Origin of the sequence: Rhodopseudomonas boonkerdii (assembly GCF_021184025.1) — a bacterium.
GTDB lineage: Bacteria > Pseudomonadota > Alphaproteobacteria > Rhizobiales > Xanthobacteraceae > Tardiphaga > Tardiphaga boonkerdii.
Genome location: NZ_CP036537.1, coordinates 4979201 through 5036871 on the forward strand (window position 1 = coordinate 4979201; position 57671 = coordinate 5036871).

A 57671-nucleotide genomic window follows, 5' to 3' on the forward strand; every position below is an offset into this window, starting at 1 on the left:
GTGCCAGTAGAGCAGTGGCGCATCCTCAAGATCCTGTCGGACGGCCAAGGCCATTCGATGGGCGATCTCGCTGAAGCCGTGCTGCTCAACCATCCGACCCTCACCAAGATGATCGACCGGATGGTGTCCGACGCCCTCGTCTATCGGGTGCAAGACCCCGACGATCGCCGCAAGGTGCTGATGTTTATCTCCGATCGCGGCAAAACCCTGACCCAGCGCCTCAATTCGCTGGCGCAGAGCCAGGAAGCCCATATCGCCGAGAATTATGGCAACAAGGCCACTGCGGACTTGAAGCGGCTACTGGAAAGTCTGATCGAGAAGGCGAACTGAGGATCGCCATAACAGGCATCGACCATCATCTCAGGATAGGCGAATTCGGTGATCGCATTGTCGGCACCGCGCATTTTGGTTTCAGTATTTTGCCTGTCCGCGTATCGCTTCACGGCTTTGCTTGCCCGCGCCACGTGTGATCGCGTTGGTTCTATCGCACATATTCCAGTTGCAGCGCGACCAGGTCGGCGGTTGCATCGCCGTAGCGAGCCGCCATCTCCTTGAGGGTGCGGTCGAGAGCATGCGCCGAGCCCGTTGTTCCGTTAAGAGTAAGCTGGACAGTGCCCGTATCCGTCGCCCGATCCGGTATCAAGACAAGACCGTACCGTGATGCAACGGGGCCCTTCGCCGACGTGGCGATTGCTTGCGAGCGGTATGTCCTCGACCAAGCGTCGGCACTGAGAGCAAGCGCAATCTCGTCGAAGCCGTCCATGACCGGGATCGCCAGGGTCTCGTGTTTCCAGAATGACAGGAAATTGCGGGCAACGAGCCACATGCCCCATGCCGTCAAACGAAACGGCGCGGATTCATGAGCCGCAGTCCAGTTCTCCACACCGAGTTTGGCCGCTGTCGCTTTCGCCTTCGAGCGTCCCGCCAGGGCCTCGACGAGAGCAAGACTCGCGGGAATCGAAGCGGTAACGCCGGTCGTGGTCATGACGCCACGGTCGAAAACATAGCGTTGATCGCGAAGCCACCGCGTCTTGGGAAAAGCGCTTGCGATCTTGTCGAACGCATACCAATGAGTGGTCGCCGCCCTGCCATCGAGGAGACCGGCGCGGGCGGCTATCCATGCGCCTTCGCAGATGGACACGACGACCGCTCTCTTGCCGGATTGATGTCGTACCCACGCGATGACGGCTTCGTTCCCGCTGTCATGCATCGCCGGCACGATCACGATGTCCGCGCCATCGGGGTGAGCCGCATCAAAGGCAAGCATGGTCTTATCCGCCTGGATCTTGAGCGCGGGCATCAAGCTGACCGGACCGGGATGGATCGAGACGATGACGACGTCTGCGACATCAGCCATCTTCAACACACTATAGGGCACAATGAGATCGGTCGTCTCGGTCCCTCCGTTGTCGGCCACGATGGCAACGAGCGGCCGTTCTCGACCAGCCTTCACGAGCGGCAGATGAACGGAGCCCACATCGGCGGCCACGGCACTTCCCATGCCAGACATGCAGGGAACGGCCAGAAGGACGATGACGAGAATTGTCGTAAAACGGCGCATGGCAATGTCCGCGCTTGATGGAACCGCCGACGAATAGCGGTCGGAAGGTATGGCGGAAATGTCAATTCCATCGCATTTTACGCCAATGACTGGGAAGACGAGACGGATTGTCGTGGTTGGATATAACGGGGTGCAGGCCATGGATGTGGTCGGTCCCATGGAGGTTTTCGCCACAGCGAATCTCTATCTGCCAGAATCTGCGCCGCACTATGCGGTTACATTGGCGTCTCCGGCCGGAGGCCGGGTGAAATGCAGCTCAGCCGGCGGATTGCAATTGGGGGATGCCGTCGCACTGGACGAGCTGCCGGATGCGATCGATACGATCATTGTGGCCGGCGGCAGCGAGGAAGGACTGCGCGACGCCATCTTCGGCACAGCATTGGTCGAATGGCTGACGTCGCGCCGCTCCAAAACCCGTCGTCTCGTGAGTGTTTGCACCGGCGCTTTCGTGCTTGCCGCTGGTGGATTCCTCGACGGAAAGCGCGCAACCACGCACTGGAATTCCGTCGGCCTCCTGAAGCAGCTTCGCCCCCAGGTCCATGTCGAACCTGATGCCATATTTGTCGCGGAGCCACCGACATATACTTCGGCAGGCGTCACGACGGGGATCGATTTATGCCTAACGCTTGTTGAATCCGATTGCGGAGCGCAAACAGCGTTATCCGTCGCTCGGCAACTGGTGTTGTTCATGCGCAGACCGGGCGGGCAGTCGCAGTTCAGCCCGGTTCTGACGACACAGGTCAATGCCACGCCGCGCCTGCGCAGGCTGCTCGATGAGATCGTCGAGAATCCGGTCGGAGATCTTTCCGCTCCCGCTCTTGCAGCCCGCGCAGGGATGAGTGAGCGGACTTTCTCGCGCTCGTTCCGCAAGGAAACCGGCAGCACTCCGGTGCAATTCGTGGAAGCCGCCCGGGTCGAACGGGCGAAAGCGCTTCTGGAAACTTCCGACTGGTCCCTGCCGCGCATCGCCGAACGCTCGGGCTTCGGCAGTCACCACTCTTTGCACCGCGCGTTCCAAAGGCAGCTGGGAATTACGCCCAGCGCCTATCGGGATCGCTTCGGTGCTGCATGAGGTGGACAGTATTTTTCCGCCAAGATGCGGTCAAACGCGGCCGAGACGACTCGCGTGGCAGCCGGCGGCTCAGCGTCTGCTCATCACGATACTGACGTTCCGGATATCGCCTTCGGACGACAACGAGAAGTTCTGCCGGTTGCCGCTGGTCTTTAGCGAAAGCTGTGCGGAGAAGCCGGGAGCATCGACCACCGCTGTGATGGAGCCACCGTTCTCGCGTCCGACCAGGGTCCCGCTGATACCGCGGCTTGTCTCACTCCAGGAGCCTGCGATCTGGCCCTGTTGGCTGATAACATCGCTTGTCAGGTCGAACCGATAACTGTCGCTGGCACAACGCAGGCTTTGCTGAAGCCGCGCATCGCCGCGGCCGACTACATAGGTTGCCTTGCAGCGGATGCGTTCATTCGCGCCGTCCGACAGCGAGATCGTGCCCGCGCCGGACCAGGCGCCGGCAAGCCCTGCAAAGGCCGCCGGGTCCGCCGACGCGGCGCTGCCGCTCAGCGCGAGCATGAAACCAGCCAGCACGATGCGGCCGACGGCGATGGGTCTGCTGTCCAGGATAATCATGGGTATCTCCTATTTTCAGATGCAATGGTGGACGGAGGCCGACGCGCTATCTGCCGCTGGCGACCCTGCCGACCGGTGAGACTGTCGCCAGGGAGGGACCGTCCGAACGTTCGGAGGGAGGCGACTTGGCCCACAGATGCGAACTTCGCGCTTTGTCGTACCCGTGCTGGAACAGCGCGCGCATATAGCCGGTGTCGAAGCCGCTCGATGGGGCAACCGGCCAATCGTCCTCGATATAGGTCACGTTGAAATCGAACTTGCTACGGCGTGCGAATTCATAGGTTCTCTGCAGGATCGAGCGCGTCTGCGCCTTGACCATGGTGGAAGAGGATCGCGAGGCGATGTCGATGGTCTTGTCGTTGACGACCTGAAATTCGGGCTCGATCTTGTTGTTCATCAGGATGAACAGTTGCAGGTCGGTGGCCGTCGCGAATTTGGTAGTCTGCCGCAGAAACGTCTCGGGAAGCGTCAGCACCGGCGCGGTCACGCCGCCATCGACATGCATTTCCTGGAATCGGCGACCATCGGCCTCAGCATCGATAAGCATCGGCGGAAATACGGCAGGCAGACTGGCGGAGGCCGCGACGATGTCGCGAAACAGATCGAGCGACTGCGGCGTCCCCAGCGAAGCGATGCGCCCCATGTCCCAGATCGCCGTGCGCTGCGAGTCGAGATTGGTGGTGACGACGAACAGCAGGCGTCCCTTGGCGTATTCGCCGGCTACCGCTGCGACGAAACCGGCGTCGATGTAATGGGTGACGAGTTCGCGCAGCCGTTTGTTACCGAACAGTCCCGATCCGAAGATCGCATTCAGCGGATTGGGCGAGTCCAGCAAGCTCGCCGCGATCCCGCTCGTATAGAACTCGCGCAGCGTTGGATCGTACTGCGGGCCGAGGAAGGCGAAAGGTGCGATCAGCGCGCCGGTGCTGACACCCGAGACGATCGAAAATGACGGCCGGGTTCCCGCATCGGTCCAGCCATTGAGCACGCCGGCACCATAAGCGCCATCGGCGCCACCGCCCGAGAGCGCAAGATAGATGCGACGGCCGCGCCATTCGACGTCCTGACCGCGAAACGAGGCCGCGGGCGCATCGGAATAGCGGCGCAGATCGTCACGCCCCAGCACGAGAGCCGCCGTCGCCTCTGTGCTCGAATACGGCGTTCGCGGCATCGAGGCACAGCCGGCGATCACAAGGAGCAATGGCGACAGAATGAGACAGATGCACAGCCGATATGACGTATGGGACATCTTACTTCCGGGTCGCAGGAATACGCCGTGCATAATCGTCACGCCGCGGTGCCTGCGGACTGGCGGGAGCCCACGCGGGCTCGAGGCTGCCGCGATGCCCCTGGTCGACAACGAGGCCGTGGCGATCGCTCATGCTACGGGCTCGTTGACGGGCAGCTTGTCGGATTCGTGAGGTACTTCCTCGTCCGGTGCCTTGATCCGAAACCAGGCGACATAGAGCGCGGGCAGAAACAGCAGCGTCAACACCGTGCCGACGATGATGCCACCCATCATCGCGTAGGCCATCGGCCCCCAGAAGATTTCACGCGAGATCGGGATCAGCGCAAGGCTCGCGGCAGCTGCGGTCAACAGGATCGGGCGCATCCGGTGCTCGGTGGCATCGACCACGGCCTCCCAGGGCGGCTGGCCGTCTCTGCGATGCTGTTCGATCTGCACAATCAGGATCACCGAATTTCGGATCAGGATGCCGATCAACGCCAGAATGCCGAGAATGGCGACGAAACCCATCGGGGTCCGGCTCGGCAGCAGCGCTGCGACCACGCCGATCAGAGCCAGCGGCGCCACCGTGAACACCAGGAACAGCCTGCTGAAACTCTGCAGCTGTACCATCAACAGCGTCGCCATCGCGAACAGCATGAGCGGCACCACCGCAATAATAGGCGCCTGCGACTTGCTGCTCTGTTCGACCGCGCCGCCGATATTGACGGCGTAGCCCGGCGGCAGCTTGGCGGAAAACTCGGCGATCGGAGCCTTCAACTGATCGACGATGGTCGCAGCCTGGGTATTGTCGAGAATGCCGGCCGAGAGCGTGACGGTCGGAAGCCGGGAGCGGCGCCAGATCTTCGGCTGTTCGAGTTCGTAGCGGAATTGCGCCACAGCGGCGAGCGGCACCGATTGGCCGCTGCTCGTCGATAGCTGCAGATTGCGTAGCGTCTCGATCGAGCCGCGCTCGGCGGCATTGGCACGGCCAAGCACATCGACGAGGTAGATATCGTCGCGCACCTGCGTCACCGACGATCCGTCCACAATGGCGTTGAGCGTGGTTGCAATCGACTCCGACGTCACGCCGAGCTGACGCGCCTTGTCCTGCAGGACATCGACCTTGACCACCCGCGCCGGCTCCATCCAGTCGAACACCACATTCGACAGATGCGAATTGCCCGACACGATACCTGCCAGCTGCTGGGCGTAATCGCGGACCTTGCCGATATCCGGTCCGGACATTCGATATTGGACCGGCCGCCCGACCGGTGGACCGATATCGAGCAATTTAACAAACGCATCGGTGCCCGGAAACGTCTTGGTGAGATAGGCCTGCAATTTCGGCTTCAGACGATCGCGAGCTTCGACGCTCTTGGTGACGATGATCATCTGTCCGAACGTCACGTCGCTGGGCTGCACATCGAACGACAACAGGAAACGTGGTGCGCCCTGACCGACATAGGTCGACCAATGGTCGATATCGTCGTTGCCCTTGAGCGCCTCCCTCTCGAACTGCGCCATCTGCGTGTTGGTCTCGGCGATCGAGCTGTTCTGCGGCAGGTTCCAGTCGACCACCAGCTCCGTGCGGTCCGACGACGGAAAGAACTGTTGCTGCACATAGCTCATGCCGACGATCGACAGCGCGAAGGCGGCCACCGTCAGACCGATGGTGAGCCAGCGGTGCCGCATGCAGAATAACAACGTCCGCCCGAACGCCGCGGCAAAGCGCCCCTTTTTCTCATGGTGGCTCTTCATGGTTTTCGGCAGCAGCGCGACGCCGAGCAAAGGCGTGAACAGCACCGCGACGATCCACGACACGATCAGCGACACCGCGATCACGACGAACAGCGTAAAGGTGAACTCTCCGGCCGCGCTGTTGTTCAAGCCGACCGGAATGAAGCTGGCGACGGTGACCAGTGTCCCGGTCAACATCGGGAACGCCGTGGAAGTGTAGACATAGCTCGCGGCCTTCTCGAGCTTGTCGCCGACCTCGAGCCGCGCGACCATCATCTCGACCGCAATCATGGCATCGTCGACCAGCAGGCCGAGCGCGATGATCAAGGCGCCTAGCGAGATACGCTGCAGCGAGATACCGGAATAGGACATCACCACGAAGGTGATGGCGAGCACCAGCGGAATCGAGACCGCCACGACGAGACCGGCCCGCATCCCGAGGCTGATGAAGCTGATCGCCAGCACGATAGCGATGGCCTCGAACAGAGCGTGCGTGAAGCCCGAGACCGCCTCATCGACGATCTGCGGCTGATCAGAAACCAGATGGATCTCGGCACCGACCGGAAGATCGCCGGCGATGCGCGCCATCTCCATCTTCAGCGCCTCGCCGAAATCGAGCAGATTGGCACCCGCCTTCATGCCGATGGTCAAGCCGATCGCGGGCTCGCCCTTGAACCGGAACAGCGACGTCGGCGGATCGGAATAGCCGCGGCGGACGGTGGCGACATCAGTCAGCGGAAAGAACCGGTCATTGACGCGCAGGTTTATCGCCTTGAGGCTGTCTTCCGAGGTGAACTGGCCGCCGACCCGGACCAGGATTCGTTCCGGCCCGGCCTGCAGCACACCGGACGGCGTGATCGCATTCTGGGCCTGCAGCGACGAGATGACCGCCTGCTGGTCGATACCGAGCGCGGCAATCTTGCTGGTCGAGAATTCGAGATAGATGACTTCGTTCTGCGCACCGACGATATCAACGCGGCCCACATTCGGAACCTGCAAAACCTTGGCGCGCACCTCTTCGACGCGATCGCGCAACTGGCGCTGCGTCAGACCATCGCTCGTGAACGCGTAGATGTTGCCATAAACATCGCCGAAGCGGTCATTGAATCCGGGACCAATCACGCCGCTCGGAAAATCCTGCTTGATGTCGGCGATCATATTGCGGACGCGGAGCCAGGTCGGCACCACGTCGCGTGCTTTGGTGTCGTCGCGCAGGTTGACGAAGATGGTAGTCTCGCCGGGCACCGTCAGACTCTTGGTGTAGTCGAGCGACTCCAGTTCCTCGAGCTTCTTCTCGATCCGCTCGGTGACCTGTTTGGTGACTTCCTCCGCGGAAGCACCCGGCCATTTAGCCTGGATCACCATGGTTTTGATCGTGAAAGCGGGATCTTCCTCGCGGCCAAGGTGAAGGTAGGCGAACAACCCCGTCACCATGAATGCGATCATGAAGTACCAGACCAGTGCACGGTGATGCAGGGCCCAGTCTGAGAGATTGAAAGGCTTCACGCGTCTTCCTTTTCCAGCCGGACTTTCTGGCCTTCCTTGAGATGATGCACCCCCGCCGTGACGACGCGCATGCCGTCATCGATACCGCTGGTGACCGTCACGGAGCCGTCCTCATTCGCAACGACCACGACATCGCGCGCCGTGACCGACTTGCTGCCGGGATCGACGATCCAGACCCGCGACTTGCCGTCCTGCGTGAGGATGGCGGCGGCCGGCAGCCTGAAACCGTGCCGGGAGTTACCGGGGATGTAGGTCGTGACCGTGGATCCCAGTCGAAACGTGTCGGGCGGCGAGTCGAGCGTGACCCGCACCCGGCTCAGGCGGGTCTGCGAATCGAATTGCGGGCCGATCTCGCGAACCTTGCCTTCGACGCGCGTTTTCGGATCGATTTGCAAACTGACGGTCAGCGGCATTCCGACTTCAAGCCTGCTTGCCAGTTCGACCGCGATATCGATAACCGCCTCGCGCACATCGGGCCGAGCCACGGTCACCACGGTTTGCCCCGGCGCAACGATCTGGCCAACCTGCGCGCCAACGGCCGCGACGACGCCGGCATAATCGGCAATACTCTTAGTGTAAGTGAGCTGTTCGCGCGCCTTGGCCAGATCGGCTTGGGCGCGGACGACGCCGGCTTGGGCGGATGCATAGCTTTGTTCGGCGGAATCGAGGGTCGCCTGGGTGTTAGCTCCGGTTTCGATCAGTGTGCGCTGCCGGGTCACCGTGCCGGTCGCATTCAACAGCGACCCCTGCGCTGTCGTCAGCGCGCCCTGTAGCGACCGCACCGCCATTTCAGCCGCAGTCGCATCGATCGCCGCCAACAGCTGGCCTTTGGTGACGCTATCCCCGACATTGACCGGCCGCGCGACCAACCGGCCAAGAACGCGGAATCCGTAATCGGTCTGATACCTTGGCTGGACCGTTCCGACGACGCCGATGGTGGCCGCGCCCAGGGGCGAGACAACCATCGAGAGGACCGGCCGAACCGGTTCGGGCGCGGCTGCTTTCTCGCCGCATCCCGCGAGCAATCCAGCCATGAGAAGTGCAACGGCAGTTCTGCCGGCGGTGACGGCGCGTGTCATAGCTCGATCCCCGCATAGGTGACGATGGCGCCCGGCCGCAGCATTTTTCCGCTCGAGATGACGATGCGCTCGCCAATGGTGAGCCCGTGCGAGACAACGAAAGAGTCGGTTTCGTAACTCTCGACCACGATATCGCGCAGCGACACGGCATGGGTTTTCGAATCGATGACCCAGACCGCCGGGCCGGCGGCCGACGATGTCATGGCTGCCGATGGCAGAATGATCTTGTCGGTCGACCTGGTGATCCCCTCACCTACGACCGCGCTGCCGAGGGTCATTTCCTTCGGGACATTCAGAATTTCCATCTTGACTTTGACGGTGCCGCTTTTCGGATCCACCGTGGGCGAAATCTCCCGAGGCCGGGCGCGCGCCGTTATCTTTGGATTCGACACGAGCGAGACCTGAATACTGTCGCCGTCCAGCTTCTGCAGGAAGATCGCTTCATAGACATCGAACACGGCGTCGCGCGCACCATCCTCAGCAAGCGTGTAGGACGACTGGGACGATTGGGACACTTGCCCGACCTCGACGTTACGGGCTGTGATGATACCCGAGGCACTTGCGCGCAGCGTGGTGTAGCCAAGCGCGTCGGTCGCCGTCCCCAACTGGGCCTTCGACGCTTCCAGCCCGCCTTGAGCAGCGTTCAACGCCTGCTGCGCCTGATCGTAGGACACGCGCGTGGTGAAACCGCTGGTCATCAGTGTTTTCTGACGCTCGAAATTTGCCATCGCGACGCGCAGCTGGGCTTCGGACGATGTCACGGCAGCTTTCGCGCTCTCAACGTCGGCCAGTTGTTCGGTCGGATCGATCTTCGCCAGGATGTCGCCCGCATTGACATGGGCGCCCACATCGACGAAGCGCTCGGTCACCCGACCGGTCACCTGAAAAGCGAGATCGCTGGTGACGCGCGCCTCGACCTCCCCACTGAGCCTGATCGATGTCTGGCGGGGCTGCAGGCGAACGATCTCGGAGTTCACCAAGATTGGCGCGCGCGCCACATCCGGCGCGCGCTCGCACCCGACCAGCAGAACCAACAGCAACAACGGCGTGATCTTGAAACAAAATTTCATCTAAGGCACTCAGTGAGCGATCACTCACTATATTTGACTAACCCGAAAGTCAATAGCATTCTTCACGCGAACCGTTTAAGGTCCGCCTATGACTTCCGACATGAAGAAGCGCGCCCGCCGCAAAGCGGAGCGGCCAACCGAGATCCTTGACGCGGCTTTCGAGGAATTCGTCAAAACCGGCTATTCGGCGACACGTCTGGAGGACGTCGCCAGACGCGCGGGCGTCACCAAAGGCACGATCTATTTCTATTTCGAGACCAAAGAGCGCGTCTTTCAGGAGATGATGCGGCACAAGTCGCAAGACCTGTTACCTGACCTTGATCGTCTCGCCAGTCAGCTCGAGGGATCTTACGCGGAACGTTTTCGCAAGCTTGTGGTGTTCTTTTTCGGGAGGATCGCAGAAGATCGTGCGGAGCGCGAGACGCTTAGGCTCCTGATTGCGGAAGGTTCGCGCTTTCCTGATATGGTGGACAAGTACTACGAAGAATTCGTGCAGCCGGTCATCGATCATTTCAAACGCATCATCGAGGCCGGCGTCACCGCCGGAGAATTCCGGGCGGCACCAGCAAACTCGTTTGCGGAATTGGTCGCCAGTCCGGCGCTGTTGTTGAGCATCTGGACCATGCTGTTCGGAACGCGGCGCCAACTCGATATCACCGCTTTCACGGAAGCGAGCATCGATCTACTCATGAAGGGTATCGAAAACCCTCGTCGCGATATCCGTCCAGCCACTCGCCACTGACGCTGCATGATCGGAGGTTCTTGTCTCGGGTCACTCCAGCTATGACTTCCCGCGCGACGCGAAAGCGCGGCGGCCGATCCGGCCGTTTACGGATCGATTTCATGGCAACCGAGGGGCCGCCGATAGCAATGGAGTACATGATCCCCGACGGTTTTGGCTTCGGCGGCGTCAACGCCAGCGCACTATTCCGAAGCTGGACAGATCAGATCGACAGGACCACGGGAGCGGCCCGCGGCTAAGCCTCAGCAATCCATCATCCGGCACGAAAGAGGAGCTGCCCCATGAACAAGAACAGCCTGCTTGGAATCTATGATTCCGCGCGCGCCAGCATGACCGCGACTGTGCGGAAAGCGATCGAAAGAGGCGATACGCCCGGAAAACAATGACTTTATGTTGGCCGCCTGCAAACCAGATCAATTTCGATCAACGCATCGTAAGCGAGGCCGGTGACACCGACGCAAGTTCGCGCCGGAAGGCGATCAGGCGGGAAATAGCTGCGATAGGTGTCGTTCATCGCGGCATAATCATCCTTGAAGCGCGTCAGATAGATGCGCGACATCACGATATGCTCGAAACCCAGATCTAGCCCCTTCAGCACCACAAGCAGATTGTCCATCACAGCGCGGGTCTGCGCCTCGATGCCATCGGGCAGGACACCCGGCGTCGCCGGCGTATCGGGCATCTGGCCGGTGACGAAAACAAAACCGTCGGTCTCGACCGCATGGCTGAACGGCGCAACCGGCTTCGGTCCGCCGGATATCATATGAAACAGCAACGACGTCTCCTCGTCTGATATCTAGTTATTCGGTGCGGCGTCGAATACGCGCTTGCTGAGAATGGCATGGACGCCCCAATTGCCGTCCACCACCTGCGTGACGCCGAAATCTACCGCCACCGACATCAAAGCAATTGCCTCGTCCTCGCTGAGACCTTTGACGTTCATGAGGAAACGCCGCATCTTGCGAAATGCATCCTTCATGGCGAGATCGAGCGACGACGTCGCATAGACCTCGCTCTGCCCTTTTGCGCCGAATTCGGCGAGATAGTTGGGATGACTGAAGCCCATCAGCACCCAGTCGCTCCCGGTCTCGATCAAGGGGTAGCTGAGATCGGCGAAAGGCTGGTTGATAAGGTCGTTCTTCTTATGCAGGATCACCTGGAAGGTGCCGGTCATCGAACATTCGATGGCGGTGCCGCCGAGTTCACCGTCGCCCTGCGCCGCATGGGGATCGCCCACCGAGAGTAGCGCGCCGGGCACCGACACCGGCAAATACACCGTCGATCCCTTGCCAAGCCGCCAATTGTCGAGATTCCCGCCGAAGTAAGCGGGCGGGACGGAATCGACGAGATCGGCCTCACGCGGCGCAAGCGCGATGACGCCGAAATGCGGCCGCAGCGGAATCCGGATGCCGTCGAGCACATCATGGCGTCGCCGCACCGAAGACGGCGGGATCGGAATGCCCGGATAGTCATAGGTTGTATGCAGCGTCCCGAACGGATCGGTCTGCGGTTGCCAACGATAGGAATACAGCGCCCGTGCATGCGGTTCATCGGCATTATTGACGATCTCATAGATCGTCACCGCTTCATGCGCGTTTTGCTCGGCGAGGAACTCCTTGTAATGATAACCCCACCATGCCGCGACACTGCTGCCGAATACGCGTCCTTCAAAATCAGGATTGCGGCTCGGGCGCGGCACAATGTCGAGGATGCGGATCTCGAGCACATCGCCGGGCTGTGCGTCCTTCACCGCGACCGGCCCCGTGCAGATATGCACGCCAAACCCCTCCCCTGCGCCACGACCGTAAATCGAAGCATCGAGTGGCCCGGCGCCACGACGATCGACATTCTTCTGATCGCGCGTCCAGTGAAACACGCTCTCAGCGCCGGCGTCGCCCTTAATCATGCGCTCAGGATCATCCGAAGCGTGCTGGGTAAGCGTCTCGATGGTGATGGTATCGCCGGAACCGATCTCGATCTGCGGCGGCAGGGAACGGCTGAAGTAGCCCCAATGCACACGCGATGCGTCCGCCGTCAGTTGATGATGGCGCGGCACCCCCTCGATCTGGGCGCGCTCGATCGCGGAACGCGTCGCAATCTGCCCGGCCGTCGCGGCATGCTGACTACGCAACTGCGCCAACGCCTGCTGCGGCCAGCCCCGCTGCCCGGCTGCTGTCGCTGAAGGGCTCTGTCGCTCGGCCTCGTGCTGACGGAACTCGCGCGGCGACAGACCAAAACGCTGGCGGAAAGCGCGACTGAAATGTGCGGAGTCGTTGAAGCCGGCGCGGAACGCGATCTCAGAGATCGAATGATCCGCCTCCGCCGGATTTGACAGATCCGCCCAGGTCCGTTGCAGTCGCCTTTCGCGGAGATAGTTGGTAAAACTGCTGCCGGTGCCCTCGAACAGTTTCTGTAGATAGCGTTCGGAAATGCCTTCGACACTTGCGATTTTTGCCGGCGTCAGATCGGGATCGTCGAGCCGCCGCTCAATCGTCTGGCACAGGCGATGCAGCGTCGCCGCCTTGGTTGCGCTGCCACTGCCGAGTTCGCTTGTGACCTCATTCTGAGGGCGCAAGAAGGTCGGCAGCAGATCGGAAAGGCTGTGTGCGAGTGCAGCCCATTCCAGATTCGATAACGTTTCGAGATCGCGCGCAGCCAATTCCATCATCCGCGCGAACACGTCACTCAAGCCGCCGGGCGCCATAACGCGCACCTCGTCATCTGGCGCCGCACGGCGGCCATATAGCGGTTCTGACGTTACCGACAGCAGCACCGCGCGCATTTCCCGTTGAAATGAGACGCTCCAGTCTCCCTTACGCGGCAGCAGCAACAAGTGCCCGGCCGCCACGATCTGGTGGCCGACCGCGGTCTTCAGCGCGACACCATCCTCAATGGGAAGCAGCACCAGCGGATGATCGGCCGCAACCTCACTCCATGACGATACCGCTTGCGGTCCGGCCGAGAGTCTGGCCAATGTCACGCCCTGACAACTGCGGCGTGCCGCGGTGGCGTGGCCAGCATGCGTGGCGGTCACCGCCGTCGGCTGCAGGCCGACCGACGCCAGAACGTCCCGCCAGGCTTCGGGACGGTCACCCTCGGAGTAGGATTCACTGGTAAACGGACGGAGGCTCATGCATCGACCTTCATAGCCGAAGCGAAGCAACCTCCGTGCCATCCCGAAGGATACCGCGCCCTGCCCGGCCAGATGCCCGATCATGCCTTTTCCGCGGCCACGCGTTGAAAGCGATGTGCCGTCATATGCTTAGTCGCAGCGAAACACGTTCTTGCGGATCGTCCCATGCACGCCCCAATTGGCATCCACCACCTGAGTCACGCCGAAATCAGCCCCCACCGACATCAGTGAGATCGCCTCGTCCTCGCTCAGCTTGTGGACGGTCATCAGGAAGCGCCTGAGCTTGCGGAAGGCGTCGCGCATAGCGCGGTCGAGACTGGAATGATTGGCAATTTCGACTTGGGCATTGGCGCCGAGTTCAGCGAGATAGTTCGGATAGGTGAAACCATAGACCGACCACGCATCCGGCGTTTCCAGCATCGGATGGGTCAACCCCTCGAGCTTTGTTCCACCGAGATCGCGATGCTTGTGCAAGATAAATTCGAAATCGCCGGTGAGCGAGGTCTCGATCGCAGTGCCGCCCAGCTCGCTGTCCCCCTGGGCGGCGTGCGGATCGCCCACGGAGAAGAACGCGCCGGGCACCGCGACGGGATAGAACATCGTGGCGCCCTTGCCGACGCGCCAGTCGTCGATATTACCGCCGGTATAGCTCGGCGGAATTGACGACACGAAATCTTCCTCGGATGGAGCAAGCCCCATGGTCCCGAAATGCAACCGCGCCGGCACGCGGACATTGGAGAGAATGTTCTCGCGCTTGACGATGGTCGCGTGATCAACTCGCACGCCGGGATAATCGATGGTCGGATGCACGATGCCGTCAGGATCTGTTTGCGGCGTCCAGACATAGTTGTAGACCGCCCGGGCGAACGGTTCGCCCGATGTATCCAGCTCGAAGATCGTCACAACCTCGCGCGGCTTCGGCTCTTCGATCAAATCGTGGTAGTGAAACCCCCAATTGGCAGCAATATTCGAACCGAAACATTTGCCGGCATGGCAGGCCTTGCAGGCTGGCCTCGGCCGCACATCCAGAATGCGCACTTCCAGCACATCGCCGGGCTCCGCGCCCTCGATCGCCACGGGCCCGGTGAGCAGATGCACCCCAACGCCCTCGCCAGCGCCGCGGATAAACGGACCTTCTGCTGGTCCCGAACCGCGCCGCGCCACAGCCTTATGCTCGCGCGTCCATTTGAACACACTTTCGGCGCCGGGGTCGCCTTCGATCATGCGCTCATAGTCGTCATTGGCATGATGTGTCAGCGTCTCGATCGTAGCACGGTCGCCGGACTTTAGCGTCAACGCCGGCGCGACCACTTTGCTGAAATAGCCCCAGTGCACGGTTTTCGGCGACACCGGAAGAAGATGATGTTTCATGCAAAGGTCCTCACGCAGGTCGACATGGATTGGCAAGTTCTCATCATGAAGCTTCGGCCTCCATCGCGTTCAGAAAACGCTGTGCCACCGGGTTACGGGGATTGCGCAGCACGTCACTGGTCGGCCCTTCCTCGATGATTGAACCTCCGGCCAACAGCACTACGCGGTCGGCGACTTCGCTGGCAAAACGTAGCTGATGGGTGGAGATGATCATGGTGAGCCCGTCCTCCACCGCGAGGCGGCGGATGACTTCGAGCACCTCATTGACAAGCTCGGGATCGAGTGCCGAGGTCGGCTCATCGAGCAGAAGCACACTCGGATTTGGCGCGATGGCGCGGGCGATGGCAACGCGCTGCTGCTGGCCCCCGGACAGATGCCGCGGTAGCGCATCGGCGCGATGGCTGAGACCGACACGCGCGAGCAGTTCCAATGCCCGGTGATCGGCATCGCTGCGCGAGATACCATGCACCCAGCGCAACGGCCCCGCGATGTTCTCCTTGGCCGTGAGATGGCCGAACAGATTGAATTGCTGGAACACCATGCCGACGCCGACCTCGGCGCGCGCCTGGGCCAGCAGGCGTGGCGACAATGCCTTGCCATGCTCGTTGAAGCCAAGCTGGCGGCCGCCGACCTTGATGCTGCCGCCGTTCCACAGTTCGAGATTATTGATGCAGCGGAGCAGCGTGCTCTTGCCAGAGCCGGAGGGGCCAAGCAGCGCAATCACTTCGCCGATCCGTACCGTGAGATCGACGCCGTCAAGCACGATCTGTTTATCATAGCTCTTGCGCAGCGCTGCAATATCCACGGCCACATTGTTGCGCGCGAGCATCTCGGCGCGCTTGACCCGATCAATCCGGTCGCCATGCGGACGCGGCGGCGGCAAGCTGGCGGCATCTGCATCAGGCGTGACATTCAGAGGTACCGCTGCGGTCGCGGTCAGCGGATCGGCCACTCCTTGAGCGCTATACCGCGGCATCACCCGCACGAACGGGATCGGCCTTGACTTGCGGTCGAGGTCAAACAACCATTCGAGAAAGAGCTGAATACATGCAATCGCTGCGGTGAGAACCAGATAGATCAGGCCAGACGCGAAGAAGATCGAGAAGAAATCGAAGGTCGCCGACGCCATCTGCGTCGAGCGTAACGTCAGCTCCTGTACTGCGATCACCGAGGCCAGTGACGAATTCTTCAGCGCGCTGACGGTCTCGTTGCCGAAGGCGGGAATCATCGACCGGATCGCCTGCGGCGCGATAATCCGGCGCATCAGCACGCTCGGTGTCATGCCGAGAGCCTGCCCCGCGGAGACTTGCCCGCGATCCACTCCGAGCACGCCGGAACGCAACATCTCGGCAATGAAGGGCGCTTCGTTGCAGGCAAGCGCCAGGCCGGCAGCAAGAATGGCGGGTAGCTTGATGCCGATCTGCGGCAAGGCGTTATAGGCAAACACCATCTGCAAGATCAGCGGCGTACCACGGAAGATCACGGTGTAGACCCGGGCAAAGGATGCCAGCAGCTTGAAGCGGCTGAGCTGCATCCATGCCAGGATCACGCCAAGGACCAGGCCACCGAGCAGACCGAGGGCGGTGACCTGCAAGGTCGCCACGATGCCCTCGATCATATACGGCATGGTCAGATAGTGGAGGAACAGCTCCATGGAGCGGGTCGTCCTTCCCTGAGCGCTGCCCTTACTTGACGATCAGCAAACCGGGCTCAATCAGATTGTTCGGATCGAGATTCCACTTCTTCAGCAGCGCAAGCTGATCACCCGACTTGTGGATCTCGACCATCGCCGCATGCACGGCATCGCGGAATTTCGGCTTGTCCTTGGGCACGCCGATCCCGACCTGATAGGGAATCGTCACCGCGATTGCCTTTTCCAGCTTGTCCGGATAGGCCTTCACAGCATTGTCGACGGTGTTGACGTCGTTGATGTAGGTGTCGGCACGGCCGGCGAGGATCGCCTGAATGCAGTTGGCATTGTTGTCATAGAGCTGGATGGCCGGCTCCGGCTTGCCGAGCTTCTTGCATTCCGGCCCCAGCGCCTGGATCAACGGCACTTCCACATAGCCGGTGTTTTCGGCGGCCGTTGCGCCACAGAGCGATGTATCGATGCCGGTGATCTTCTTCGGATTGCCCTTGGCGACCAGCACACCATCGAACACCTTGGAATAGGTGATGAAATCGGCGGCCTTGGCGCGCTCCTCGGTGGCATAGATGTCGGAGATCACAATGTCGGCCTGCCCGCTCTGGAGCGTGGTCAGCAGTGCCGCGAAAGCCACGGCCTTGTAGGTCAGCTTAAAACCGAGACATTCGCCGATCATCTCGCCGAGATCGATATCGAAGCCGATATATTTGCTCGGATCCTTGGGGTCGATGGACTCGTAGCCGGGTGTATGCGGATTGATCGCATTGACCAGCGTCTTGCCCTTCCAGTCCGGATATTTCACCTGCAGAGCGGCACAGGCCGCAGGCGCAGCTGCCTTGGCATCGGTGGACGCACCAATACCTACCACCAGCAACGTTCCCAGCGCCGCGACATGCATCAATCTGTGAATGCGCGGAAAAGATAATGTGAGCATTCGATCCCTCCTTCGACGTTGTCATGGCCGAAGCCACGGTCCAAACCTCGAAGAAGCTAGCGGCGGTCAGCGCCGGAATACTTGTCTGGGAGCGCACAATAAATTGGATGAAGGGGTGCCAGACTTTGGGCAAGACACGCTTAGATTATGAGCATCGCCTTCGCGCAGCGAAGAAAGAGGCGGCGTCACAATCACTTGCGTCGAACCAAGCCAGCAATTGGTGTGAATGGAAGCGCAATGGCGCTCCACTCAGGAGAAGAATGCGAACTCTCATGCGATTGAAATTGGTATATGAAGCTTAGCTGCTTCAAAACGGAACCGATGCGCGTCCGCGGAACGTCCAGATCTGCACGTTGCTGCCGATGCCGCCGAGTTCGGCGCCGAGAGCGACAGTGGCCTCGTTGCCGAGACGCGCCGCCACACCTCCGGTGACGCGTGCGGACCAGCCATCGAGCAGCGGGACGGAGGCGAGCGGTACGGCACTGGCCAGCGCCGAGGCGGCGGCATCATCGCCGGTGAAGTAGTAATCCGCATAGAACCCGGCATAGGGCGCCAGCATCACGGCGGCTCCGGTGAGCCAGGGATAGCTGAGCTTCATGCCGGCCGAGGCGCGTCCGGTGAAGAACGTGCGATCCGCCTGCAGCGTGCCGAGGGAATCCGTATAGGCGTTCTCCCGCTCCCACAGGGCATAGAGTTTCGCTGAAGGTTCGATATCGAAACCATGGGTGCTGTAGTTGCCGGTCAGCCCGCTCGATATCATCCAGCGCTGGCCGCTGAAGCTGCCTGTAGCCGTGCCTGCGGTGCCGTCATAGCCGATCCCAGAATAGGCCGCGGCCGCATCGAAGCGCAGTCCCGGCGCGAACCGCCAGCCGAGATACGAGCCCAGCGTCCAGCCGTCGCCTTTAAGGTGTCCGTTCAGCGCATCGGAGCGGTAGTCGAAGGTCTCGTAGCCGCCGAACGCGCCGACCAGAAAGGTGGGCGAGATTCTGCGCGTCAGGCCCAGCAGCGCATTGATCTGGCTGCCATACAGAACGGGGGCCGATGTCGACGATCCCCAGCGATCGATGCCGCTGCCTTTGACATCCGCCCACAACAGCCAGTCCTTCGGCGCAACATAGCGAGGCGCAGACGCCTTGACGGGCATCGCATTGCGATTGATGGCGGCGAAAGCATCGTCGACCCGGGAGGTGCCCTGCGACGGTTGCGGCTGCGCATGGCTGCTGGCCGACGCGTCGGTGCCCGCGGTTGCGGCCTGCGGCTGGTCGGGATCGGCGGAGAAGTTGAAACGGATGCTGCTTCCGCTCGGCGAGATCAGGCTGCCACCGTCGTTGAAGCCTTCGGAGATCGCGGTGTCGATCGCGCCTGCAATGGCTGCGCCGGAGTTTTGCGCCACGGTCTTGGTTGCGATGATCTGTAGGGCTCGCAGTTTCAGACTATCCTGCGGCGTGCTCACCGCCTGCAACAGTGCCGCCGAGGTGCTGGCCTTGAACGCGTCATTGCCGGCATAGGTCGCGGTGATGGTATGAGTGCCAGCCGTCAGCGCCGAGGTGGTCAGGCTGGCGACTCCGCCCGCCAAAGTCGCGCTGCCGATCGCGATGCCGCCATCGTCGAACCTCACCGTGCCGGTCGGCGTGTCGCCTCCGCCTGTCACGGTTGCCGTGAACGTCACCGCCTGTCCCGGCGTGCTCGGATTGGCAGATGAGACGAGGACCGTCGATGTCGTCGCCTGGTTGACGGCCTGGCTCAGCGCCGATGACGTGCTGGATGCATTGTTGGCATCGCCGCCATAGATCGCCGTGATCGCATGCGTTCCGGATGGCAGTGCCGATGTGGTCAACGTCGCCAGTCCGCTACTGAGGGTGCCGGTGCCCAGCGTCGCCGCGCCGTCCATGAACGTGACCGTGCCTGTGGGCGTGCCGCTCGTGCCAGTCACGGTTGCGGTGAAGGTGACGGCCTGTCCCGGCGTGCTGGGATTGGCAGACGAGACGAGGACAGTCGCCGTCGCCGTCTGGTTGACAGCCTGGTTCAGCACCGATGACGTATTGGACATGTTGTTGGTATCGCCGCCATAGACGGCCGTGATCGCATGCGTTCCGGACGTCAGCGCCGATGTGGTGAACGTCGCCAGTCCGCCACTGAGGGTACCTGTGCCCAGCGTCGTCGTGCCGTCCTGGAATGTCACCGTGCCGGTAGGCAATGCGCCCGACACTGTGGCGGTGAAGGTGACGGCCTGTCCCGGAAGGCTCGGGTTGGGCGACGCAACCAACGTAACATTGCTGTTCGCCCTGGCGACAATGATGTCCTGGGTCACCTGACTCGCGGCCGCGACAGTGGTTCCGTTGCCGGCCTGATCGGCGGCCACGGTGCAGGTGCCTGCGCTCACCATGGTGACAATGCCGCCGAAAACCGTGCACACGCCCGTGGTCAGCGAGGAATAGGTCACCGCCAGGCCGCTGCTTGACGAGGCCAGCGGACTGACCGCAAACGAGCCGCCGCTGACAAAGGATCGTCCCGCCTGGGCGCCGAATGTGATGGTCTGGCTGACCGGTCCGACCGTATAGTTATTTGAAGCGGCGGTGCCGACGCCGGCTTCGCTGCCAACGTTTGTCACCCCGGACAATGCCAGAAAGACTTGGTTGTTTGCGAGCGTTGCACTCGAGCTTGCGGTGAGGATGACCGTGTAGGTGATGTTATCTGTCGTGCCGAGATCGGATAAAGTCGCAGCCGAGAGCCACATGTCACCAATGGAAAAGCCGGTCACCGCTTCAGAGAAAACGACGGTCACGGTCGCCGTCTGGCCATGGGCCAGTTGATCTGGGGCGACGGTAATGGTCGCTGTCGGGGGCGTCGCATGGGCTGACGTCGAAACGGTAAGACATGCGAATACGACAAATGCGGCCAGCCTGATGCTGCCAATGATGCGACCGATCACGTAAACCCCAGCATTTGTATGACGTACCCCGGTAGGGGTTGATCGCATACATATCGGGACGCGTCGAGCGCAAATAAATGCGCGCCGATCTAAGCGATGTCCGACCGTTGTAAACGCGGATGGGCGAGCCGGCTGCAGCAGCGTGCAACCGTTAGGCTGTCTAGACGCTACGGATCAGGCCGCCATCTACGCGGATCATGGTGCCCGTGACGTAAGACGCACGTTCACTCGCTAGAAAAGCAACCATGTCGGCGAATTCCTGCGGGCGGCCATAACGCCCCGCCGGAATGGTTGCCATCGACGCTTTCGCAACGGCATCAATGCTGCTGCCCGTGCGGTCTGCCGCCGCCTTGTCGATCTGGTCGACACGTTCGGTATGGATACGACCGGGCAGTGCCATATTGACGGTGATACCCTCCCCAGCCACTTCGGTAGCAAGTGTCTTCGACCAACCGGCAACCGCTGCGCGAATGCCATTGGAGAGCGCCAATCGCGGGATTGGCTGTTCGACGCCTGTCGATCCGATAGTGATAATCCGTCCCCAGCCGCGTTGCTGCATTGCCGGCAGCAAACGCTGCACGAGATGGAAAAGGTTGGCAGCCATGGTTTCGAACTCGCGCAGCCAGTCATCGCGCACAGCATCTTTGGCCTCGCGCTGCGGCGGACCGCCGGAGTTGCCGATCACAATATCGACCCCGGATTTTGTCAGTAGACGATCGACAAGGGCATCTACCGAAGCGAGATCGCTGACATCGACACGCATGGGCGTGACCCGCTGCTGCTGATCAGACGGCAAGTCAGCCGTCCAGGCTGCGATATCTTCCATATTGCGTGCCGCCGCGATGACGCTGGCACCTTCCTGCACCAGGGTCCGCGCCACGGCAGCGCCGAGGCCACGACTTGCACCAAGGACGAGCGCTGTCTTTCCGACCAATCCGAGTTCCATCAGCCAATTTCCTTCAGGCGGCGCGTCTGGCGTGAAATCAGCCGCTCGACATCGACAATATCGGCCGCCGACAACGCAGCACCAGGTTTACGCAGCACTGGGGACGCGATCGCGCCGCGCTTGGCCAGAATGTATTTTCTGATGGCAAGGCCGGGGCCCGGCTGTTGCTCGTAACGCGCAAGCGGCAGATAGGCGTCGAACAGATCGTGAGCGCGCTCGATCTTGCCCGCCGCATGCGCGCGCCAGACATCGACCATCATCTCCGGATAAGCGAATCCAGTCATCGCGCCGTCGGCGCCACGCGTCAGCTCTTCCGGCAGAAACACGCCGCCATTGCCTACCAGCACCGAAATGCGACGTGCAGCGCCCTTGTCGCTGGCGGCCCGGATCGCAGCAAGCTTGGCGAGACCCGGCCAATCCTCATGTTTGAGCATGACCATATTCGGCAACCGCCCGACAATTTTCAGGATCACCGCAGGCGTGATCTGAACGCCCGTAGACAGCGGGAAGTCCTGCAACACCAGCGGCGTCGCAGCGCCGATCGCTTCGGCAACCATATCATAATAGGCAACGATCTGATCGTCCGTCCGCAGCATGCCGGGAGGCGCCACCATCACGCCGGCAGCGCCGTCATCCATCACCGCCTTGCTTAATTCGCCCATGGCGGCAAACCCCGGCCCCGAGACCCCGACGACGATCGGAACACGACCGGCTGTCCGTGCGAGCACCCGGCGCACGAGAGTGCGGGATTCCTCTGCCGTCAGCTTGGGAGCCTCGCCCATCATCCCGAGCAGCGTCAGGCCGGTCGCACCCTTCTCGAGATAGAACTCGACCATACGATCTGCACTGTCGAGGTCGAGCGCACCATTTTCGGTGAATGGCGTAACGGCGATCACATAGACGCCGCGTGCCGTCTCATCCAATAACATCATCCAACATTCCTGATATGTTTACGCGGGCAGCAGCTTGCCGGGATTCATCAGCCCGTCCGGATCGAGCAGTTGTTTCAGCGCCCGCATCAATTCGAGTTCGAGCGGCGCCTTGCAGACGGTCATTTCATCGACGCGGAGTTGACCGATGCCATGCTCCGCGCTGATCGATCCGTGACGTCGGCAGGTCTCGTCATGAACGATGCGCGTCAGCACGGCGGACTGAGCAACGAATTCGGCGTCGTTCATGGCGAGCGGGCGCATCAGATTGTAGTGCAGATTGCCGTCGCCGAGATGACCGAACACCATCGGTCGTATACCGGGCAACGCTGCGGCAACCGCCAGATCGGCGGCAGCGACGAAATCGGCGATCTCTGCCACCGGCACGGAAATATCATGTTTGATCGCCTTGCCCTCGCGCACCAGCGCTTGCGATACGCTCTCGCGCAATCGCCACATGGCATTGGCCTGAGCCCTGTCCTGAGCGATCACCGCATCCGCAACGAGAGCTTCCTCCATGGCAGTGCCCAGCGCGCGCTCCAGTCGCTTCGACAGCGCCATTTCATCATCGATATCGCTGAGTTCGATCAGCACACCCGCTGGCGGCAGCTGTGCGAACGGTATACGGACATCCGCGATCTGTCGCTGGATCATGGCCAGCGTCTCGCCGGTCAAGAACTCAAATGCCGTCAGGCGATCGCCGCAATGGACCCGGATCACGCCCAATAGCCGCAATGCCGACGTGGCATCGACGACTGCAGCAAATGCCGTGGCGCGCGCTGTCGGTCGCGGAAACAGCTTGAGCACGGCGCCGGTAATGATCCCGAGCGTCCCCTCCGATCCGATAAAGAGATCGCGCAGCGCGTAACCGGTATTGTCCTTGCGCAGCGCCTTCATCCCGTTCCAGATCCGGCCGTCCGGCAAAACCGCTTCGACGCCCAGAGTGAGCTCGCGCATCACGCCGTAACGTAAAACGGCCACACCGCCTGCATTGGCAGCGAGGTTTCCGCCGATGGTGCAACTACCTTCGGCACCGAGGCTGAGTGGAAAGAAGAAGCCGGCCTCCTCCGCCGCCTCCTGAACCTTGGCGAGCACGACACCTGCATCGACCGCAATTGTCTGGCCGATCGGATCTAGCGCGCGAATTCTATTCATCCGCTGTAGCGACAGCACCACCGCCCGCCCCGAAGCGTCGGGTGTCGCTCCGCCAGACATGCTGGTATTGCCACCCTGTGGCACGACGGGCACCCGCGCGGCAGCGCAGGCTGCCATGACGTCAGCGACCTCCTGCGTCGTTCCGGGGCGCACAACCGCGGCCGCTTCGCCGCGATACTTGCCCAGCCAGTCACCAAGAAACGGAGCCTGCCCAACAGGCTCCGTCAGGACATTCGCAGCGCCGACGATGTCCTTGAGCGTGTCGATCAGCTCGCTGCCTGTACCCACAGTCACGTCCCTTTTGTCCATCGGTTCAATCGCGACGGACCCTAATATCCAAACAGCGGACCGGATAATACCAAGTTATCCAGCGCCTATAATGGGGTGTTATAGGTACGTCACCGAGACCGCATCATGCCGAAACAAGCGACCGCGGCGCTTCGATGTGAGGCACTGCAGCGACCAGCGCACGCGTATAGTCCGTCTGAGGATCGGTGAACAATGCGTGGCTCGCGCCTTGCTCGACAATCTCGCCATTACGCAACACGATCGTGCGCTGACACATCATACGGACGACGTTGAGGTCATGGCTGACAAACAGGAAGGAGAGATTGTCCTCGCGCCGCAGCCGGTCGAGCAATTGCAGCACGACCGCCTGAACTGACACATCGAGCGCGGCGGTCGGCTCGTCCAGCACCAGCAGTTTCGGCCGGCAGGCGATCGCGCGGGCAATGCCGATACGTGCTTTCTGCCCGCCGGAAAGCTGGTGCGGAAAGCGCTGCAGCAGTTCGGCCGGCAAGCCGACCCGGTACGCGCATTCGCCGACCCGCTGGCGCAATTCGGCACCGTCGCGCATGCCAAGCAGCCGGATGAGCGGATGCGCTATGCAATCGAACGCCGTATAGCGCGGATTGAGACTATCGTTAGGGTCCTGGAATACGATCTGAATCTCGCGCCGTTGCGGCGCGCGATGGAAATCGCGGGCCGAAATCCTGCTGATGGATTCGCCGTTGAAATTGATGATGCCCTCGCTCGGATCGAGCAAGCGGCAGATCATCCGCGACGTCGTACTCTTTCCCGAACCGGATTCGCCGACCAGCCCGACGCTTTCGCCAGGCTTGATGACCATCGAGAAATCCGCAATCCCGACGGTACCGTCATCGAAGCGTTTCACGAGCTTCAACACTTCGAGCAGCGGCGGCGTGCCAGGAGCGGATGCCGGCTGCGGCGGCACGGGCGCCATGGGGGTCGAGAGCTTCTCGTCGGCGGTGACGAGATCCTCGACCCGCGAAGTCGCGGTCGGCGATGCAGCGACCAGGCGCCTTGTGTAGGGATGCTGTGGCGCGTGGAATAATGTGAGCGCATCGGCCTGCTCGACCAGTTTGCCTTTCTCCATCACCACCACGCGGCGACAATAGCGCGCAGCAAGCCCGAGATCGTGCGTGATCAGGATAATCGCCATGCCACGTTGTGAGGCGATGCCGGCAAGCAGGTCCATCACGACCTTTTGCGTGGTGACATCGAGGCCAGTGGTGGGTTCATCGGCAATCAATAGCGCCGGGCTACTTGAGATCGCCATCGCGATCATCACACGCTGGCACATGCCACCGGAGAGTTCGTGCGGATAAGCGCTCATGCGCCTTTCCGGGTCTCTGATCTTGACAGCCTTGAGCAGTTCGAGCGCCTCGGCGCGCGCTTCGCTGGCAGAGATCTTACGATGCGCCAGGATGGCATCGGCAATCTGCTGGCCGATGGCACGGATCGGGTTCAGCGCGCCGCGCGGATTCTGGAAGATCATCGCCATCGCCGAACCGTGCATCTCGCGCAGGCCTGCCGCGGTGAGCCGGGTAATGTCGCGGCCACGGAAGGTGACGCGCCCTTGCGAAATCCGGCCGGCTCTTTCCAGCAGACGGGTGATGGCAAAGCCCGTCACTGACTTGCCGGATCCGCTTTCGCCGACGATACCGAGGGTCTCGCCTTCGGCAAGCGACAACGAAATGCCACGCACCGCCTCGACGGGGCCGTGACGAGTGGAAAAGGTAACGCCGAGATCGTCGATATCCAGCAACGGCTTATTCGTCATCATCACGTACGCTGTCTCGGATCGAGGATATCGCGCAGCCCGTCGCCGAGCAGATTGAAGCAGAGCACGGCGAGCATCAGCGCAAGGCCGGGATAGGCGACCAGCCACCATTTGCCAGTGGAGATAAAGCGTGCGCCTTCGGCAACCATGATGCCCCATTCCGGCGTCGGCGGCTTGACGCCTAGACCGATGAACGACAGGCCTGCCGCGTTGATGATCGCCCAGCCAAGATTGAGCGACATCTGCACCACCATCGCAGGCAGAACATTGGGGAGCAGGAAGCGCAGCACAACGGAGACGTGGCTGTCGCCGCATGCACGTGCGGCCTCGACCCAGCCGATGTTACGTCGAACATTCACCTCGGCGCGCGCGAAGCGAATATAGAACGGTAGATTGATGATAGCAGTGGCGATCACGATGTTCTCGACCCGGTTGCCGAGCGCAGCGACCATTGCCATGGCGAGAACGAACAGCGGGAATGCCATCAGCACATCGACGAAGCGCCCGACGAAGCGATCAAGCCTGCCGCCGACATAACCGCATAACGCACCGACCACGGCGCCGATGGCGAAGGAAATCCCCACCGCCGAGACTGCGATGGCAAGATCGAGTTGCGCAGCGACGATAATCCGGCTGAATACGTCGCGTCCTAGCTGGTCGGTGCCGGCCCAATGCGCAGCGCTCGGCGGCATCAGGGCGTTCTGGACATTCGATGCAATGGGATCATATGGCACGATCCACGGCCCGAATATGCCGAGAAAAATCAACACCGCGGCGCCGAAGGCGGCAAGGCCGGTGACCGGGTTGCCACGCAGGATGAAGGCGGCGTGCTGAAGTGTAGCGCTGCTCATCCGATCGAGATCCTGGGGTCAGCAATGCCGTAGAGCACGTCTACGACCAGATTGACGATGACGAAGACCGAGGCCATCAGCAGCACAAACCCCTGCACGGGCGCATAGTCGGACGACAGCAAGGCATCGAGCGCATAAGAGGCGACTCCCGGCCAGGAGAAGACCTTTTCCACCAGCACATTGGCGCCGAGCATGGTCGAAAACACGATGCCGGCAATGGTGATGACGGGCAGGATGGCGTTGCGCAGCGCATAAGTAACGATAATACGCCACCACGACAGGCCGACCGAACGCGCGGTGCGGACGAAATCGCTCCCGAGCGAGGCCAGCATCGAGGCGCGCGTGATCCGCGCGAGCGGCGCGATGACGAACAGCGCCATCGTGCAAGCCGGCAAGATCAACTGCTTGAATGCCGCCCACCAGCCGTCCCAATCGCCAGCGCTTGCAAAGTCAATCAGCAGGAAACCGGTATGTGCCGGCGGCAATGTGGTGAAGATATCGACGCGCCCAGTGGGATCGGGCGAAACACCAAGAAGATAGTAGAAGATGTAGATCAGCAGCAAACCCGACACGAAAGTCGGCACGCAAACTCCCAGCGCACAGAACAGTCGGACACCATGGTCTATCAGCGATCCGGGTCGTAGCGCTGCGATGACACCGAGTGGAACCGCAAAAATGAGCGCCAGAACGAGAGCCGAGAAGGTTAGTTCGAGTGAGGCAGGTAGGCGCTCACGTAGATCCTTGGTGACCGCCTGGCCCGTCATCAGCGAACGACCGAGATTGCCACGGCCGACATCATACAGATACAGCGCAAGCTGGGTTGGCACCGGTTTGTCGAGACCCATCTGCTTGCGGATCGTCTCGATTTCCTCTTTGCCAGAGTTGGGGCCGGACGCGAAAAACACTGCCGGATCTCCCGGTAGCACCCGCATCAGCAGGAAAGTCAGAACAAGCACGCCAAACAGCGCGGGCAACGACGAAGCAAAACGCACAATGGCGCGCCTTGCGGTCGAGACCAGCAACGTCATATCAGAGTCCCATAAATACGATGGCTGCCATGACAGTCACGACCACAGCCGCTATGCTTCCAAAGATGAAACGCTGCGATGCAGCGTCTCATTGCGCAGATGGGCGGGAATACGCTCATTTCCGGCTGAGGTCCCGATAGTCGACCTGACGGTGAAATTGATAGGTATAGCCCGTGATGTTCGAGGCCATGACCGCATCCTGGCTCGGTTGCCATAGCGGGATTTGCGGCATCAGGTCGAAATTCATGGCGTTGAGTTTCTTGCCATCTTCCTCGTACTTCGCTTTGTCGGTCTCGAAACGCGCCTTCTGCGCCAGCGCGGTCAGGTCCGGATTGTCGATCGACGAGTAATTCCAGCGCTGATTGCCAGTATAGAAATTTCGATAGAAGTAGTCGGTGGACGGCAACCAGGCGACAATGCCTTCGGCGAAGAACGGCACTTTCTTTTCAGTGATCTGCGTCGACATCTGCGCGTCCGGCAGCTTCTGGATATCGACCTTGATACCGATCTTGCCGAGCGACTCCTTCAGCAATGCAGCCACAGGCTCTGCAGTCGCAGACTGGCCGACATTGAAGCTAAAGGTCGTAGAAAATCCGTCCGGATAACCAGCCGCCTTGAGATACGCCTTCGCCTTGTCGAGATCGAGCTTGATCGGTTGTGGGATCGGGAACGCGCCGCTTGGCGGCTTGCCATCGGCCCAGTTCGCGTTGGCAAGCAGCAGGCCGCGGCCGAACAAGGCCGCCTTGAACATGTCGTCATAAGGCAACGCGTAGGCGATGGCACGCCGCACATCCGCATTGTCGAAGGGTGGCATCTTGTTGTTCATCGAGATGAAGGTGATCGCGTTATATTGCGGCGTTGAAATCACCTGCAGCTTGCCCTTGGCCTCAAGCGCCTGCGCGTCGCTGGCCTGTAGATCGATGACGATATCGGCATCGCCCTTTTCGACCAGACTGGCGCGGGTGGCCGGCTCCGGCACCGACTGCACGATCAGACGCCTGAAGAAGGCCTGCTTGCCGTCGGGACCGCGATTCCAGGCATCGTTGCGCTTCAGGATGACCTGCTCGCCCGGCTTGAACTGCTCGATGATATAGGCGCCACTGCCAGCCGTGTTTTCCTTCAGCCACTTCTCTGCCCACGGATCATCCTCGGTGGCATGGGCCTTGGCGAGTTTTGAGTTGATGATGATCGGATAGACCGTAGCAAGGTTTGGCAGCGCCAGCTTATCAGGTTGCGGCAATGTCACTTCGATGGTGAGCGGATCGATGACCTTGAACTGACTCGCATCGGTCATCGAGCCAGTCAGGAGCTGCGCCTTTCCGAGAATCTTGGCGGTGACCACTCGATCCAGTGACCACTTGACGTCTTCGGCGGTAACCGGAGCGCCGTCATGGAACTTGGCATCCTTACGCAGCTTGAAAGTGATCTTCAAACCGTCCGGGCTGACATCGAACGATTCGGCGAGCTCGCCGCGGATGCTGTCGAGATCGAACACCCACTTGCCGTTCATCTGCTTGCGACCGAATGACACCAGACGATCATAGGTCGACAGACTGACCGCGAAAGCCTCACGGGTCGAACCGGGAATGTTGGGATCAAGCGTATTGACAGCAGCGCCTGTCAGGTATCGCAGCGTCTCAGCGCGTGTTTGCGCGTGAGCGGAAGGGACATCACTTGCGATCGCCAAGGCCACGCACGCGGCCACGACCCAAATACGCTTTGAATGTACAATGCTCATCAACAATGTCCCCGTCTGTTACATTAGGCAGCAGCTGCAATCCTTGAAATCGAAGCAATAGACATGCCAACACCGCGTCGCATCGCCATAAAAATCCTGCGCCCCATGCGCGGCATCGACGCACCTCTTACGTGCTGCTCTCAGCTGTCTCCTCGGCGTGCCATACGACTGCCTGCGGAACGTCATAGGCGCTGAACGAAGCCCAATACTTGTCGATATCGGCGCGAAACAAGCCGCGTGTCAGACCGCTCACCAGCTTCGGCACTGCGGTTGTCATGGCATTGATCGACGAGCCCGACGGCCCGAAGCTCATGGTGGACGCAATGGCGAAGAGATGGATATTGCCAATCCAGGGCGTATGTCCCTCCACGCGCTCGCAAAGCGCGTAGTCGTCGGCAAGATACGGGAATTGTGCGAGCCGCTCGCTCTGCTCGTTTGCCGGCGGCCGGTAACGATCGACCCAGCGCGCGATATTGTCGGCGCAGCGCATCAATTCCGAGCGCTTTGTGAAATCCATTTCGATGCCGGTGCCGCAGATGACAAGATCCGCAACAACGGCGCCGCGCGATGTCTGAAGCACTACGCCATCCGCTGTCTCGCGCGCGGACTCGATCTGCACACCCTCCTGCAGATCGAAGGCAGCGTGACGCGCACAACGATCATAGGTGGGCTGCGGAAATGCCTCGCGCATTTCGAGGATGGCGCGCATGAAACGCCATCGCCATGCATCATCGAGATCGGAAAAATGGCGCAGGAAGCCGCGGAACGTCAACCAGCGATAAGGCTGGACCAATTGAATGGCAGCGCGCCGGCAAAGCAGATGAACCGCGGCAGCACCGTGTTCGAGCGCCGTCGCCGCATTGTCGAACGCAGATGCGCCGGCGCCGATCACCGCGACGCGCCGACCGCGCAGGCTGGCGAAATCGATAGGCGCGGCAGAATGAACGCAACGCTCGGCAGACAGATGCCGTAGCGGCTCCGGAATGCTCCAGTCGCCCATGCCTTCCTGCCCGGTGGCAAGCACCAGTTTGCGCGTGTAGATGCGCTCTTCTCCACGCGACGTGCGCATCGTGACCGCCAACAGGCCGTGATCGGCAGGTGCAATATCGGTCACCTCGCAGCTGTTGCGCACCGGGAGATCGAGCACGCGGCGGTACCAGAGCAGATATTCTGCCCAGTTCTCGCGCGAGATCAGATTGAGATCGCGCCAGCTTTCAGTGCCAAACTTCGCTTCGTGCCATGACTGATAAGTCAGCGACGGAATATCCAGGTCGGGGCCTGTGTAATCTTTCGGGCTGCGCAACGTCGGCATGCGCGCATAAGTAAGCCATGGGCCTTCGCGGCCTTCCTCGGCCTTATCCACGACGAGAACGTTCTTCACCAGAGAACGCCCGAGCGCAAAAGCGATGGCGAGCCCTGATTGTCCACCACCGACGACCAGCACGTCCAGTGCAGGCTGGCCGTCCGGCCCGACGACCGGCATCAGCCATGGCATCGATGGATGGGCAGTCTTGGCGAGATCGGCCTGGACGAGCGCAGAGAGAGCACTGAGATCGTTCATCACGCACGCCCCTCGCAGCATCGATATCGCGCGCCGCAGCGCGCGGCAGAAGGACTTGCATGCAAGCGGCGACAATCACCGCGCCAGACGAAACCAATCGCGCTCACGCTCTCTCCACTTCGTTCAATCCGGCACGAGAAGAGTAGCAAAGCAATGCCAGAACGAAATATACTATTTCGTCCGACACTCATAATCAGCGGTTATGGGGAACGGCAGGACAGTGTGACGACCGCCACATCTCATCTTGCACCGGGAAACGAGCATGCGCCTAAACTTGCGGCAGATTGAAGTATTTCGCGCCATCATGATCACAGGCTCGATCAGCGGAGCGGCGCGATTGCTCTCGGTATCCCAGCCCGCCATCAGTCGCCTACTCGCCTATACGGAGGACGGACTGAAGTTGCAGTTGTTCGAGCGCGTACGTGGCCGCGTTCAGCCAACGCCCGAAGCACGACGCCTGTTTGCCGAAGTCGACGAAGTGCATCGTGGCGTCCTGCGCATCAATGATCTTGCCGATGAATTGCGCGCCCATGGCACAGGTTCGGTTCGGGTTGTCGCGAGCCCGAGCGCTGGCCACAGCATGGTTCCGGACGCCGTCGCTAAACTGCGCCGGCGTTTCTCCGATCTCAAGGTGGAATTCGAGAGCCTGACGCTGCAGGAAATCATTGCGCGGGTGGCCACCGCACGCGCCGATCTTGGCATCTCAGTTCTGCCGGTGGACGAGCCGACCGTCAATGTCGAGGTCATCGCTGAGGGATCCCTCAACGTCGTCGTGCCCTCGAACCATCCATTGGCGAAGCAACGGAGCATCCGCGCCCGTGAGCTTGCGCCTTATCCGCTGATCGGCTTCGGCGACCAGACTCCCTATGGCCATATCGTCGCAAAGGCACTGGCGACAAGAGCCGAGCCGATCCGCGTCGCCACTGTGGTGCGTTTTACACCCGATGCTTGCGCCATGGTGCGATCCGGCGCGGGCATTGCCGTCGTCGACGAGTTCGTCCTGCGCGGCCAGGCCTGGCCCGATCTGGTATCCCGGCCACTCGCACCGCGAACCACTATGAAAGCCTATCTGCTCACACCGCGGTTCGAGCCGCTGTCGCGCAACGCTGCAGCACTCGCACAGATTCTCCGCGGCAAGACCGGGCCTACGCGCGAGCGCAAGACTGCGGCGACATGATCACGCGGCGAGCCAACCCCCATCGACCGGCAGCACCACGCCCGTCACGAATGACGATCCGTCACCAGCCAGATAGAGCGCCGCATCCGCGACCTCCTCCGCGTGACCGAAGCGCTTCATGGCATGGCGCAGGCGCGAGGTTTCGCGCACCGGCTCGGGGTCGGCATGGCGGGCAAAGCTGCGGCGAAGCATCGGCGTGTCAATAGCGCCCGGCGCGATCGCATTGACCCGAATGCCGTCAGGCGCGAAGTCCACCGCCATGGTGCGGGTGAGGCTGATGACGGCCCCCTTCGCTGCAATATAAGCGGTGTTACCCCTGCCGCCTGCCACCGCAAGCTGCGAGGCTAGCGTGACGATCGATCCCTTGCCTTGTCGCTGCATCACCGGCACCGCCGCACGCGCCCAAAGCCAGGTGCCGCCGACATTGGCGCGAAACACCGCGTCCCAATCCGCCGGATCCGTTGTGACCACTGTGCCGCCGCAAGAAAAGCCCGCCGCAGTCATCAATACGTCGAAGCGGCCATGGCCGGCGACCACGGCATCGACAGTCGCCGTGGCAAAGTCGACATCGCCGACATCCCCCACATAAACGTTGCCGTCACCTCCCGCCGCGCGCAGCGTTGCCAGCGTCTCGTCCGCGCCTGCCGCATCACGATCGATAATGGCAACATACGCGCCTTCGCGCGCAAAAAGCTGCGCGCTGGCCCGGCCAATGCCTGATCCGGCTCCTGTGACGATCGCAACCTGCCCAGCCAGTTTCATCTCATTCCACTCCACCGTATTCGCCGAGCCATCGGCTCAGATCGTCCGCCGATGTCGCGCAATCAAATCTCGCGCGCCAACCAAACTCATGCTCAAGCCGCTGGATCGACAGTGGTGCGCGCGTCGGTCCATACACCGTCACCGTCGGCGTCTCACCCGCCGCAGCGAGCCTGCATGTGAAGCCCGGATTTGAGGCGGCAAACGCCTCTCCCCATTCTTCCGCCGTGTAGTTGATGCCGGTCGAAATATTGTAGAGTCGATGACGTGGCCGCTCCGCCTCGAGCAACAACTGCACGGCAACCGCCACGTCAGGCGCATAGATCCAGTCCTTCTCGCCGGGATCACTCAACAGCGCTGGACGCCGCTCGGCACAGCAGGCCATGATCAAGGCCTGCGGCGACGGCGTGTCGCGCATACCACCAGCGCGCTCCCACGGACCGAATACGCCGGACAGGCGCACGCTGATAATGTCCATCTGCCAGAGATCGGCGAGCCGTGCTACGACACGCTCGGATGCGAATTTGGTGATGGGATACAGCGCGACCGGATCGCATGGCGTATCCTCGTCCAGCACGGCGAAACGCTGACCGCTGGCGCCATAGGCCGCGGCAGAGGACAGGTTGATGATCCGCCGCACGCCAGCATTCCGGGCTGCTTCCAGGATCGGTACCTGCGCCGCCAGATTGACTTGCAGAATGCTGCCGGGATCAGCGGCATCACGCGCCGGCCCGGCCGTGATCGCCGCACCAAGCACCGCCGCATCGACCTGAGTGCCGATTACCGCAGTCACGGCCGCATGATCGGTGACATCTCCCTGAACGACACGCAGCCGCTCGCGGTGCGCAGCGAAGGCGCGAAGCGCTGCAGCCGGCGGCGGCGCACGATCGAACAGTGTTACCTGATGTCCGCCTGCGAGCAGGCTTTCCGCGATATTCAGGCCGACAAATCCAGTCCCGCCGAAGATCAGAACATGCATGTGAACAGCCTCGTGCAATCAGCACCGCGCAAGCGCATCAACGACTTCCCTGATTCTCGTGGATGCTGTCAGAGCAGCTTTGCGCCGAAGTTCAATTCCGGATTCATCTCCGCAACCAGCCGCCCCGTCGGCTTGGCCGCCTCGCCACCGCTCCGCGCCAGGAAACGGCCAGACCCCGGTGTCGCAGATAGCTTGTCGTCATCCACGATGACGCGACCACGCGACAACACCATCACCGGCCACCCCTGTAGTTCGCGCCCGGCGAAAGGCGTGTAGCCGGCGAGGTCGTGCATCATGGCATCGCTGACCGTGACGCGGCGCTGCGGATCCCAGATCGCGATATCGGCATCGGCGCCGATGGCGACCGAGCCCTTGCGCGGATGCAGATTGTAGATTTTTGCAGGTGTCGTGGCCGTAATCTCGACGAATTTCTCCAGCCCGAGCTTGCCCTTCGACACCATCGCATCGAACAACAACGGCAACCGCAATTCGAGGCCCGGCAGGCCGTTCGCGATCTGCTTGAAATTCGGATTGGGTCCGGCGCGCAGCTTGCCCGTCTCGTCGAAACGATACGGCGCGTGATCCGACGAAACGGTCTGCAAATCGCCCAGCGACAAGGCCTGCCACAGTGCTTCCTGATCGGCAGCGCCGCGCTGCGGCGGGCTGCACATCCATTTCGCGCCCTCGATACCGGGCTTGTCGAGATCCTGCGCTGTCATGAAGAGATATTGCGGGCAGGTTTCTGCGAACACCTTGAGTCCTTCCCCGCGCGCCTGCCTGATCACCTTCGCGCCCTCTGCGGTGGAGACGTGAAAGATCATGATGGGTTGGTCGACCAACGCAGCCATGCCGATCAGGCGATTGAACGCCTCGGCTTCGGAGATGCGGGCATGGCTGATGGCATGATATTTCGGATCGGTATAGCCACGGGCGAGCAGCCGCTTCACCATCCACGAAATGATGCCGTGATTTTCCGCGTGGGCGCAGAACATCGCGCCGCCGTCACGTGCGGCTATGAGGATATCGAGCAACTGCTCGTCATCCATCCTCAACCGGTCATAAGTCATGAAGATCTTGATCGACCCGTGGCCCTGCTTGATCATCGCCGGCAGGTCGCGTTCCAGCGTCTCCTTGGTCGGATCGGCGATAATCATGTGGAACGCGTAGTCGATCACGGCGCCCTTGCGGGCCAGCGCGTGATAATCCTCCAGCACCTGCGGCAGAGACATGCCGACATGCTGGGCCGCAAAGGAAATCACCGAGGTCGTGCCGCCAAATGCCGCCGATGTCGTCGCGCTCTCGAACGTATCGGCGTTCACGATACCGGCTGCAGAGAGCTGCTCGATATGGCAATGGGTGTCGACGCCGCCCGGTAGCACGAATTTTCCGCGTGCATCGATCTCGCGTTTCGCACCGGAAAGACCGCGTCCGATGGCGGTGATTGTTTCACCGGAAATACCGACATCGGCTTCGAACACATCGGAGACCGTGGCGACACGTCCGCCGCGAATGATGAGGTCACAGGCGGGGTCGGTCATAGCAGTCTCCGTAGCAGTCGATGATGAGCACACACGGACATCCAGTCTGCCGCGCGCCTGTGCGCAGGTGCATGACATCATCGTCCTCACCTGCGGCATAATTTTTGCTTCTTTTCTGCATCCGTCAATACAGGACGCGCTTTAATGTCTCGACCACGCATTCTGGTGATCAATCCGAACTCCAACCGCATCGTGACAGCGGGGCTTGCTGAAGCGTTGAAGCCACTGAACTTCTCCACCGGCCCAGAAATTGTTTGCGAGACTCTCGCACAGGGTCCGTTCGGCGTGGAAAGCCAAGCCGATGTGGAGAGCGTCGCCATGCCACTGCAACAACTCGTTGCAGGCGACACGTCCTCTGCCGCCTTCGTGATCGCTTGCTACAGCGATCCCGGACTTCATGTGTGCCGTGAAGCGACGACGCGCCCGGTGTTCGGTATCGCAGAATGCGGCGTCCTCACCGCGCTCACGCGCGCCGACCGTTTTGGCGTTATCGCCATCGCACAACGCTCGATCCCCCGTCATATGCGTTACCTCAGACAGATGGGATTGATGGAGCGCTTTGCAGGAGAACGTCCGCTCAACATGACGGTCGCCGAAACTGCATCAGGAGACGGCACACTGCTGAAGATGGTTGCAGTGGGACGCGCGCTGAAGGAAGAAGACGGTGCCGGCGCTATCGTGATGGGCTGCGCCGGCATGGCCCGCCATCGCAAACCGCTAGAGGATGCGCTCGGCATTCCCGTCATCGATCCGACTCAGGCCGCGGTCGCGATGGCATTGGGCGCTGTGCAGTTTGCAATAAACTGATCTCCAATCGGGAGTCTACACTTCAGGCGGCAACACTACGCCCGTCTGGCTCGTGATGAGACCGTAATGTTCGATGCGCCGATGGCGGGCGAAGTCGAAAATCGTCTTCTTGCCGAATACGGTGTCGTCGAGATCGCAGGGATGAACCAGCAGTTCATCACCTTCGGTCTTGGCCTCGACCACCACCTCGCCGTCCGGATTGACGATCAGACTGCCACCGATCAGCGGAAAGCCGTCTTCGTCACCGGCCTTTGCCACCGACACCACCCAGCAGGAGTTCTGATAGGCACCTGCCTGCACTGCAAGACGATTGTGGAACAGCCGCTTCTCCGGGCCCTCGCTGTCTTTCTGTGAATTGAATGACGGCGTATTGTACCCGATCAGCACCATCTCGACGCCTTGCAGGCCCATCACCCGATAGGTCTCCGGCCAGCGTCGGTCGTTACAGACCGCCATGCCAAAAATGCCATCGAGCGTGCGCCAGACCGGAAAACCGAGATCGCCGGGCTCGAAATAGCGTTTTTCCAGATGTTGGAAGGAGCGTTCCGGATCGAACTCGGAATGGCCGGGCAGATGAATCTTGCGATATTTTCCGACGATCTTGCCCGAGCGGTCCGTGAGAATGGTGGTGTTGAAGTGATGACCGTCGGGCGTCAGCTCGGCGTAACCGAAGTTCATTGCCATCCGATATTCGGCGGCACGCGCAAATAGCGGCTGGACCACATCATTCGGCATCTCGCGCTCGAACCAGAGATCGACTTCGGCCTGATCCTCCACATACCAGCGCGGAAAGAAAGTCGTCAGTGCCAGTTCAGGATAGACGATCAGGTCAGCTCCCCTGCTCTTGGCTTCGTCCATCAGCGCGAGCATGCGTTTCACCACTTGATCGCGCCCTTCGGCACGCTGGATCGGACCCAACTGGGCGGCGGCGACATTAATCACGCGCATCGCGCTTTTTCTCCGTAATGAATTTCAAGATTATCGTGGCTCGCGCGTGTCGGCATATCGCTATCCGCGTTCATTCTGCCATGCTTCGAGGCTTGGCACGTTCAGCTCAAAGCGATCGCCCATCCGCGCATACATGTTGCCCGCAATGCGGCCGACCGGCAAATAGGCATCGTAATCCGTTCGCAGCGTTTCGGCGTCAACCACCCCGTCGCGCGTGTGCAGGCCGAGAATCTCGCCAACCAGCAGATCCCGCTCTGCGCCGAAATTCATCATCGTTACCTGGCGGCATTCGAGCGCCACGGGTGCATCGGCAAGATAGGGCACAGGTCCGTGGACGCCGGCAGTTAGTGCAAGCGTCAACGCATCCGGCTCGCCGATATTCGACGGGAAGTTGATCGCGCAGTGGGTCATGTTCTTGGCAAAGGCCTCGTCGACCATATGGACGACGAAATGCCCGGTCGCGCGCACATTGCGCGTCGTATCCTTCACGGCGCCATCGGGTCTCGCCTGCAGTCCGACCACGACAAGCGCAGGATTCTCGGAGAACACGTTGAAGAACGAAAACGGCGCCGCATTGACGAGACCTTCCGGAGAAATGGTCGTGATCAATGCAATCGGACGCGGCACCACTAGACCTGTCAGCAACTTGTAGCGCTGCGGCCCGGTACAGGCCGCAAAATCGAAGCTCAACGTCATTTCATCTTCCCGAGAAACGCGGTGCATTTGGAAGGCACACCTGAACGGCGTCAATGCGCTTTAACAGGCAATCACTGCCTCGATTTCGGCCTCGACGCACCAATTCGGTCACTTTGCATGGCACCAGCATTGGCCATCCGCCTAGCTTCTGAGAGATGCGTCCATCATTTCCACTCGGCGTCCTGCAGAAGTCGCCAGTTGATCTTGTTGCTTTCGGAGCGTGGCAGGCTCTCGACGAATTCAATGGCGCGCGGCGCCTTGTAGCTCGCCATCTGCTGCCGCCCCCATGCCACGATATCTTCGGACACAACCGAACCTATTGCGCTGTCATGCAAAGCCACCACCGCTTTCACGGTTTCACCGCGATAACCATCCGGAGCCGAGATGACACAGCATTCCTTGATGGCTGGATGGCCGTACATGGTCGCCTCGACTTCGGCGGGCCACACCTTGAAGCCTGACACATTGATCATGCGTTTGAGCCGATCGACGGCGAAGAAGTATCCGTCGCCATCGCGATAGCCGAGATCGCCCGTCCGCAGGAAACGTCGGCCGTCGATCGTAATGAACGTGGTCGCGTCGGCTTCCGGTCTATTCCAGTAACCCCGCAGCACTTGCGGACCACAGACGACGATCTCGCCCGTCTCGCCGATACCGAGTTCTGCGCATGTGTCCGGATCGATCACCCGCGCATCGGTTTCATGCACAGCAATGCCGAGACATTGCCGCTTCGGCGCGGCCATCGGGTTGATATGTGTCGGCGACATGGTTTCGGTCATGCCGTAGCCTTCGACAAATTCGAGGCCGAAACGCGATTTCAACCGTTCGGCGACGGCGACCGGCATCGCCGCCCCGCCACCGGTAATCACTTTTAGCCGTGCAAAACAGTCGTCGCGGAAATTCCGACTCGACAGCACGTCGACGATCATCGTCGGCGCTGCATTCCAGAACGTGACACCGTATCGCGCGAACAATGGCGGAATGATCTCCTTGTCCCATCGCGCGGTCAGCACCAAAGCGGCACCCGCAACGATGGCCGAATTCATCGAGCCCTGCATGCCGGCGACATGGAACATCGGCATGAAGGCCGTCATCACATCGTCTTTTCCCATGCCATACCAGCGCGCCTGCAGCACGGCCGTAAACAGAACGCTACGATGCGTGTGCATGCAGGCCTTGGGTTTGCCCGTCGCACCGGACGTATAGGGAAAGAGGCAGAGATCGTCGGGACCTGCCAACATCGGCGCCGGTCGCTCGCCAGCGGCAATCACTTTCATCCAATCGTGCCAGCCTGCTCCTTCGAGGCTGGCGACATCCTGCGTCACGCAGGCCGGCAGCGCATAAGGCGCCCGATCCGGCACATAGTCGCGATAACGCGCAACGATCACGGCGTCGAGATCTCTCGTCAGAAGCGGGGCAAAAACGTCGATCAGGTCGCTACCGACGATAGCCACCCTGGCGCCGCTATCGGCCGCCATATAGCTGACCTCCGCAATCTTGTTCATTGGATTGATCGGCACGACGATGGCATCGGCGCGCATGACCGCGTGATACGCGATCACATATTGCGGCGAGTTCTGCAGTGCGACCAGAACACGGTCACCTCGCCGCACCCCGCAGCTGTTCTGCAGATAGCCGGCAAGCGCATCCACTTGCCGCAGCAGTTCCGCATAGCTCAACACGCCGTCGTAGAACACCGTTGCAAGATGATCGGGACGATCCTGAACGGCACGCGACAGAGCGTCATACAGAACGCCCTCAGGCATCGGCAATTCGCGAGGCTCTCCCGATGGCCAGAACGGCGATGCGTCAGTCATGATGGTTGTCCAGCGATCCGGTCAGTGGTGCAGGCTCGATTGCTTGTATTCCCGATCGGCAAGCGCAAGACCGTGATCGAGCGCAGCGAGAAGTCGTTCGGCATCCGGTTCGCTGATGATCAGCGGCGGCGCGAGAAATAGCGAGGTCTGCTCGCCTGACGTGCCGATAACGGCGCCGGCATCCATGGCCCGAGCAGCGACACGCGACGCGATCGGATTTTCCATGGTATCGCCAGCCCAGCTGCGCCAGTCCGGTCCATGCAGTTCGACGGTCCAGTGCAAGCCCTGCCCGGCGACGCGGCTGACGCTGGGATGATTCCGCGCGATCTCGATCAGGCGCTTCCTGAAGAAGACTTCCATGGTGCGCACGCGGGAGAGGATGTCCTCCTCGGTCACCACTTTCAGATAGGCGCTGACAGCGGCCATGCTTATGGGATGACCGCGCAACGTGCCGTAATTCTGCCAGCTCGATCCCTTCAGCAGCTCGACGATCCGCTTCGACACGACCACCGCCGCAACCGCCGCAGCGCCGCCGCCAAGCGACTTGCCGAGGGTCACGATGTCTGGCCTGCTCTCCGCACCCTGAAACGCGAACCAACGGCCAGCGCGGCCAGCGCCGGTGACGACCTCATCGGCGATCCAGATCGATTCCGCAGCGGCCGCATGGCGCGCGACTTCATCCTGATAGGCGCCATCGTAATAGTTGCCGCCCTGGGTATAGTCGATGATTGTCGCAGCAGTGCCGTTCAGCGTCTCCGTCGCATCGGCGAGACGCGCAGCGACCGGGCGGTTATCCGGCAGCGAGCCGTAAATCGCACCATCGGGCGCGGGAAGGATCTTGACCGGCGCCATCGGCGCCGGCAGCCGCGAGCCGCCGGCCTGCACGGCAAGGCCACCATGCCAATGCGGCTGCACGGTCATGCTGCGCGACAGGCCGACAATGCCGTGATAGGCGCGCTCACGCGTTGCCAGCGCGGATTTTTGCGTCAGTGCCTGGCACAGCGACAGCGCCATGTCATTGGCCTCGCTGCCCGAGATGCAGAAGCGCACGCCGCCGACCCAGTTTTCGCCTGCAAAGGCGGTGTCCATGAGATCATCGGCGGCCTGTTCGCGGCCGATCCATGTCCAGCCTTCATTCACCACCGGCGTATCTGCCGCATTGCGAATGGCTTCCACCATGCGGGGATGGCGATGGCCGAGACCGCCACCGGTATTGCTGCCGTCGATCAGCTTGCGGCCGTCCTTGAGATGGAAATACACGCCCTCGCCGCCGACCACGGTGAGCGGGGCGCTGTCGCCGGCATTGAGCCCGGTGCGTAACAGCCTGCTCATGGTTCTCTCCTCAGACCGCCGTGCCAAAACCGCCGCCACCGCACATCTCGACGGTGACGACATCATCCTTTTGCAGGACCAGATTGAGCTTGCCGTCGAGTTCGGTCGTGACGCCATCGCGCAGCAACGTCAGGCGACCGCCTTTGCCGGGTTCGCCTCCGCTCAAGCCAAAGGGCGGGATCAGCTTGCGCTCGACGCAGCTTGTCAGATGCATGCTCGGCGCGAGCACGCGATAGCTGCGCACGACACCGTCACCGCCATGATATTTACCGCCACCGCCGGAGCCCCAGCGGATGGCCTGCCTCTCGACGCGGATGTTGTAATTTGCTTCGATCACCTCGGCCGGCGTGTTCGACGTGTTGGTGAGATGCACGCGTGTGGCGGAGCAGCCATTGCGGTCGTGCCGCGCGCCCTCGCCGCCCGCATGGACTTCGTAAAGCATCTTCCACGAGCCATCGGCGCGCGGCTCAGCAAAGGACAGCATGCCCGATGTCGTCGCGCCCCCAGCGGACAAGCGCTCGGGGATCACATCCTTCATGGCCAGGAAGATCGCATCGACGATGCGCAACGAGGTTTCATGATTCCCGGCTGCGACCGGCGCCGTGAGGCCTGGTTCGAAGATCGATCCTTCGCGGGTGATGATGGTAAGCGGGCGCAGCGCGCCGCCACTCTGCTGCATGTCACGTCCGCTCATGATGCGGGCGGAATAGGCCACTGCGGAGCGGGCGATGAAGGATGTCGTGTTGCAGAAATTGGAGACGCGATCACAACTGCCGGACAGATCGAAAGTCGCCTCGTCGCCCTTGATGACGATTTTTACATGAACACGTGCCGGCTCATCATTGGGGCCGCCGTCATCAAGAAAATCCTCGCCCTCATAGGTGCCATCCGGCAGCGCGAGGATCGCTTCGCGCATTTCCGCTTCGGAGAGATCGTGCAGCCGCGACAAAGTGGCGACAAACATGTCCTTGCCGTGCCGCGTGCACAGCTCGACGATGCGTTTCTCGCCGGTCAGCGTGCAGGCGATCTGGCCGAGCAGGTCGCCCTCGCAGGCTTCGGGATCGCGGACATTCACTTTCAGGAACTGGACCACAGCGTCACTCACACCATCGGCAGTCGCCACCCGGATCGGCGGAATGCGCAGCGCTTCCTGGAAGGTATCGATGGCCTTGGCGAGATAGCTGCCAGGCCATGTGCCGCCGATATCCGGCCAATGCGCGAGGCTAACCGCGAAGGCGACGATGTCGCCTTCGAAGAACACCGGACGCACGACCTTGACGTCATTGAGGTGATTGCCGCCGAGCGCACCGAGATTGTAGATCAGCACATCGCCTTGCTTCAGCGTTGAAGCTGGCACAACCTTCAGCAATTCGCGCACCGTATAAGCCATGGCGCCGAGATGGACCGGAATATCTCGCCCCTGCCCGACCAGTTCGCCCTGCGCATCGGTAATCGCCGATGACAGGTCGCCGGCCTCGCGCAGCAAAGGCGAGCGCGCCGAGCGCGTCATCACCAGGCTCATTTCCTCCGCGGCGGCGGAAAGGCCGTGGCGGATCACTTCGACAGCAAACGGATCCAGCGTCATCACGCCACCTTCGTAAGATAGAGATTGCCGCTGCTATCGGGCGTAGCCTGCCAGCCTGGCGGCACCACAACTGTGGACCACGTGTCCTCGATGATCGCCGGGCCTTTGATGGTATCCGTCATGCTGCTGCGGTCGATGATGTCGGTCATCACATCAAGCGCGCCGTCGAACGAACAGTTACGCGCGACAGGCGCAGACGAATGCGCCACGGTGCCCGGGCGCCCGACCGTGGTGGTCGATGGTTGACGCGCTTGCACGCGCACAGATTCGATCACGCAGCTTTCCTCGGTGGCATAGCCATAGAGTTCACGGTGCTTGGCAAGGAATGCCTGACGCAACAAAGCCGGATCGAGCGGACGCGTGAACGGTACTGGGATCGCGTCGGCCTGCGCGGCGTAACGCATCAGCGCGACCAGATCGATTTCGATCGTATCGCGAGCGATGCCATTCGCGAGCAGCGGCTCCTGTGCGAGATCAACCATGGCGTCAATCCGCTCGCCGGTCCTGGCGAGATCGATGCCGTCGAGCGCGACGCGCAGCGTCTGTTGCTGCAGGAAGCTGAAGTCTGCGGTAAGGCAGCCCAGCGCCGAGAAGGCGCTGGAGGCTGCCGGCACCACGATCTCGGTGATCCCGTAGAGATCAGCAAGACCCGCCGCATGCATCGGTCCGCCACCGCCAAAGGCGAGCAGCGTACAGTCGCGCCCATCGATGCCACGCTCGACCGTGACGCGGCGCAGGGCGCGCGCCATGGTCGCATTGGCGACACGAATAATGCCGAGCGCGGTTTCCCTGAGACCGAGGCCGAGGCCGTCCGCGATCGGCGTGACGACACTTGCGGCCGCGGCGAGATCGATACCGATGCGTTCGCCTAACTTGGTCTCGGGATTGAGATAGCCAAGCAGGGCATTAGCGTCGGTGATGGTCGGACGCGTACCGCCGCGGCTGTAACAGGCAGGACCGGGCTCGGAGCCCGCGCTCTCCGGCCCGACGCTGAGGCCGCCGGAACCCAGCTTGACGATCGAGCCGCCGCCGGCACCGATGGAATGCACCGCGAGCATCGGTTGGCGCAGCGGGCGATCACCGAGCAGCTTGCCGTCGGTCATTTCCGCGTGGCCATCGACGATCAGGCAGACATCCGTGGTCGTACCGCCCATATCGAAGGTGAGAACGCGCGGCTTCTTGAGCTGACGCGCGATGCTGACCGAAGCGGCGACGCCTGCAGCGGGGCCGGACATGGCCATCACCAGCGGCCGGCGCTTCACCGCGGCGATGGGGATCATCGCGCCGGCGGAGTGAAACACCTGCAGACCGGAGCCAATCGGCAGGCGCTCTTCCAGCTCGCTGAGATATTCGACGGCGATGGGCATGGCCGCGGCATTGAACACCGTGGACGAGGTGCGCTCATATTCGCGCGCTTCGGGATTAATCTCATGCGACAGCGAGACATGCGGCACGAATTCCTTCAGCCGCTCGCCCAGCATCTGTTCGTGCACGGGATTGGCATAAGCGTGGAGCAGTGATACCGCGACGCTCTGGACGTTGGCGGCTTTCAGCCAGACGATCAGCCGATCGATTTCAGCCGCGCTCAAAGGCGCCAGCACATGTCCTTCGTGGTCGAGGCGCTCATCCAGCGCAAAGCACAATTCGCGCGGCACAATCGCTTTCGGCTTCGGCGCCACGTCGAGGCGATACAGATCGCGGCGGCGATAGCGCGAGATATCCAGCACGTCCTCGAAGCCGCGTGTGGCGATCAGCGCCACCTTCGGCAGCCGCTCCTCGACAATGGCATTGGTGATGCGGGTGGTGCCGTGAATGAAGCGCTTCACTTCGCTTTTTTGCAGGCCCACGGCTTCGATGGCTTCCAGCATGGCCTGCACCGGCGCCAGCGGCCGCGACGGCACTTTCGCGATACGCACTTCCGCCGTATCGCGGCGAATGGCGATGATATCGGTGAAAGTGCCGCCGATATCGGCTCCGATTTCCCAGACGTTGGTCAAAAGCTCAGGTCTCGCTGTCTCAGGGCCGGCGATGGATGGCACCGCCGGCTGTCGCTCGGGTTTACTTGCGGCGCAGATCGCGGAAATCGACCTGACGATGGAACCAGTAGGTGTAGCCGTCGAGCTGCGGGATCATTACCGCGTCCTGATTGGCCTGCCAGAGCAGCGCCATCGGCGCCTCCTTGACGTATTCGGCGATCATCTCCTTGCCAATCGACTCGTATTTCGCCTGATCCTGCTCGAAGCGGGCCGCATTGGCCAGTTTGACGATCAGCTCATTGTTCCAGGAGCTGTAGTTCCAGCGCTGATTGCCTGTGAAGAAATTACGGAAAAAGTAATCCGTGGTCGGCAGCCAAGCGGTGGAACCTTCGGTGAAGAAAGGCAGCTTCTTCTCGGTAACCTGCGTGGACATCTGCGAGTCCGGCAGCTTCTGCACATCGACATCGATGTTCAGCTTGGCGAGGGACTCCTTCAATAGTGCGGCCATCGGCTCGGTGATCGCGGCCGAGCCTACATTGATGCTGAAGGTCGTCTTGAAGCCATTGGCGAAGCCGGCCTCGGCGAGCAACGCCTTGGCTTTTGCCATGTCGGTCTTGACCGGCATCGCCTGCGGGAATTCACCGGTGGGCGGCGTGGTCCATGATGCGCCGAACAGCGGGAAGCCACGCTTGAAGATCGCCGCCTTGAACATGTCGTCATAGGGCAGTGCAGCGACGATGGCCTGACGAACCTTCAGATTGTCGAATGGCGCCATCTGCGTGTTGAAGGCAATCATGGTGAAGCCGTTGGTCTGCGGCGTCGATTCCACCTTCACCTTGCCACGCTGCTGCAGCGCCGGCACATCGCTGGCCTGCAGATCGATGGCGATATCTGCATCGCCCTTCTCGATCAGATTGGCGCGGGTGGCGGGATCGGCAATGGTCTGCTCGATCACGCGCTTGAAGTAGGGCAACTGGCCGCCTGGGCCATTCTTCCAGTTTTCGTTCCGGCGCAGGACAATCTGCTCGCCGGGCTTGAATATTTCGACGGTGTAGGCGCCGCCTGCGGCCGTGTTGGTCTTCAGCCATTCCTGCGCCCAGGGATCTTCCGCGGTCGCGTGCTGCTTGGCGAGCTTGCTGTTGAAGATTGGCGCCAGCGGCGTCGCGAGATTGGCCAGTGCGAGACGATCGGCCTTCGGTAGCGTCACAATCACCGTCCTGGCATCCAGCACGGCGAACTGCTCCGCCTTGGTCAGCGAGCCCGTGCCCATCTGGCCTGCCGCAATGGATTTTGCGGTGACGGCGCGATCAAGCGACCACTTCACGTCATCCGCGGTAACCGGCGTGCCGTCATGCCACTTGGCGTCCCGGAGCTTGAAAGTGATCTTGAGGCCGTCCGGGCTGATCTCGTAGCTCTCGGCCAGTTCGCCCCGGATCTTGCTGCGGTCGAACACCCAGACGCCGTTGTCGTCGCGCTTGCGATCGAAGGCGACGAGACGATCATAGATGCTGGTGGAGACGCCGAAGGCCTCGCGGGTCGCACCCGGCGTGGTGGGATCGAGGGTCGGGATATTGTTGCCCGTCACCTGGCGCAGCGTTTCCGCCCGCGTCTGTGCCTGCGCCGATATCGATGCCATCGCCAGCAGGAGCGCGCTGCCCATCAGTCCCAACAAACGCCCGCGATCCACCACCATCTGCCACTGTCCCCTGTCGAACAACGTTCTGCAAATTTCGACGCGTAAAGCGCATCCGGATAGAGCCAGACTTGTCAGAAAGGACTGGGCCAGATCGCCGGATGACACGATAAAGCGCAAACGAAACGTCCGCGTGCCGGGTTGTCGCGCAGGTGCTGCAAGCGAATGCAGCACAGCCTGATGTCAGGCGCTGATACGAAATATGCTGCAGCTGATGCAGGATTGATGCGGCGCTGGCATCGCAACGAGGCCACGCGAAAGCGGCAATGACCGGAAATTGATCAATTCGCAGGCGATCTCACCGAGCCGCGACGACTCAACGGACAGGCCCGATTATTTTTTTGCTGCGTCGAGAATTCTCGCCATTTTTGCAATCAGACGCGGCGCATCTTCCGTCTTGAGGCGGCCATAGCCTAGCACGAGACCGGAATAGATCGGCCGCTCCAGATGGTTCTGCGACAGCGGTTGCACATGCAATCCCGCCGCTTTCAGCAAACGCGCCGCTTCGGTATCGCTCATCCGAGCCTGCAGCCGATCGGTAAACAGCGCGACCAGATGCAGCCCGGTGGCACACGGCGCGACCGTGAGGTCATCCGGCAAATAGGTCGTGATGGCCGTCATCAGCGCTTGTTGCCGCTCCGCATAGATCTTCCGCATCCGGCGAAGATGGCGCAGCAGATGGCCCTGGCGCATGAATTCGGCCAGTGCACGCTGACCCACGCCGGAGCTGTGAACGTCGATGCGCGCGCGCCCTCTGGTGAAGATCTCAACGAAGCGTTCGGACGCGACGATATAGCCGAGACGCAAGCTCGGCATCATAACCTTGGAAAAAGTGCCGAGATAGATCACCCGCTGCTCCCGATCGAGCGACTTCAGCGAGGCAATCATGCTGTCCTGATGCCGGAATTCGGAATTATAGTCGTCCTCGATAATCCAGACATCGTTGCGATTGGCCCAGTCGAGCAGTTCGAGCCGCCGTTCCAGTCCCATGCTGACACCAAGCGGATATTGATGCGACGGCGTCACCACGATCAGCTTTGCATGCGGCGCGCGCCGGATGCCTTCTGTCACGCAGAGTCCCTTGCCATCCACCGGCACCGGCACGAGCTTCGCCCCCGCTGCCGTCAGCGACCATTGCGCCTCGACGAAGCCGGGCTCCTCCACCCACACCTCGTCCCCGTGGTCGAGGATCAAGCGGCTGCACAAATCCAGCGCGCTCGATGTCCCCGACGTAACGACAATCTGCCCGGGCGTGCAGACCAGGCCGCGCACCGCGCCGAGAAAATCCGCAATCTCACGCCGCAATTCCGGAAGGCCGGCTGCGGACAGATCGAGGCATTCCTGCTTGTCGGGCTGCTGCGACGTCTGGCGCAGAAGTCGCGCCCATTCTCCGAAGGGGAAGGTCGAAATGTCGGGCGCCCCGGGGCTGAAATCGGATTCCCAGTTGGTGTCATAGGTGAAGTCGATCAGCGACTGCCAGCGCTGCGAGATCGGACCCGCAATACGCGAGGCATCGGCCAATACGGTTGCGGGCACTTCCGCATTCCGATGAACCGTGGCGACCGACACACCACCGCGCGGCGTCGATTCCAGATAGCCCTCGGCGTAAAGGATATCCCAGGCACTGAGCACCACCATGCGCGAGCAACCGAGTTCTCGCGCAATTTCCCGCGAACCGAGAAACTGAGTACCGGCCGGCAGCGTCCCGCGCAGGATGCCATCGCGCATCTGCGCAGCAATCTGCTGCGGCAATGCCACCGGCGAGGCGCGGTCGAGGCGAATACCTATCAGCGAGATTCGTCGTCGCGGGCTGATGGAATTTCGCATAAGCAGGCCTGACATGCGGTCGAAATGGGCGCGTCCGGACACCTAACAGCCCGGCAAGAAGAACGTCTACCGCGCACCGCGAGCGAACCGAAAACCTCTGCTCGCATCTCCGACGCCCGCAGCCACAGCAACGGTTATCCGTGCACGACTGCGCCGCTCACAGACAGAGCGCCGCGCTCAAACTTTGACCCGTGGGAGAATGTGCGATCGCTTCAAATGCTGTGGCAAAGGCCTCGTCTTAGCGAACGCCGTGCCCTCCGGCCACAACAGAGCAACGGCATCAAATCCAAGCGTTTGATTATATTATAAAATAGCCCGCCGGCGCGGGCGGTGATGGAAACTACGTTTACTCTGGAGCATTTCGCCTCGGGGCAAGGATGTTGGCGACCGCGACTTGCACTTCTTCGTTGTGCTGATTGAAGGTGCGCAGACGTACTTTAAGCAGACCAAACGCGGGGATTCGATCGTAATGGCCTCACCTCCAACACCTCTGTCTCGATGCGCAAGATATCGCCTGGGCGTACGGGACGCGGCCAGCGGATTTCTTCTCCGCCGGCGCCGATAACGCCGCCGATGATCGGGAGCCCGCCATCCACCAGCAGGCGCATCGTGGCAGCGGCGGTATGCCAGCCGCTTGCCGCAAGCCCGCCGAAGAATGACGTTCTGGCTGCATCCGGTTCAAGATGGAACGGTTGCGGATCGAATTCGGCAGCAAAGCGCATGATCGCATCGGCTTCCATATGGAACGGCCCCGCTTCAAATCGTTGGCCATCGGCAAAGTCCTCGAAATAAAGCTTGGCCGTCATCGTAGATCCTCCGTTAAGGCCTGAATTCCTTGGGATTAGGAAACGCGCGAACTGTCCGTTGCCGCGGCCGGCACAGCGGACACGGAACCGCGCTCTATGAGCCGATGGGCGACTTCTGCGGTCAAAAGGCCGGCAAAGATCAGAACAGCTCCAATCAAACCCAGAAAGCGCGGATCAAGCACTTGGAGGACGGCTGCGCCGAGTGCACCGGAGGCCGAGACGCCGATATAGATCGCGGCTGCGTTCAAGGCGATCAGGAGGGGCGCCTTGACGGGTGCGATGCCAATGAGGCGATGCTGCTGAGGAACCAGAACGCCCCAACCGGCGAAACCCCAGATGATGAGCGTGACACTCGCGCCGATAAAGGTCCCGCTCGTCACCGGCATGAGGGCAAAATCCAACGCAGCGATCGCCGCGGCGGCATTGATGATCCTACGGCTTCCGAACCTGTCCGTCAGGACGCCCGTGGCCAGATTGCCGGCTATCGCGGCAATTCCCCACATCGAGATCAGGGCTGCCAGAAGCGACCCATCACCACCGGTGGCACGCTCGAAGGCAAGGCTGACATAATTGTAGACGGTATAGAGGCCAGATAGCACGAACAGGGTCGTAAGCAGTGTCATCGCCACGCGGACGTCGCCGAGCGGCGCCAAACGCGGCCAGTGTCCCGGCGAAGACTGCGGGTGCGAATTGTTAAGTGCCGAGGAGGAGAGTCGGGACGAATGCATGCAGCGCGGCGTCTCGGAAGAAGGACTTGCAGAAGAACGAGAGTGGGAAGCCAAGCAGCGCAAGATGATGGAGGAGCATGCTCGCCGAATCTACGGTGCAAGGGGCGATATCGAACCCAAGTAAGCGATGTGGCGGACGCAAAATTTCCCAAGGATAATCACAAGCTTGAATGGCGCGCCGTTGGCGCGCACCTGATCGCGGCCGTCGATCAAACGGCTGCGCCTTCCGGAACGGCATCGGGACCGCTCGACCACAGTCCAAAAGCTCGTGGCACCGGCCCGCGTTCCATGGTGCGGAGTCGAGAAGGCATCTATGACCGCGATAAATTCCTGAAGTTCGTCGAAAGGTATGACACGACAATCTCGGATACCCGGCTGGGCGTGATTTCGAGAGCATCGCCCGATGCTGCATGATCCGGTGAGACACCTTCACTTTGAGGCCTGTGTGATGAGTCGGTAGTCGTGCCCATCAGTGCCTCCCGTCCCTGATCGCGATCACCATCTTCGCCACTAGTATCGATAAAAGCAAATGCCGCGTCGAATTCGCGTGCCTGTCTCAGTCCTTCACCGGCATGATCGAGTTTATTCGGAAGGTGCTCCACTGAACTGGTCAGCGGCACCTAACAGGCCGCTTGCCATGAACGCATTGGTGAATGGCGATACTGCGGGAAACTGGACCTCGACCTCATCACCGCGTCTAATTTCGAGAACACCTCGATCAACTCCCTTCCACATGACAGCTGCGTTTTTGACTGGCGCTATCTCGGTTACAGTGCGAGCCACTGCCTCTATCCATTCGGACGGCATCTCGTTCAAATCAATCAAACATGGCAACTGCCTCAACAACGCCAATACCGGAGCGGCTTGTCCCGCAAGCGTAAGGGTCACCACGATGTCGTCGCTGTCCCACATGATAGGTATAGCGACCTGTCGGGTCTGACCGCCTTCTATGTCCACTTCGAGGGCGTCAGCAAGACGCCCGACCTGATCCGCAAATCGGTCGGATGTCTTGTCAGAGCCAGCGATTCCCAAACGAGACAGGTTGAGGATGCCATCCCGATAACCGATAGGGCATATCTGGTCGTCATGTTTCCCATTGAAGTGCTGGGCTACGGCACCCACGCCCACTTCCACGAATGGAACAAGGTGATCCCCTATCCGAAGAGTATGTTCCTGATAGAGCATCGTCCCATCAGCGATACGCCCCGGCCCCAAAGAAATAAGGACGGCTAGTGGCGGCTCAGCAGCCTGTTCAAGATCAGCTAATTGGGTCGCGCCTCTCGGGCTCTGAGGTTCTGCTGGTGTCCCAAGATACTCAGGTATGAGATTGTTGCCCCGATAATGGTCGCTCAAGAGCCGTTTCCATTGCGGGACCGACACCCGACCGTCAAATCGAAATAGCTTCGTGTATTCGGAGTGCTTTCCGGCATGATCGATGGCCAAATCAATTCGCGATAAGTATTTCTCACCGCTATAAGCGCGGATTGCGCCATCAAAGTGGGTGATGGCGCTCGCGCTATCCGAATACTCAGCGTGCGCATACCGACATCCGTACCGACCGTCCGCGAGCCCAGGCGATGGGTCTTCGATGAGTTCTTCTACCTCAAACGTGCGGTAATTAGTCGGCACGCCATCCACGATGCGCGTTTCGGGGGCTTTCCACCAAATTTGGGTTCGATCTACGCCTTCAAAGCGGCGTGTATGATCGTCTGCCTTATGTTCAGCAACCCCGTTAGGGATCTTGCTGATGTCATCATTATATTTCGGGCCACGCCAATACTCGAGCTCAATGAGACTCCTCACAGAGGCGGAATGGCCAAGTAGATCAGGGTCGAGCCTAATTCGGGCTCGTATACCAGGAGTTGCCTTGGCTACTTCCGCGAAGCGGCTGAGGAAATCGATATTGAGAGAGTTCAAATGGGACAGCCGTCGCCGGAAGAAACGATGCGCGACCAAGACCAAGTCACGGTTCTTATCGTGGAAAACGCCCGGCAAAAGCTCGACGGTCCGCGATAGAAGCTCCTGATAATCAACAAGGCCGTCTTTATCGACCAGATCAGCGCCCGGTGCAAAAAACTCTGGATAGAGATTGGCGGCCAGGCCTTCTCTTCGCGCGAACACGGCCTCCATGCGGATGAACGTCAAATCCGGATCGTTTAGAAGTCCGATCTTTGTCGAGAGTTCGTCTCGAAACGAACGGGTTTGAGCATCGTTGACGCGACGCCTGTGACACGCAACCATCGTTTGCAATTGATCGCGATCCGCGTCGTTCTCGGGATAATCAATGCGCCCCAAGACGCGAACCATCTCGCCGTCGATGTAATGTCCGAGATTTTGGCTCCATCCGATGACTCGGTGCATATCGTGTTGCATGTGCGCGGGCGTTCCGAGCGGCGCTCGGGATAGCCAAGCTTCACGTACATGTTCTTCTTCTGCGCGCATCAGGACAGCGGCAGGAAATCTGATGTTCTTTCTGTTGACCCGGTCGGTATTTAACACCGCAAAGTCTGACTTCACGCTGCGTCTCCTCATTGGGCTGCTTATGTAAGGATTTCTAACGTCTCTTGCCAAAGTCGAGGCGGTAAATCCGCTGTACACCGGCTCTCCGCGTCAGACTCGCGCATGCCTCATGACCCCAGAGACATTCAACTGGCTTGGCAATGCGAGTGCGCCATCTTCACACTCGGAGCATCACCACAACGTCGTTGATCGAACTGAGACTACGAGCAGTGCACCAGCACCAAGTTTGCTCGGTCGCCTTCGCAACGTCAGTTGGTATCAACTTGGTATAAGCGCGCAAGATCGGCGATATTGTCGCCCAACGCGAAATCGCACCAGAACGAAAAACCCTGCAATTTCAGCAATTTGAATGGCGCGCCCGAAAGGATTCGAACCTCTGACCCCCAGATTCGTAGTCTGGTGCTCTATCCAGCTGAGCTACGGGCGCGTGCCGCGACGTGGGATCTATAAAAGACCACCGGTGTCGGATGCGTTTCGGAAAGCGATGTTTGCGAAAGCGCGCCATCCCTAACGGGTTGGCGGCAGCTTGGCAAGCGCCCGCAAGCGGATATTTCACTCGCGTGACACACCACCCTCCCGGCCGCTCAGGCCCGGGCCCGTTCGCCGCGGATACTGAGCAGTTCCACCGGCCGGTCCGGCAAGGTGATCCGGAACGTCGCGCCGATGGTGCCCTCCACCAGCGCGATATCGCCGTCATGGGCGCGCACCAGCTCCGCTGCAATCGCGAGACCCAGCCCGCTGCCACCGGGACGGGACGAGCCCTGAAACGCCTCGAACAGATGGTCCTTCGCCCTTTGCGGCACACCGGGGCCGGTATCGGAGACTTCGAGAATCGTCACGGCCCCCTCACGGCGGCCGGTAATGCGAATCTGGCGCGGCGCTGCGTCGTTGTCGGGCTGGCCTTCCAGCGCCTGGGCGGCATTCCGGACCAGATTGAGCAGGATGCGAAACAGCTGGTCCGGATCGGCATCGATCATCAGGCCGCGCTCGATGGCGTTGATCCAGCCGATGGCATCATCGGTGGCGAGGCCGGCGGATTCCCGCACGTCGCTGACCACCTGCTCGACCGCGATCATGCGTCGATCGGGCGGGGCTTCCTGGGCGCGGCCATAAGACAGGGTGGACTGGCAGAAGGCGATGGCACGCTCCAGCGAACGCATCAGCTTCGGCGCAAAGCGCTGCACGCGCGGATCGGGCACGCTGGCGAGCTGGTCCGAAAGCAGCTGCGATGACGCCAGCAGATTGCGCAGATCATGATTGATCTTCGAAACCGCGAGGCCGAGTGCGGCGAGACGGCTCTTCTGATGCAGCATCGAGACGAGATCGCGCTGCATGTCGGAGAATTCGCGTTCGGCGACGCCGATCTCGTCGGCACGCGAGCTGGGCACAATGATACGCGCCGGACTTTCCGGATTTTCGTGGAAGGCAACCATATTCGCCGTGAGGCGTCGCATCGGGCGCACGAACAGATAATGCAGAGCGAGATAGACCAGGCCCGCGGAGAGGATGGCCAATCCCAGCGACACCCACAGCAGGTTGCTGGAGAAGCGGTACATCGCCTGTCGCAGCGGCAATTCGTCCACCACCACCTCGATGAACTGCGCTCCACCCGGCGCTGGGCCGATGATGCGCATGGTCTGGTTGCCGGTCTCGAACATCAGCTGAAACGCATCGACGATGGCCGACCACACGGTCATCGCGCGCATGTCCACGTCATGATCGATCTGCGACGGCAGATCGGCGCTGGCGAGCAGACGGCGCTGCTGCCCCCATTTGATGGCGACGGCGCGGGCGCCGATGCTGCTGAGAATCTGCCGCGACAGCGACTCCGGAACCATGCCGAGCGGCGCGGCATCCAGCACCAGCGCAGCGGTGTTGGCAGCCGCCAGCCGGTCATTGAGGCGGTTGATGCGAAAATTGGCGATCGAGGGGACGTAAATCAGGATCTGAGCCAACAGGACCAGCGGAATGGTCAGCAGCAGCAGCTTGCCGGACAGGCCGAGCTTGCGCAGCGGGCCGAGCCGGAGCAGAGGTTCGATGGGCCTTTCATCCGCCGATGCCACGCAATGAGCCTCAGATCTCGCTGACGGGACGTTGAACGATCTCAAGATACGGGTCCAACGACGATTCGTTACGAATCGTAACACTGGCTCCGGCGCCTGTCCGCCGAGCGAACGAATTACAAATCATGTGATAAGCCCCTGTCCCGATCGGCTCGTCGGAGCCGGAGGTATCTTTTTCCGGCGCCGATTGCCGTTGATTTATCAGGCGATCCCGCAAGTTATTACCGGGCAAGATTGACGAAAACAGGACGCTCGCTTATAAGCCGCGCCAACTGTCCGCGATGGTCCGGCCATGGCCGGGGCGGCTCCTATGGGGCCGAACGCGCTTGCAGCCGGAAACGGCTCGCGAAGTCAACATCTTAGGGCACATCTCATTCAATTGGTGATCGATTGCCAGCTTGGCGATTTGTTGCCCGGTCATCGGAGTACGACCCGTGAAGCGCACTTATCAACCCTCGAAACTGGTGCGTAAGCGCCGTCACGGCTTCCGCGCCCGTCTCGCCACCGTTGGCGGCCGCAAGGTTCTCGCTGCGCGCCGCGCCCGTGGCCGCAAGCGCCTCAGCGCCTGATCGGATCACCTTCCGAGACATCCTCATGGAGCGGCTCAGGCAGCGGGCGGACTTCCTCGCTGCCGCCGCTTCGTCGCGTGTGAACGCCCCCGCCTTTGTACTGCAACGGCGGCACCGTGACGATGCCGGCCCTGTCAGGGTCGGGTTTACCGTTACCAAGAAGAATGGAACCGCCCCCGAGCGAAACCGGATCAAGCGCCGGCTTCGCGAACTGGTGAAGCGCGTCGATCCATTGTCTATGCGCGCCCACAGCGATTATGTGCTAGTCGGCCGTCGCACCGCGCTGACGCGCGATTTTGCCACCATGCTCGACGATCTCCGCTCGGCGCTGCACCGCCTCGACCGGCAATCTTCAAAAACGACGTGACCTGAGGCCTCCGGCCTGCCACAAGCAGCGCGCAACCGGCCACCTGCCGCCGCACATGCATTCGGATGACGAGACCTGAACGATGACCGATAATCGCAACACCATCATAGCCGTCGTTCTGTCCGGCCTGGTGCTCCTTGGCTGGCAATATTTCTACAACATCCCGCAGATGGAAAAGCAGAAGGCGCAGCAGGCTACCCAAGCCCAGCTCGCCAATCCTGCGCAACCCGCGGCCGGCAGCAACACCCCGCAGCCCGGCGCGGCCCCGACGCCGGGCGCGCCCGCCAATGCCGCCCCGTCCAACGCGCCGGTCAGCCGTGACACCGCCATTTCGGCCACCAAGCGCGTCAAGATCGATACCCCGCGCCTCGCCGGCTCGATTTCGCTGAAGGGCGCGCGCCTCGACGACATCGCGCTCACCAATTTCCGCATGACGGTGGACCCGACCTCGCCGCCGATCACGCTGTTCTCCCCCTCGGGCACTGCCGCGCCTTATTACGCCGAGTTCGGCTGGGTCGGCGCTTCCGGCACCACCGCCAAGCTGCCCGATGCCAATACCGAATGGACGCAGGAAGGTTCGAACGCCCTCACCCCGTCGTCTCCGGTGGTCCTGAAGTACAATAACGGCGAAGGCCTCACCTTCACCCGCACCATCGCGATCGACGATCGCTATCTGTTCTCGATCAAGGACGATGTCGCCAATTCCGGCAGCAATCCGGTGACGCTGTATCCGTTCGCGCTGATCTCGCGCCACGGCACGCCGCATGTCGAAGGCTACTACATCCTGCATGAAGGCATCGTCGGTTATCTCGGCGACCAGGGCCTGCAGGAATACGGCTACAAGAAGATCGAAGAAGCCAAGGCGGTGAACTTCAACGTCACCAATGGCTGGCTCGGCATCACCGACAAATACTGGGCGTCGGCGCTGCTGCCCGACACCACTGCGAAGCTGCAGGCGCGCTTCTCGTCGAACATGGCCGGCACCGTTCGCACCTATCAGACCGACTATCTGCAGGACGCACAGACAGTCGCGCCGGGCGGCACCACCACGGCCAATGCCCGCCTGTTCGCCGGCGCCAAGGAAGCCGCCACCGTCGGCATCAATTTCCCGCTCGCGGTCGGGCTCGGCGGCTACAACCAGTCGCTCGGCCTCAATCATTTCGATCTCCTGATCGACTGGGGCTGGTTCTACTTCATCACCAAGCCGATGTTCCTGGCACTCGACTGGTTCTTCCACCTGTTCGGCAATTTCGGCGTCGCCATTCTGCTGGTGACGGTGCTGGTGAAGATCATCTTCTTCCCGCTCGCCAACAAATCCTACGCCTCAATGGCGAAGATGAAGGCGATCCAGCCGCAGCTGCAGTCGCTCAAGGAGCGCTATCCGGACGACCGGATGAAGCAGCAGCAGGAGATGATGGAGATTTACAAGAAGGAGAAGATCAATCCGGTCGCCGGCTGTCTTCCCGTCCTGCTGCAAATCCCGGTGTTCTTCTCGCTCTACAAGGTTCTGTTCGTCACCATCGAAATGCGCCACGCTCCGTTCTTCGGCTGGATCAAGGACCTCTCGGCGCACGATCCGACCAACCTGTTCAACCTGTTCGGCCTGATCCCGTTCGACCCGACCACGATCCCGGTCCTCGGCCACTACCTCGCGCTCGGCATCTGGCCGATCATCATGGGCATCACGATGTGGTTCCAGATGAAGCTGAATCCGACGCCGCCGGACCCGACGCAGAAGATGATCTTCGACTGGATGCCGCTGATCTTCACCTTCATGCTTGCGGGATTCCCGGCCGGTCTCGTGATCTACTGGGCCTGGAACAACCTGCTCTCGGTGCTGCAACAGGCCTACATCATGAACAAGAACGGCGTGAAGGTGGAGCTATTCGACAACATCAAGGCGACCTTCAGCAAGAAGCCCGCCGAGAAGAAGAGCTGACGTAGCCCCGCATTCATGGTTCAAGACGGCGCCTGCGGCGCCTCCTCACCATGAGGGCGGAGCGTAAAACCTAACCAACGTAGCCCTCATCCTGAGGAGCGGCCCGCTTGGGCCGCGTCTCGAAGGACGAGGGCGGGCACCCTGGGACTCATGGTTTGAGACGGCGCTTCGCGCCTCCTCACCATGAGGGGGCCGGGTTGAACAGAAAGCACCTTCGCATGACCACCGAACCCGATGCGGAGCTGATCGAGCAGGGACGCCTGATGTTCGCGGGCGAGTGGAAGTTCATCTGGGCTTCCCCCTCGCTCGAAACCCTGCCGCCCATGGCCGGGATGGAAGTTGCCTTCGCCGGCCGCTCCAATGTGGGCAAGTCCAGCCTCATCAACGCGCTCACCGGCCGCAACGCGCTGGCGCGCACCTCGCATACGCCGGGCCGCACCCAGGAGCTGATCTTCTTCGAAGGCCCGAAGAACGGCGATTTCCGTCTCGTGGACATGCCGGGCTATGGCTACGCCTCCGCGCCGAAAGCCAAGATCGCGTCCTGGACCAAGCTGATCTATTCCTTCCTGCAGGGCCGCGCGACGCTGGCGCGCGTCTATGTCCTCATCGACAGCCGCCACGGCCTCAAGGACGTCGACCTCGACGTGCTGAAATCCCTCGACCGCTCTGCCGTCAGC

46 protein-coding genes, 1 tRNA gene and 1 pseudogene (2 of these 48 running past the window's edge) are annotated in these 57671 nt (G+C 61.2%); 12 read left to right on the forward strand and 36 right to left on the reverse strand.

All coding sequences use genetic code 11. From position 1 onward, the window contains the following. A protein-coding gene (locus E0H22_RS22870; protein WP_233023248.1) for a MarR family winged helix-turn-helix transcriptional regulator crosses the window boundary here: on the forward strand, positions 1 to 330 show its 3' portion. It extends 108 nt beyond the left edge of the window; 330 of the gene's 438 nt are visible here — the last part of the coding sequence; the start codon falls outside the window, past its left edge; it ends in the stop codon at positions 328 to 330. A gap of 151 nt (positions 331 to 481) precedes the next feature. Here E0H22_RS22870 and E0H22_RS22875 read toward each other — a convergent pair whose 3' ends face one another. Then, on the reverse strand, positions 482 to 1561 hold the full coding sequence (locus tag E0H22_RS22875) for a DJ-1/PfpI family protein (RefSeq protein ID WP_233023249.1): 1080 nt from the start codon (positions 1559 to 1561) through the stop codon (positions 482 to 484). Between the two features lie 139 nt (positions 1562 to 1700). Here E0H22_RS22875 and E0H22_RS22880 point away from each other — a divergent pair, with 139 nt between their 5' ends. Beyond that, on the forward strand, positions 1701 to 2633 hold the full coding sequence (locus E0H22_RS22880) for a GlxA family transcriptional regulator (protein WP_233023250.1): 933 nt from the start codon (positions 1701 to 1703) through the stop codon (positions 2631 to 2633). Positions 2634 to 2702: 69 nt separating this feature from the next. On the opposite strand, the gene E0H22_RS22885 is transcribed toward E0H22_RS22880, so the two are convergent. From E0H22_RS22885 to E0H22_RS22905, 5 genes are all read right to left on the reverse strand, one after another. After that, on the reverse strand, positions 2703 to 3200 hold the full coding sequence (locus E0H22_RS22885; protein WP_233023251.1) for a hypothetical protein: 498 nt from the start codon (positions 3198 to 3200) through the stop codon (positions 2703 to 2705). Between the two features lie 46 nt (positions 3201 to 3246). Beyond that, positions 3247 to 4449 (reverse strand): patatin-like phospholipase family protein, encoded by a 1203-nt coding sequence (locus tag E0H22_RS22890; RefSeq protein WP_233023252.1) that lies wholly within the window; start codon positions 4447 to 4449, stop codon positions 3247 to 3249. Between the two features lie 129 nt (positions 4450 to 4578). Next, positions 4579 to 7671 carry an efflux RND transporter permease subunit gene (locus tag E0H22_RS22895; RefSeq protein WP_283818755.1) on the reverse strand — a complete coding sequence of 1031 codons (3093 nt, stop codon included), beginning with the start codon at positions 7669 to 7671 and terminating at the stop codon, positions 4579 to 4581. Further along, positions 7668 to 8750: an efflux RND transporter periplasmic adaptor subunit gene (locus tag E0H22_RS22900; protein ID WP_347340809.1), complete on the reverse strand. Its 1083-nt coding sequence runs from the start codon at positions 8748 to 8750 to the stop codon at positions 7668 to 7670. Before E0H22_RS22900 ends, E0H22_RS22895 begins: the two co-directional genes overlap by 4 nt. Further along, the gene (locus tag E0H22_RS22905; protein ID WP_233023253.1) at positions 8747 to 9820 is read right to left on the reverse strand and encodes an efflux RND transporter periplasmic adaptor subunit; all 1074 of its coding nucleotides are present in this window, start codon (positions 9818 to 9820) and stop codon (positions 8747 to 8749) included. Before E0H22_RS22905 ends, E0H22_RS22900 begins: the two co-directional genes overlap by 4 nt. A gap of 100 nt (positions 9821 to 9920) precedes the next feature. Between E0H22_RS22905 and E0H22_RS22910 the strand changes: the two genes are divergently transcribed. Continuing rightward, positions 9921 to 10562, forward strand: coding sequence for a TetR/AcrR family transcriptional regulator (locus E0H22_RS22910; RefSeq protein WP_233023254.1), 642 nt, complete (start codon positions 9921 to 9923; stop codon positions 10560 to 10562). A 101-nt stretch (positions 10563 to 10663) separates the two neighbouring features. Further along, positions 10664 to 10801: a hypothetical protein gene (locus E0H22_RS22915; protein WP_347340810.1), complete on the forward strand. Its 138-nt coding sequence runs from the start codon at positions 10664 to 10666 to the stop codon at positions 10799 to 10801. 149 nt (positions 10802 to 10950) lie between these two features. On the opposite strand, the gene E0H22_RS22920 is transcribed toward E0H22_RS22915, so the two are convergent. The 14 genes from E0H22_RS22920 to E0H22_RS22985 form a co-directional block, all read right to left on the reverse strand. Further along, on the reverse strand, positions 10951 to 11337 hold the full coding sequence (locus E0H22_RS22920) for a RidA family protein (RefSeq protein ID WP_233023255.1): 387 nt from the start codon (positions 11335 to 11337) through the stop codon (positions 10951 to 10953). Positions 11338 to 11358: 21 nt separating this feature from the next. Next, positions 11359 to 13695, reverse strand: a complete 2337-nt coding sequence (locus E0H22_RS22925) for an acetamidase/formamidase family protein (protein ID WP_233023256.1) — start codon at positions 13693 to 13695, stop codon at positions 11359 to 11361. Between the two features lie 129 nt (positions 13696 to 13824). Continuing rightward, positions 13825 to 15066, reverse strand: a complete 1242-nt coding sequence (locus E0H22_RS22930) for an acetamidase/formamidase family protein (protein ID WP_233023257.1) — start codon at positions 15064 to 15066, stop codon at positions 13825 to 13827. Between the two features lie 43 nt (positions 15067 to 15109). Next, positions 15110 to 16720 carry an amino acid ABC transporter permease/ATP-binding protein gene (locus E0H22_RS22935; RefSeq protein ID WP_233023258.1) on the reverse strand — a complete coding sequence of 537 codons (1611 nt, stop codon included), beginning with the start codon at positions 16718 to 16720 and terminating at the stop codon, positions 15110 to 15112. 31 nt (positions 16721 to 16751) lie between these two features. After that, positions 16752 to 17645 carry an ABC transporter substrate-binding protein gene (locus E0H22_RS22940; protein WP_430715181.1) on the reverse strand — a complete coding sequence of 298 codons (894 nt, stop codon included), beginning with the start codon at positions 17643 to 17645 and terminating at the stop codon, positions 16752 to 16754. A 307-nt stretch (positions 17646 to 17952) separates the two neighbouring features. Beyond that, a complete protein-coding gene (locus tag E0H22_RS22945) occupies positions 17953 to 20577 on the reverse strand; it encodes an Ig-like domain repeat protein (RefSeq protein ID WP_233023259.1) in 2625 nt (874 codons plus the stop codon). 160 nt (positions 20578 to 20737) lie between these two features. Next, complete coding sequence (locus E0H22_RS22950; protein ID WP_233023260.1) at positions 20738 to 21523, reverse strand: SDR family oxidoreductase; 786 nt, start codon at positions 21521 to 21523, stop codon at positions 20738 to 20740. Further along, positions 21523 to 22455 carry a dihydrodipicolinate synthase family protein gene (locus tag E0H22_RS22955; RefSeq protein WP_233023261.1) on the reverse strand — a complete coding sequence of 311 codons (933 nt, stop codon included), beginning with the start codon at positions 22453 to 22455 and terminating at the stop codon, positions 21523 to 21525. Before E0H22_RS22955 ends, E0H22_RS22950 begins: the two co-directional genes overlap by 1 nt. Before the next feature lie 18 nt (positions 22456 to 22473). Continuing rightward, on the reverse strand, positions 22474 to 23916 hold the full coding sequence (locus tag E0H22_RS22960) for an FAD-binding oxidoreductase (protein WP_233023262.1): 1443 nt from the start codon (positions 23914 to 23916) through the stop codon (positions 22474 to 22476). 103 nt (positions 23917 to 24019) lie between these two features. Continuing rightward, entirely contained in the window at positions 24020 to 25693 is a 1674-nt protein-coding gene (gene nikE / locus E0H22_RS22965; RefSeq protein ID WP_233026508.1) for a nickel ABC transporter ATP-binding protein NikE, read from the reverse strand. Further along, complete coding sequence (locus tag E0H22_RS22970) at positions 25693 to 26541, reverse strand: ABC transporter permease (protein ID WP_233023263.1); 849 nt, start codon at positions 26539 to 26541, stop codon at positions 25693 to 25695. Before E0H22_RS22970 ends, nikE begins: the two co-directional genes overlap by 1 nt. Next, positions 26538 to 27569, reverse strand: a complete 1032-nt coding sequence (locus E0H22_RS22975; protein ID WP_233023264.1) for an ABC transporter permease — start codon at positions 27567 to 27569, stop codon at positions 26538 to 26540. The genes E0H22_RS22970 and E0H22_RS22975 overlap by 4 nt, the downstream gene beginning before the upstream one ends. 115 nt (positions 27570 to 27684) lie before the next feature. Further along, positions 27685 to 29307, reverse strand: a complete 1623-nt coding sequence (locus tag E0H22_RS22980; RefSeq protein ID WP_233023265.1) for an ABC transporter substrate-binding protein — start codon at positions 29305 to 29307, stop codon at positions 27685 to 27687. Positions 29308 to 29434: 127 nt separating this feature from the next. Next, a complete protein-coding gene (locus E0H22_RS22985) occupies positions 29435 to 30868 on the reverse strand; it encodes an NAD(P)-binding domain-containing protein (protein ID WP_233023266.1) in 1434 nt (477 codons plus the stop codon). A gap of 262 nt (positions 30869 to 31130) precedes the next feature. On the opposite strand from E0H22_RS22985, the gene E0H22_RS22990 reads away from it, so the two are divergent. Then, complete coding sequence (locus E0H22_RS22990; protein WP_233023267.1) at positions 31131 to 32045, forward strand: LysR family transcriptional regulator; 915 nt, start codon at positions 31131 to 31133, stop codon at positions 32043 to 32045. On the opposite strand, the gene E0H22_RS22995 is transcribed toward E0H22_RS22990, so the two are convergent. The 3 genes from E0H22_RS22995 to hydA all read right to left on the reverse strand — a co-directional run bounded on the left by E0H22_RS22995 (position 32046) and on the right by hydA (position 35321). After that, positions 32046 to 32807: an SDR family oxidoreductase gene (locus E0H22_RS22995; RefSeq protein WP_233023268.1), complete on the reverse strand. Its 762-nt coding sequence runs from the start codon at positions 32805 to 32807 to the stop codon at positions 32046 to 32048. Position 32808: 1 nt separating this feature from the next. Further along, positions 32809 to 33783: an NAD-dependent epimerase/dehydratase family protein gene (locus E0H22_RS23000; protein ID WP_233023269.1), complete on the reverse strand. Its 975-nt coding sequence runs from the start codon at positions 33781 to 33783 to the stop codon at positions 32809 to 32811. 68 nt (positions 33784 to 33851) lie between these two features. Beyond that, positions 33852 to 35321, reverse strand: coding sequence for a dihydropyrimidinase (hydA, locus tag E0H22_RS23005; RefSeq protein WP_233023270.1), 1470 nt, complete (start codon positions 35319 to 35321; stop codon positions 33852 to 33854). A 144-nt stretch (positions 35322 to 35465) separates the two neighbouring features. Between hydA and E0H22_RS23010 the strand changes: the two genes are divergently transcribed. After that, positions 35466 to 36128, forward strand: coding sequence for an aspartate/glutamate racemase family protein (locus tag E0H22_RS23010; RefSeq protein WP_233023271.1), 663 nt, complete (start codon positions 35466 to 35468; stop codon positions 36126 to 36128). Positions 36129 to 36143: 15 nt separating this feature from the next. On the opposite strand, the gene E0H22_RS23015 is transcribed toward E0H22_RS23010, so the two are convergent. From E0H22_RS23015 to E0H22_RS23060, 10 genes are all read right to left on the reverse strand, one after another. Further along, the gene (locus E0H22_RS23015) at positions 36144 to 37076 is read right to left on the reverse strand and encodes an N-carbamoyl-D-amino-acid hydrolase (protein ID WP_233023272.1); all 933 of its coding nucleotides are present in this window, start codon (positions 37074 to 37076) and stop codon (positions 36144 to 36146) included. Positions 37077 to 37136: 60 nt separating this feature from the next. After that, a complete protein-coding gene (locus E0H22_RS23020; RefSeq protein WP_233023273.1) occupies positions 37137 to 37772 on the reverse strand; it encodes a flavin reductase family protein in 636 nt (211 codons plus the stop codon). A 164-nt stretch (positions 37773 to 37936) separates the two neighbouring features. Further along, on the reverse strand, positions 37937 to 39589 hold the full coding sequence (locus E0H22_RS23025) for a long-chain-fatty-acid--CoA ligase (protein WP_233023274.1): 1653 nt from the start codon (positions 39587 to 39589) through the stop codon (positions 37937 to 37939). A 21-nt stretch (positions 39590 to 39610) separates the two neighbouring features. Beyond that, the gene (locus tag E0H22_RS23030) at positions 39611 to 40921 is read right to left on the reverse strand and encodes an aminotransferase class III-fold pyridoxal phosphate-dependent enzyme (protein ID WP_233023275.1); all 1311 of its coding nucleotides are present in this window, start codon (positions 40919 to 40921) and stop codon (positions 39611 to 39613) included. Positions 40922 to 40931: 10 nt separating this feature from the next. Next, a complete protein-coding gene (locus tag E0H22_RS23035) occupies positions 40932 to 42506 on the reverse strand; it encodes a hydantoinase B/oxoprolinase family protein (protein ID WP_233023276.1) in 1575 nt (524 codons plus the stop codon). Further along, positions 42506 to 44503 (reverse strand): hydantoinase/oxoprolinase family protein, encoded by a 1998-nt coding sequence (locus E0H22_RS23040; RefSeq protein WP_233023277.1) that lies wholly within the window; start codon positions 44501 to 44503, stop codon positions 42506 to 42508. The genes E0H22_RS23035 and E0H22_RS23040 overlap by 1 nt, the downstream gene beginning before the upstream one ends. Positions 44504 to 44564: 61 nt before the next feature. Then, a complete protein-coding gene (locus E0H22_RS23045; RefSeq protein WP_233023278.1) occupies positions 44565 to 46175 on the reverse strand; it encodes an ABC transporter substrate-binding protein in 1611 nt (536 codons plus the stop codon). 333 nt (positions 46176 to 46508) lie between these two features. Then, entirely contained in the window at positions 46509 to 48002 is a 1494-nt protein-coding gene (gene pdxR, locus E0H22_RS23050; RefSeq protein ID WP_233023279.1) for a MocR-like pyridoxine biosynthesis transcription factor PdxR, read from the reverse strand. 437 nt (positions 48003 to 48439) lie between these two features. Beyond that, positions 48440 to 48808 carry a MaoC/PaaZ C-terminal domain-containing protein gene (locus E0H22_RS23055; RefSeq protein ID WP_347340811.1) on the reverse strand — a complete coding sequence of 123 codons (369 nt, stop codon included), beginning with the start codon at positions 48806 to 48808 and terminating at the stop codon, positions 48440 to 48442. A 35-nt stretch (positions 48809 to 48843) separates the two neighbouring features. Beyond that, positions 48844 to 49431, reverse strand: coding sequence for an MFS transporter (locus tag E0H22_RS23060; RefSeq protein ID WP_347340838.1), 588 nt, complete (start codon positions 49429 to 49431; stop codon positions 48844 to 48846). A 103-nt stretch (positions 49432 to 49534) separates the two neighbouring features. Here E0H22_RS23060 and E0H22_RS25975 point away from each other — a divergent pair, with 103 nt between their 5' ends. Together E0H22_RS25975 and E0H22_RS23065 are read left to right on the forward strand one after the other, a co-directional pair. Beyond that, positions 49535 to 49660: a hypothetical protein gene (locus tag E0H22_RS25975; RefSeq protein ID WP_283818756.1), complete on the forward strand. Its 126-nt coding sequence runs from the start codon at positions 49535 to 49537 to the stop codon at positions 49658 to 49660. A 5-nt stretch (positions 49661 to 49665) separates the two neighbouring features. Further along, positions 49666 to 49950, forward strand: a complete 285-nt coding sequence (locus E0H22_RS23065; protein WP_233023281.1) for a hypothetical protein — start codon at positions 49666 to 49668, stop codon at positions 49948 to 49950. A 168-nt stretch (positions 49951 to 50118) separates the two neighbouring features. On the opposite strand, the gene E0H22_RS23070 is transcribed toward E0H22_RS23065, so the two are convergent. The 3 genes from E0H22_RS23070 to E0H22_RS23080 all read right to left on the reverse strand — a co-directional run bounded on the left by E0H22_RS23070 (position 50119) and on the right by E0H22_RS23080 (position 54119). Then, a complete protein-coding gene (locus E0H22_RS23070; RefSeq protein ID WP_233023282.1) occupies positions 50119 to 52053 on the reverse strand; it encodes a hypothetical protein in 1935 nt (644 codons plus the stop codon). Between the two features lie 353 nt (positions 52054 to 52406). Further along, a tRNA-Arg gene (locus E0H22_RS23075) sits at positions 52407 to 52483 on the reverse strand. Between the two features lie 157 nt (positions 52484 to 52640). Beyond that, a complete protein-coding gene (locus E0H22_RS23080; RefSeq protein WP_233023283.1) occupies positions 52641 to 54119 on the reverse strand; it encodes a sensor histidine kinase in 1479 nt (492 codons plus the stop codon). Between the two features lie 434 nt (positions 54120 to 54553). Between E0H22_RS23080 and rpmH the strand changes: the two genes are divergently transcribed. From rpmH to yihA, 4 genes and pseudogenes are all read left to right on the forward strand, one after another. Beyond that, positions 54554 to 54688 (forward strand): 50S ribosomal protein L34, encoded by a 135-nt coding sequence (gene rpmH, locus E0H22_RS23085; protein WP_011471298.1) that lies wholly within the window; start codon positions 54554 to 54556, stop codon positions 54686 to 54688. Positions 54689 to 54713: 25 nt separating this feature from the next. Continuing rightward, positions 54714 to 55046, forward strand: a pseudogene (rnpA, locus tag E0H22_RS23090) (ribonuclease P protein component); the annotation flags it as partial. 91 nt (positions 55047 to 55137) lie between these two features. After that, positions 55138 to 56994: a membrane protein insertase YidC gene (gene yidC, locus E0H22_RS23095; protein ID WP_233023284.1), complete on the forward strand. Its 1857-nt coding sequence runs from the start codon at positions 55138 to 55140 to the stop codon at positions 56992 to 56994. A 218-nt stretch (positions 56995 to 57212) separates the two neighbouring features. Next, positions 57213 to 57671 carry the 5' portion of a ribosome biogenesis GTP-binding protein YihA/YsxC gene (gene yihA, locus E0H22_RS23100; protein WP_233023285.1) on the forward strand. The gene runs 192 nt beyond the window's last position, so the window shows 459 of its 651 coding nt (coding positions 1–459); it begins with the start codon at positions 57213 to 57215; its stop codon lies off the right edge, out of view.

Coding starts and splice junctions, on each gene's coding strand:
- E0H22_RS22930 (WP_233023257.1), bottom strand. CDS start 15,066: ATGAAACATCATCTTCTTCCGGTGTCGCCGAAAACCGTGCACTGGGGC.
- E0H22_RS22955 (WP_233023261.1), bottom strand. CDS start 22,455: ATGATGTTATTGGATGAGACGGCACGCGGCGTCTATGTGATCGCCGTT.
- yidC (WP_233023284.1), top strand. CDS start 55,138: ATGACCGATAATCGCAACACCATCATAGCCGTCGTTCTGTCCGGCCTG.
- E0H22_RS23000 (WP_233023269.1), bottom strand. CDS start 33,783: ATGCATGTTCTGATCTTCGGCGGGACTGGATTTGTCGGCCTGAATATC.
- E0H22_RS22925 (WP_233023256.1), bottom strand. CDS start 13,695: ATGAGCCTCCGTCCGTTTACCAGTGAATCCTACTCCGAGGGTGACCGT.
- E0H22_RS23010 (WP_233023271.1), top strand. CDS start 35,466: ATGTCTCGACCACGCATTCTGGTGATCAATCCGAACTCCAACCGCATC.
- E0H22_RS22910 (WP_233023254.1), top strand. CDS start 9,921: ATGAAGAAGCGCGCCCGCCGCAAAGCGGAGCGGCCAACCGAGATCCTT.
- E0H22_RS22960 (WP_233023262.1), bottom strand. CDS start 23,916: ATGGACAAAAGGGACGTGACTGTGGGTACAGGCAGCGAGCTGATCGAC.
- E0H22_RS22950 (WP_233023260.1), bottom strand. CDS start 21,523: ATGGAACTCGGATTGGTCGGAAAGACAGCGCTCGTCCTTGGTGCAAGT.
- E0H22_RS22885 (WP_233023251.1), bottom strand. CDS start 3,200: ATGATTATCCTGGACAGCAGACCCATCGCCGTCGGCCGCATCGTGCTG.
- pdxR (WP_233023279.1), bottom strand. CDS start 48,002: ATGCGAAATTCCATCAGCCCGCGACGACGAATCTCGCTGATAGGTATT.
- E0H22_RS22970 (WP_233023263.1), bottom strand. CDS start 26,541: ATGAGCAGCGCTACACTTCAGCACGCCGCCTTCATCCTGCGTGGCAAC.
- E0H22_RS22890 (WP_233023252.1), bottom strand. CDS start 4,449: ATGTCCCATACGTCATATCGGCTGTGCATCTGTCTCATTCTGTCGCCA.
- E0H22_RS22975 (WP_233023264.1), bottom strand. CDS start 27,569: ATGACGTTGCTGGTCTCGACCGCAAGGCGCGCCATTGTGCGTTTTGCT.
- E0H22_RS22940 (WP_430715181.1), bottom strand. CDS start 17,645: ATGCTCACATTATCTTTTCCGCGCATTCACAGATTGATGCATGTCGCG.
- E0H22_RS23060 (WP_347340838.1), bottom strand. CDS start 49,431: ATGACACTGCTTACGACCCTGTTCGTGCTATCTGGCCTCTATACCGTC.
- E0H22_RS23030 (WP_233023275.1), bottom strand. CDS start 40,921: ATGAGCAGGCTGTTACGCACCGGGCTCAATGCCGGCGACAGCGCCCCG.
- E0H22_RS23015 (WP_233023272.1), bottom strand. CDS start 37,076: ATGCGCGTGATTAATGTCGCCGCCGCCCAGTTGGGTCCGATCCAGCGT.
- E0H22_RS22980 (WP_233023265.1), bottom strand. CDS start 29,307: ATGAGCATTGTACATTCAAAGCGTATTTGGGTCGTGGCCGCGTGCGTG.
- E0H22_RS22905 (WP_233023253.1), bottom strand. CDS start 9,820: ATGAAATTTTGTTTCAAGATCACGCCGTTGTTGCTGTTGGTTCTGCTG.
- nikE (WP_233026508.1), bottom strand. CDS start 25,693: ATGATGACGAATAAGCCGTTGCTGGATATCGACGATCTCGGCGTTACC.
- E0H22_RS22900 (WP_347340809.1), bottom strand. CDS start 8,750: ATGACACGCGCCGTCACCGCCGGCAGAACTGCCGTTGCACTTCTCATG.
- E0H22_RS25975 (WP_283818756.1), top strand. CDS start 49,535: ATGCAGCGCGGCGTCTCGGAAGAAGGACTTGCAGAAGAACGAGAGTGG.
- E0H22_RS23035 (WP_233023276.1), bottom strand. CDS start 42,506: ATGACGCTGGATCCGTTTGCTGTCGAAGTGATCCGCCACGGCCTTTCC.
- E0H22_RS22875 (WP_233023249.1), bottom strand. CDS start 1,561: ATGCGCCGTTTTACGACAATTCTCGTCATCGTCCTTCTGGCCGTTCCC.
- E0H22_RS23025 (WP_233023274.1), bottom strand. CDS start 39,589: ATGACTGACGCATCGCCGTTCTGGCCATCGGGAGAGCCTCGCGAATTG.
- E0H22_RS22915 (WP_347340810.1), top strand. CDS start 10,664: ATGGCAACCGAGGGGCCGCCGATAGCAATGGAGTACATGATCCCCGAC.
- E0H22_RS22880 (WP_233023250.1), top strand. CDS start 1,701: ATGGATGTGGTCGGTCCCATGGAGGTTTTCGCCACAGCGAATCTCTAT.
- E0H22_RS22990 (WP_233023267.1), top strand. CDS start 31,131: ATGCGCCTAAACTTGCGGCAGATTGAAGTATTTCGCGCCATCATGATC.
- E0H22_RS23020 (WP_233023273.1), bottom strand. CDS start 37,772: ATGACGTTGAGCTTCGATTTTGCGGCCTGTACCGGGCCGCAGCGCTAC.
- E0H22_RS22935 (WP_233023258.1), bottom strand. CDS start 16,720: ATGGAGCTGTTCCTCCACTATCTGACCATGCCGTATATGATCGAGGGC.
- hydA (WP_233023270.1), bottom strand. CDS start 35,321: ATGACCGACCCCGCCTGTGACCTCATCATTCGCGGCGGACGTGTCGCC.
- E0H22_RS22985 (WP_233023266.1), bottom strand. CDS start 30,868: ATGAACGATCTCAGTGCTCTCTCTGCGCTCGTCCAGGCCGATCTCGCC.
- E0H22_RS22995 (WP_233023268.1), bottom strand. CDS start 32,807: ATGAAACTGGCTGGGCAGGTTGCGATCGTCACAGGAGCCGGATCAGGC.
- E0H22_RS23055 (WP_347340811.1), bottom strand. CDS start 48,808: ATGACGGCCAAGCTTTATTTCGAGGACTTTGCCGATGGCCAACGATTT.
- E0H22_RS23045 (WP_233023278.1), bottom strand. CDS start 46,175: ATGGTGGTGGATCGCGGGCGTTTGTTGGGACTGATGGGCAGCGCGCTC.